The sequence below is a fragment of the Anaerococcus vaginimassiliensis genome (genome assembly GCF_900626155.1).
Taxonomy (GTDB): Bacteria; Bacillota; Clostridia; order Tissierellales; family Peptoniphilaceae; genus Anaerococcus; species Anaerococcus vaginimassiliensis.
Genome location: NZ_LR130844.1, coordinates 226,207 through 283,877 on the forward strand (window position 1 = coordinate 226,207; position 57,671 = coordinate 283,877).

General features: G+C 35.2%; 46 protein-coding genes, 15 tRNA genes and 3 rRNA genes (1 of these 64 running past the window's edge). 8 read left to right on the top strand and 56 right to left on the bottom strand.

Annotated elements, in window-relative coordinates:
- Window positions 1–37 precede the first annotated feature (37 nt).
- From E0D87_RS09070 to E0D87_RS01435, 31 genes are all read right to left on the bottom strand, one after another.
- Window positions 38–214, bottom strand: coding sequence for a hypothetical protein (locus E0D87_RS09070; RefSeq protein WP_165442718.1), 177 nt, complete (start codon window positions 212–214; stop codon window positions 38–40).
- Between the two features lie 794 nt (window positions 215–1,008).
- Window positions 1,009–1,085: transfer RNA gene (locus E0D87_RS01290), tRNA-Arg, on the bottom strand.
- Window positions 1,086–1,088: 3 nt separating this feature from the next.
- Window positions 1,089–1,162, bottom strand: a tRNA-Gly gene (locus E0D87_RS01295).
- Window positions 1,163–1,259: 97 nt separating this feature from the next.
- Window positions 1,260–1,334, bottom strand: a tRNA-Gly gene (locus E0D87_RS01300).
- Between the two features lie 14 nt (window positions 1,335–1,348).
- Window positions 1,349–1,424 (bottom strand) — tRNA-Thr (locus E0D87_RS01305).
- 25 nt (window positions 1,425–1,449) lie between these two features.
- A tRNA-Asp gene (locus tag E0D87_RS01310) sits at window positions 1,450–1,526 on the bottom strand.
- Window positions 1,527–1,627: 101 nt separating this feature from the next.
- Window positions 1,628–1,703: transfer RNA gene (locus E0D87_RS01315), tRNA-Val, on the bottom strand.
- Window positions 1,704–1,738: 35 nt separating this feature from the next.
- Window positions 1,739–1,813 (bottom strand) — tRNA-Glu (locus E0D87_RS01320).
- Window positions 1,814–1,890: 77 nt separating this feature from the next.
- A tRNA-Glu gene (locus E0D87_RS01325) sits at window positions 1,891–1,965 on the bottom strand.
- A gap of 55 nt (window positions 1,966–2,020) precedes the next feature.
- Window positions 2,021–2,097: transfer RNA gene (locus E0D87_RS01330), tRNA-Met, on the bottom strand.
- Window positions 2,098–2,100: 3 nt separating this feature from the next.
- Window positions 2,101–2,177: transfer RNA gene (locus E0D87_RS01335), tRNA-Met, on the bottom strand.
- 19 nt (window positions 2,178–2,196) lie between these two features.
- A tRNA-Asn gene (locus E0D87_RS01340) sits at window positions 2,197–2,271 on the bottom strand.
- Between the two features lie 20 nt (window positions 2,272–2,291).
- Window positions 2,292–2,408, bottom strand: a 5S ribosomal RNA gene (gene rrf / locus E0D87_RS01345).
- Window positions 2,409–2,441: 33 nt separating this feature from the next.
- Window positions 2,442–5,508 (bottom strand): 23S ribosomal RNA (locus tag E0D87_RS01350).
- Between the two features lie 55 nt (window positions 5,509–5,563).
- Window positions 5,564–5,640, bottom strand: a tRNA-Ile gene (locus tag E0D87_RS01355).
- Between the two features lie 212 nt (window positions 5,641–5,852).
- Window positions 5,853–7,380, bottom strand: a 16S ribosomal RNA gene (locus tag E0D87_RS01360).
- Together the 16S, 23S and 5S rRNA genes with 12 tRNA genes alongside form the textbook arrangement of a ribosomal RNA operon.
- Before the next feature lie 461 nt (window positions 7,381–7,841).
- Window positions 7,842–8,945, bottom strand: coding sequence for a tetratricopeptide repeat protein (locus E0D87_RS01365; RefSeq protein WP_130819056.1), 1,104 nt, complete (start codon window positions 8,943–8,945; stop codon window positions 7,842–7,844).
- Window positions 8,946–8,949: 4 nt separating this feature from the next.
- Entirely contained in the window at window positions 8,950–9,642 is a 693-nt protein-coding gene (locus tag E0D87_RS01370) for a hypothetical protein (RefSeq protein WP_130819057.1), read from the bottom strand.
- Window positions 9,642–11,339: an arginine--tRNA ligase gene (argS, locus tag E0D87_RS01375; RefSeq protein ID WP_130819058.1), complete on the bottom strand. Its 1,698-nt coding sequence runs from the start codon at window positions 11,337–11,339 to the stop codon at window positions 9,642–9,644. Before argS ends, E0D87_RS01370 begins: the two co-directional genes overlap by 1 nt.
- Window positions 11,340–11,349: 10 nt before the next feature.
- Window positions 11,350–13,695 carry an endonuclease MutS2 gene (locus E0D87_RS01380; RefSeq protein ID WP_130819059.1) on the bottom strand — a complete coding sequence of 782 codons (2,346 nt, stop codon included), beginning with the start codon at window positions 13,693–13,695 and terminating at the stop codon, window positions 11,350–11,352.
- A complete protein-coding gene (locus E0D87_RS01385) occupies window positions 13,695–15,905 on the bottom strand; it encodes a peptidase U32 family protein (RefSeq protein ID WP_130819060.1) in 2,211 nt (736 codons plus the stop codon). Before E0D87_RS01385 ends, E0D87_RS01380 begins: the two co-directional genes overlap by 1 nt.
- Window positions 15,905–16,396, bottom strand: coding sequence for a cell division protein ZapA (locus E0D87_RS01390; protein ID WP_130819061.1), 492 nt, complete (start codon window positions 16,394–16,396; stop codon window positions 15,905–15,907). Before E0D87_RS01390 ends, E0D87_RS01385 begins: the two co-directional genes overlap by 1 nt.
- A 9-nt stretch (window positions 16,397–16,405) precedes the next feature.
- A complete protein-coding gene (pheT, locus tag E0D87_RS01395; protein WP_130819062.1) occupies window positions 16,406–18,793 on the bottom strand; it encodes a phenylalanine--tRNA ligase subunit beta in 2,388 nt (795 codons plus the stop codon).
- Window positions 18,794–18,801: 8 nt separating this feature from the next.
- Entirely contained in the window at window positions 18,802–19,824 is a 1,023-nt protein-coding gene (gene pheS / locus E0D87_RS01400) for a phenylalanine--tRNA ligase subunit alpha (RefSeq protein WP_004834034.1), read from the bottom strand.
- 221 nt (window positions 19,825–20,045) lie between these two features.
- Window positions 20,046–20,771, bottom strand: coding sequence for a TrmH family RNA methyltransferase (locus E0D87_RS01405; RefSeq protein WP_130819063.1), 726 nt, complete (start codon window positions 20,769–20,771; stop codon window positions 20,046–20,048).
- A gap of 6 nt (window positions 20,772–20,777) precedes the next feature.
- Window positions 20,778–21,122: a 50S ribosomal protein L20 gene (gene rplT / locus E0D87_RS01410; RefSeq protein ID WP_004834042.1), complete on the bottom strand. Its 345-nt coding sequence runs from the start codon at window positions 21,120–21,122 to the stop codon at window positions 20,778–20,780.
- Window positions 21,123–21,132: 10 nt separating this feature from the next.
- Window positions 21,133–21,330: a 50S ribosomal protein L35 gene (rpmI, locus tag E0D87_RS01415; RefSeq protein ID WP_004834018.1), complete on the bottom strand. Its 198-nt coding sequence runs from the start codon at window positions 21,328–21,330 to the stop codon at window positions 21,133–21,135.
- Between the two features lies 1 nt (window position 21,331).
- Window positions 21,332–21,868, bottom strand: a complete 537-nt coding sequence (infC, locus tag E0D87_RS01420; protein ID WP_037371379.1) for a translation initiation factor IF-3 — start codon at window positions 21,866–21,868, stop codon at window positions 21,332–21,334.
- Window positions 21,869–22,026: 158 nt separating this feature from the next.
- Entirely contained in the window at window positions 22,027–22,488 is a 462-nt protein-coding gene (locus E0D87_RS01425) for a MarR family winged helix-turn-helix transcriptional regulator (protein ID WP_130819064.1), read from the bottom strand.
- A gap of 43 nt (window positions 22,489–22,531) precedes the next feature.
- Complete coding sequence (locus E0D87_RS01430; RefSeq protein ID WP_130819065.1) at window positions 22,532–23,386, bottom strand: DegV family protein; 855 nt, start codon at window positions 23,384–23,386, stop codon at window positions 22,532–22,534.
- A 100-nt stretch (window positions 23,387–23,486) separates the two neighbouring features.
- Window positions 23,487–24,230 carry an MBL fold metallo-hydrolase gene (locus E0D87_RS01435; protein WP_130819066.1) on the bottom strand — a complete coding sequence of 248 codons (744 nt, stop codon included), beginning with the start codon at window positions 24,228–24,230 and terminating at the stop codon, window positions 23,487–23,489.
- Between the two features lie 80 nt (window positions 24,231–24,310).
- Here E0D87_RS01435 and E0D87_RS01440 point away from each other — a divergent pair, with 80 nt between their 5' ends.
- Window positions 24,311–24,796, top strand: a complete 486-nt coding sequence (locus E0D87_RS01440) for an aminoacyl-tRNA deacylase (RefSeq protein WP_130819067.1) — start codon at window positions 24,311–24,313, stop codon at window positions 24,794–24,796.
- Window positions 24,781–25,461, top strand: coding sequence for a hypothetical protein (locus E0D87_RS01445; protein ID WP_130819068.1), 681 nt, complete (start codon window positions 24,781–24,783; stop codon window positions 25,459–25,461). Before E0D87_RS01440 ends, E0D87_RS01445 begins: the two co-directional genes overlap by 16 nt.
- Window positions 25,462–25,524: 63 nt before the next feature.
- On the opposite strand, the gene E0D87_RS01450 is transcribed toward E0D87_RS01445, so the two are convergent.
- From E0D87_RS01450 to E0D87_RS01480, 7 genes are all read right to left on the bottom strand, one after another.
- The gene (locus E0D87_RS01450) at window positions 25,525–26,868 is read right to left on the bottom strand and encodes an acetyl-CoA hydrolase/transferase C-terminal domain-containing protein (protein WP_130819069.1); all 1,344 of its coding nucleotides are present in this window, start codon (window positions 26,866–26,868) and stop codon (window positions 25,525–25,527) included.
- A 158-nt stretch (window positions 26,869–27,026) separates the two neighbouring features.
- Complete coding sequence (locus E0D87_RS01455; protein ID WP_130819070.1) at window positions 27,027–28,208, bottom strand: acetyl-CoA C-acetyltransferase; 1,182 nt, start codon at window positions 28,206–28,208, stop codon at window positions 27,027–27,029.
- 40 nt (window positions 28,209–28,248) lie between these two features.
- Complete coding sequence (locus tag E0D87_RS01460; protein ID WP_130819071.1) at window positions 28,249–29,091, bottom strand: 3-hydroxybutyryl-CoA dehydrogenase; 843 nt, start codon at window positions 29,089–29,091, stop codon at window positions 28,249–28,251.
- A gap of 52 nt (window positions 29,092–29,143) precedes the next feature.
- Window positions 29,144–29,923, bottom strand: a complete 780-nt coding sequence (locus E0D87_RS01465) for an enoyl-CoA hydratase-related protein (protein ID WP_130819072.1) — start codon at window positions 29,921–29,923, stop codon at window positions 29,144–29,146.
- A 157-nt stretch (window positions 29,924–30,080) separates the two neighbouring features.
- Window positions 30,081–31,085, bottom strand: coding sequence for an electron transfer flavoprotein subunit alpha/FixB family protein (locus E0D87_RS01470; protein ID WP_130819073.1), 1,005 nt, complete (start codon window positions 31,083–31,085; stop codon window positions 30,081–30,083).
- A 9-nt stretch (window positions 31,086–31,094) separates the two neighbouring features.
- Entirely contained in the window at window positions 31,095–31,904 is an 810-nt protein-coding gene (locus tag E0D87_RS01475) for an electron transfer flavoprotein subunit beta/FixA family protein (RefSeq protein ID WP_130819074.1), read from the bottom strand.
- Window positions 31,905–31,937: 33 nt separating this feature from the next.
- On the bottom strand, window positions 31,938–33,074 hold the full coding sequence (locus tag E0D87_RS01480) for an acyl-CoA dehydrogenase (protein ID WP_130819075.1): 1,137 nt from the start codon (window positions 33,072–33,074) through the stop codon (window positions 31,938–31,940).
- A gap of 519 nt (window positions 33,075–33,593) precedes the next feature.
- Between E0D87_RS01480 and E0D87_RS01485 the strand changes: the two genes are divergently transcribed.
- From E0D87_RS01485 to E0D87_RS01500, 4 genes are all read left to right on the top strand, one after another.
- Window positions 33,594–35,018 carry an FAD-binding oxidoreductase gene (locus E0D87_RS01485; protein WP_130819076.1) on the top strand — a complete coding sequence of 475 codons (1,425 nt, stop codon included), beginning with the start codon at window positions 33,594–33,596 and terminating at the stop codon, window positions 35,016–35,018.
- 28 nt (window positions 35,019–35,046) lie between these two features.
- Window positions 35,047–35,394, top strand: a complete 348-nt coding sequence (locus E0D87_RS01490) for a CidA/LrgA family protein (RefSeq protein ID WP_130819077.1) — start codon at window positions 35,047–35,049, stop codon at window positions 35,392–35,394.
- Window positions 35,394–36,086 (top strand): LrgB family protein, encoded by a 693-nt coding sequence (locus E0D87_RS01495; protein ID WP_130819078.1) that lies wholly within the window; start codon window positions 35,394–35,396, stop codon window positions 36,084–36,086. The genes E0D87_RS01490 and E0D87_RS01495 overlap by 1 nt, the downstream gene beginning before the upstream one ends.
- A gap of 106 nt (window positions 36,087–36,192) precedes the next feature.
- The gene (locus E0D87_RS01500; RefSeq protein ID WP_130819079.1) at window positions 36,193–37,071 is read left to right on the top strand and encodes a MerR family transcriptional regulator; all 879 of its coding nucleotides are present in this window, start codon (window positions 36,193–36,195) and stop codon (window positions 37,069–37,071) included.
- A gap of 64 nt (window positions 37,072–37,135) precedes the next feature.
- Here the strand turns inward: E0D87_RS01500 and E0D87_RS01505 are convergent, their stop codons facing one another.
- The 11 genes from E0D87_RS01505 to E0D87_RS01555 all read right to left on the bottom strand — a co-directional run bounded on the left by E0D87_RS01505 (window position 37,136) and on the right by E0D87_RS01555 (window position 47,687).
- The gene (locus E0D87_RS01505; protein ID WP_130819080.1) at window positions 37,136–37,498 is read right to left on the bottom strand and encodes a desulfoferrodoxin family protein; all 363 of its coding nucleotides are present in this window, start codon (window positions 37,496–37,498) and stop codon (window positions 37,136–37,138) included.
- Window positions 37,499–37,574: 76 nt separating this feature from the next.
- A complete protein-coding gene (gene hisS / locus E0D87_RS01510) occupies window positions 37,575–38,861 on the bottom strand; it encodes a histidine--tRNA ligase (protein WP_130819081.1) in 1,287 nt (428 codons plus the stop codon).
- An 80-nt stretch (window positions 38,862–38,941) separates the two neighbouring features.
- Window positions 38,942–39,619, bottom strand: a complete 678-nt coding sequence (locus tag E0D87_RS01515) for a DUF6873 family GME fold protein (RefSeq protein WP_130819082.1) — start codon at window positions 39,617–39,619, stop codon at window positions 38,942–38,944.
- Between the two features lie 50 nt (window positions 39,620–39,669).
- A tRNA-Cys gene (locus E0D87_RS01520) sits at window positions 39,670–39,743 on the bottom strand.
- A gap of 9 nt (window positions 39,744–39,752) precedes the next feature.
- Window positions 39,753–39,827, bottom strand: a tRNA-Gly gene (locus tag E0D87_RS01525).
- A 103-nt stretch (window positions 39,828–39,930) separates the two neighbouring features.
- Window positions 39,931–40,006: transfer RNA gene (locus E0D87_RS01530), tRNA-Phe, on the bottom strand.
- A 319-nt stretch (window positions 40,007–40,325) separates the two neighbouring features.
- Window positions 40,326–42,020, bottom strand: coding sequence for a zinc ribbon domain-containing protein (locus E0D87_RS01535; RefSeq protein WP_130819083.1), 1,695 nt, complete (start codon window positions 42,018–42,020; stop codon window positions 40,326–40,328).
- An 8-nt stretch (window positions 42,021–42,028) separates the two neighbouring features.
- On the bottom strand, window positions 42,029–43,060 hold the full coding sequence (locus E0D87_RS01540) for an MFS transporter (protein WP_130819084.1): 1,032 nt from the start codon (window positions 43,058–43,060) through the stop codon (window positions 42,029–42,031).
- A gap of 568 nt (window positions 43,061–43,628) precedes the next feature.
- Window positions 43,629–45,491, bottom strand: a complete 1,863-nt coding sequence (locus E0D87_RS01545) for an ABC transporter ATP-binding protein (RefSeq protein ID WP_130819085.1) — start codon at window positions 45,489–45,491, stop codon at window positions 43,629–43,631.
- Window positions 45,484–47,247, bottom strand: coding sequence for an ABC transporter ATP-binding protein (locus tag E0D87_RS01550; RefSeq protein WP_130819086.1), 1,764 nt, complete (start codon window positions 47,245–47,247; stop codon window positions 45,484–45,486). Before E0D87_RS01550 ends, E0D87_RS01545 begins: the two co-directional genes overlap by 8 nt.
- Window positions 47,244–47,687 carry a MarR family winged helix-turn-helix transcriptional regulator gene (locus E0D87_RS01555; protein WP_130819087.1) on the bottom strand — a complete coding sequence of 148 codons (444 nt, stop codon included), beginning with the start codon at window positions 47,685–47,687 and terminating at the stop codon, window positions 47,244–47,246. Before E0D87_RS01555 ends, E0D87_RS01550 begins: the two co-directional genes overlap by 4 nt.
- A gap of 104 nt (window positions 47,688–47,791) precedes the next feature.
- On the opposite strand from E0D87_RS01555, the gene E0D87_RS01560 reads away from it, so the two are divergent.
- Both E0D87_RS01560 and E0D87_RS01565 read left to right on the top strand, forming a co-directional pair.
- Window positions 47,792–48,697 carry an AAA family ATPase gene (locus E0D87_RS01560; RefSeq protein ID WP_130819088.1) on the top strand — a complete coding sequence of 302 codons (906 nt, stop codon included), beginning with the start codon at window positions 47,792–47,794 and terminating at the stop codon, window positions 48,695–48,697.
- Entirely contained in the window at window positions 48,690–50,420 is a 1,731-nt protein-coding gene (locus E0D87_RS01565) for a cobaltochelatase CobT-related protein (protein WP_130819089.1), read from the top strand. The genes E0D87_RS01560 and E0D87_RS01565 overlap by 8 nt, the downstream gene beginning before the upstream one ends.
- A gap of 270 nt (window positions 50,421–50,690) precedes the next feature.
- Here E0D87_RS01565 and murJ read toward each other — a convergent pair whose 3' ends face one another.
- The 7 genes from murJ to pstB form a co-directional block, all read right to left on the bottom strand.
- Window positions 50,691–52,226: a murein biosynthesis integral membrane protein MurJ gene (murJ, locus tag E0D87_RS01570; protein WP_130819090.1), complete on the bottom strand. Its 1,536-nt coding sequence runs from the start codon at window positions 52,224–52,226 to the stop codon at window positions 50,691–50,693.
- Between the two features lie 148 nt (window positions 52,227–52,374).
- Window positions 52,375–53,904 carry a 4Fe-4S dicluster domain-containing protein gene (locus E0D87_RS01575; protein ID WP_130819091.1) on the bottom strand — a complete coding sequence of 510 codons (1,530 nt, stop codon included), beginning with the start codon at window positions 53,902–53,904 and terminating at the stop codon, window positions 52,375–52,377.
- Window positions 53,905–53,933: 29 nt separating this feature from the next.
- Window positions 53,934–54,215 carry a hypothetical protein gene (locus E0D87_RS01580; RefSeq protein ID WP_130819092.1) on the bottom strand — a complete coding sequence of 94 codons (282 nt, stop codon included), beginning with the start codon at window positions 54,213–54,215 and terminating at the stop codon, window positions 53,934–53,936.
- Window positions 54,216–54,287: 72 nt separating this feature from the next.
- Entirely contained in the window at window positions 54,288–55,916 is a 1,629-nt protein-coding gene (locus E0D87_RS01585; RefSeq protein WP_130819093.1) for a sensor histidine kinase, read from the bottom strand.
- Complete coding sequence (locus tag E0D87_RS01590) at window positions 55,913–56,572, bottom strand: response regulator transcription factor (RefSeq protein ID WP_130819094.1); 660 nt, start codon at window positions 56,570–56,572, stop codon at window positions 55,913–55,915. Before E0D87_RS01590 ends, E0D87_RS01585 begins: the two co-directional genes overlap by 4 nt.
- The gene (locus E0D87_RS01595; protein ID WP_130819095.1) at window positions 56,573–57,190 is read right to left on the bottom strand and encodes a PhoU domain-containing protein; all 618 of its coding nucleotides are present in this window, start codon (window positions 57,188–57,190) and stop codon (window positions 56,573–56,575) included. It abuts the gene before it with no gap.
- A gap of 1 nt (window position 57,191) precedes the next feature.
- Window positions 57,192–57,671, bottom strand: partial view of a phosphate ABC transporter ATP-binding protein PstB gene (gene pstB, locus E0D87_RS01600; protein ID WP_130819096.1) — the 3' portion only. 297 nt of this gene lie beyond the right edge of the window; the window shows 480 of its 777 coding nt (coding positions 298–777); the start codon falls outside the window, past its right edge; its stop codon occupies window positions 57,192–57,194.

The window sequence follows — 57,671 nt, forward strand, 5'->3', positions numbered from 1 at the left end:
GGCTTGAAAATGCTCCGCTTGCTACCTTAAAGGTTGCTTAGTTTAGGGTCGTTTTATAGAAATCATTAAGAAGGATATTCTCCCCATTGTAGACAACTCCTAAAGACTTTGTAATATTAGCATTTCCTAAAATTAAACGCTCCATAGCATTATCTACTATGTTCTCAGCCTGCTTATTCTTGCTTATATCGACCAATCTTTTATAATAGACCATATAGCTATCGCCTCGTCTTCATAATGCTTAAGGCTTGAATTGTTGATTATATCAGTTATTTCTTCAACTATATATTTTAGATGAGGTATTAAAAAGCTTTAATATCAAGGATATAAAACATTTGGAATTATATAATGATTAAATAAAATTAGAGTTAAATATTAATAATTCAACAAACAATTCTAGAAGAAAATGCAGGCTATAGAATTTTACACTGATAAATACAAATTTATAAAACAAGAAAAATAAGCATTTAAAATATTGATATTATTATCCTTACCGTAAATGAAAGTAAGAAATATAACTTAAATATCTATTATAAACTTCATTAGATTAAACTTCTTTTATAAAAAATAATTAATGATATACATAGATGACAAATGTATATATTAAGAAAAGAATTAAGTTATCTAGTATTTTGTAGCATAGAAATAATGAAATTTACTTCAAATAAAAATAGATGATACACATATATAAATCAAAACTAAAAAAGGAAATATTAAAAAATATAAAATTCTTCAAGAGACTTATAATTAGTCTATAGATATATTAATTAATTAAAAAGTTATCTATTAGCCATCATATATTAAAAGTATAGCTACTGAAACACGATAAATCTGAGTCATATAATTATAAAACTAATGGAAGACTCTAACTTTAATATAAATATCAATTAACACATCAAAAAACTGTATTAGTAAATTTTAAATAAATTTTCAAATACAAAATTATAAAACCCACATTATGTACATACAAAAAAGAAGTGCTGAATATCAACACTTCTAATAAATAATTGGCGCGTCATTGAGGATTCGAACCCCAGGCCTTCTGGTCCGTAGCCAGACGCTCTATCCAGCTGAGCTAATAACGCATATGGAGCGGGTGAAGGGAATCGAACCCTCGCAACCAGCTTGGAAGGCTGGGGCTCTACCACTGAGCTACACCCGCAAATGTTTACTTTTATATTATATATCTTTAAGGAAGATTTTTCAACTTTTATATAACTCTCAAAATAAAAAAACTTACGAAAGACGTAAGTAGAATTTGGAGCGGATGACGAGATTCGAACTCGCGACCCTCGCCTTGGCAAGGCGATGCTCTACCACTGAGCCACATCCGCACATAAAATTATATTGGAGCTGATGATAGGACTTGAACCTACAACCTATTGATTACAAATCAATTGCTCTACCAATTGAGCTACATCAGCACATTGGATCACTAAAGAATCCAAATGGCGACTCGGATGGGATTCGAACCCACGACCTCCGCCGTGACAGGGCGGCATTCTAACCAGCTGAACTACCGAGCCATAAACACGCCTCTCCGGCGCTGAGAAGAGTCTTAACGAAGTGGCGTCAAATTGTACGAAGATCTTCTCTAAAATGATGATTTACATAGTAAATCAAACTTTGGTGGAAGTAACAGGGCTCGAACCTGTGACCCCCTGCTTGTAAGGCAGATGCTCTCCCAACTGAGCTATACTTCCATAAGAAATATCTAAAATGATAAATCTAAAAATAATGGTGACCCTACCGGGATTCGAACCCGGGATACCACCGTGAAAGGGTGGTGTCTTAACCGCTTGACCATAGGGCCATGTTAACTTTACAAATTACTTCGACCATAGGGCCTTATAAGTAAAATCTAATAAAGTCTTATGGTCTCATATGTAGTGGTGACTCCAATGGGATTTGAACCCATGATACAGCCTTGAGAGGGCTGTGTCTTAACCACTTGACCATGGAGCCATAATTAATTAAAATTATTAGCTAGGACCAAGCTTATGCTTGATCCTAAAATGTTTGGTAGCGAAGAAGAGACTTGAACTCTTGACACTCCGGGTATGAACCGAATGCTCTAGCCAACTGAGCTACTTCGCCACATGGTTGCGGGAGAAGGATTTGAACCTCCGACCTTCGGGTTATGAGCCCGACGAGCTACCAGACTGCTCCATCCCGCGATATATTTAATTAAATAAATGGCGCTCAGGGTGGGACTCGAACCCACAACCTACCGGTTAACAGCCGGGTGCTCCACCATTGAGCTACCTAAGCGCAAAACAGATGACTGTTTTGTTTGGCGACTACCTAGTCTCCCGGGAGGTTGCCCTCCGAGTACCATCGGCGTTATAAGGCTTAACTTCTGTGTTCGGTATGGGAACAGGTGTATCCCTTATGCCATCATCACCATATTTATGAACCTTCTAAATCAGCAAAAAATATTTCCAGTCAAGATTTAAAGTTTAGTATCCATTAGCTTAATACATTACTGCACTTACACCTTGGACCTATCAAAGGTATTTTCTTTACCTACTCTTAGAAATCTTATCTTGAGGCCTGCTTCGTACTTAGATGCTTTCAGTACTTATCAATTCCATACGTAGCTACCCAGCTATGCTCCTGGCGGAACAACTGGTACACCAGCGGTATGTCCATCCCGGTCCTCTCGTACTAAGGACAGATCCTCTCAAATTTCTTACGCCCACGCTGGATAGGGACCGAACTGTCTCACGACGTTCTGAACCCAGCTCGCGTGCCTCTTTAATGGGCGAACAGCCCAACCCTTGGGACCTACTTCAGCCCCAGGATGAGACGAGCCGACATCGAGGTGCCAAACCTCCCCGTCGATGTGGACTCTTGGGGGAGATAAGCCTGTTATCCCCGGGGTAGCTTTTATCCGTTGAGCGATGGCCCTTCCATGCGGTGCCACCGGATCACTAAGTCCGTATTTCTACTCTGCGCAACTTGTAGGTTTTGCAGTTAAGCTCGCTTCTGCCTTTGTACTCTGCGAATGGTTTCCGTCCATTCTGAGCGAACCTTTGAACGCCTCCGTTACTTTTTGGGAGGCGACCGCCCCAGTCAAACTGCCCAACTGACAATGTCCTTTGCCCTGATTCAAGGGTCAAAGTTAGAACTTTAATATTAGAGGGTTGGTATCCCAAGGATGACTCCACCTACACTGGCGTGCAAGTTTCTTAGTCTCCCAACTATCCTGTACGTCTAATCTCAAAGTCCAATATCAGCCTACAGTAAAGCTCCACGGGGTCTTTCCGTCCTAGCGTGGGTAAGTCGCATCTTCACGACTACTACAATTTCACCGGATCCTTTGTTGAGACAGTGCCCAAATCGTTACACCTTTCGTGCGGGTCGGAACTTACCCGACAAGGAATTTCGCTACCTTAGGACCGTTATAGTTACGGCCGCCGTTTACTGGGGCTTAAGTTCTAGCCTTCGCATTCGCTAAGCCTTCCCCTTAACCTTCCAGCACCGGGCAGGTGTCAGCTCCTATACTTCATCTTTCGATTTTGCAGAAACTTGTGTTTTTGGTAAACAGTCGCTTGGGCCTGGTTTCTGTGGCCAGATCGCTCTGGCTCCCCTTCTCCCGAAGTTACGGGGACATTTTGCCGAGTTCCTTAACAAAGGTTCTTCCGCGCGTCTTGGTATTCTCTACCTCCCTACCTGTGTCGGTTTTGGTACGGGCGCTTTGGTCTTGATAGTGACTTTTCTTGGCAATATGGAGTCAGCTACTTCTCTACTCATGTTTTCGATACCTATCAGATTTTAGCCTTAAAGTGTGCGGATTTGCCTACACACAAGCCTTTATCTTTAGACTAGCTATTCCATCAGCTAGCTTAGCTTATCCTTTTGCGTCATCACTTCTCTATAGCGACTTTAAGCGGTACAGGAATCTAAACCTGTTATCCATCGCCTACGCCTTTCGGCCTCGGCTTAGGTCCCGACTTACCCTGAGGGGACGAGCCTTGCTCAGGAATCCTTAGGGTTTCGACGGGGATGATTCTCACATCCCTTCTCGCTACTCATGCCAGCATTCTCTCTTGTATTCGCTCCACTGTTGCTTTCGCTTTGGCTTCTTCGCTTATACAATGCTCCTCTACCACTGATAGAGGTATTAAATCTAGACATAAAGTTTGGAATACTTGTTTGACGTTTTTTTACCAGGTTATATTTTTTAATCTTATATAACTGTTCGGTGATAATTGAGTATTTTTTTATTTACAACTTACCTTTTGGTTTACGTAATTTGATGTTTTTTACTCGTTTATCTTGATTGTTTTAATATTTCCTAGTTCAAGTATTTCTTTCTTTATTTCGTAGATTTAATTCCTCTATCAATCCGAAGCTTCGGTACTGGATTTTAGCCCCGTTCATTTTCGGCGCAAACCCACTTGACCAGTGAGCTATTACGCATTCTTTAAATGCATGGCTGCTTCTAAGCCAACGTCCTGGTTGTCTTAGTAGATTCACATCCTTTTCCACTTAATCCAGATTTGGGGACCTTAGCTGTCGGTCTGGGCTGTTTCCCTTTCGACTTAGAAGCTTATCCCTCTAAGTCTGACTCCTTGACTTGATTTTTTGGCATTCGGAGTTTGATAGGTTTCGGTACGGTAAGCCGCCCTAGACCATTCAGTGCTCTACCTCCTAAAATCTTTCGTCAAAGGCTAGCCCTAAAGCTATTTCGAGGAGAACCAGCTATATCCGAGTTCGTTTGGCTTTTCACCCCTAACCACAACTCATCCGATACGTTTTAAACCGTACCCGGTTCGAGCCTCCAGTGAATTTTACTTCACCTTCACTCTGGTCATGGATAGATCACCCGGTTTCGGGTCTATTGCATTAAACTTATTTGCCCTATTAAGACTCGCTTTCGCTATGGCTTCATCTCTTAAAGATTTAACCTTGCTTAATACAATAACTCGCTGGCCCATTCTACAAAAGGTACGACATCACACTTTAGTGCTCTGTCTGCTTGTAGGCGCTAGGTTTCAGGTTCTATTTCACTCCCCTTTCGGGGTTCTTTTCACCTTTCCCTCACGGTACTTGTTCGCTATCGGTCACATGTTAGTATTTAGCCTTAGGGGATGGTCCCCCTATCTTCACAACGGATTCCTCGTGTCCGGTGCTACTTTCCTCCTAGGTTTATTTAAGATTCGTTTACAAGACTGTCACTTTCTTTGGTTCATCTTCCCAGATGATTCAACTTCTTAAATATTCCACTAATGGATTAGGCTCTTTTCTGTTCGCTCGCCGCTACTTGGAAAATCGAGTTTTCTTTCTTTTCCTCCTGTTACTTAGATGTTTCAGTTCACAGGCTCTTGCTTCACAAGACTATGTATTCATCTTGTGATGACTGTGTCTTCCACAGCCGGGTTTCCCCATTCGGAGACCTAGGGGTTAGTGCTTTTTGTGAGCTTTCCCTAGTTTTCGTTCACTTACGTCCTTCTTCGCCTTCATGTGCCAAGGCATCCACCTTGCGCCCTTTCTTTCTTGACTGGAAATATTTTTTGCTATTTAGTTTTATTGGTTCAATTTAAATTAGTTAATTAAATGGTGGACCTGAGTAGACTCGAACTACCGACCTCACGCTTATCAGGCGTGCGCTCTAACCACCTGAGCTACAGGTCCAAGCAATAACTACCTTTTTGTTTCTAATGAGAAAAATCTCACGTGAGAAGCTAGCGTACCAGCTTCTTCACTGCCAACAGATTGGTGAAAAATAATCTTATATAAGTTTATCACTTAGTTAATAGCGTTATTTTCCTAACCACTTCGTGATTTTGGAAAATAATGAAAAATCGCTTCGCTAATTTTTCACCCACCGTGTCGTGCTTCCTTAGAAAGGAGGTGATCCAGCCGCACCTTCCGATACGGCTACCTTGTTACGACTTCACCCCAGTTACTGACCCTACCTTCGACTGCTGCTTCCTAAAAGGTTAGCTCACAGGCTTCGGGTATTGCCAACTTCCATGGTGTGACGGGCGGTGTGTACAAGACCCGGGAACGCATTCACCGCGGCATTCTGATCCACGATTACTAGCAACTCCAACTTCATGCACTCGAGTTGCAGAGTGCAATCCGAACTGGGACAGGCTTTTTGAGTTTCGCTTGACTTCACAGTTTCGCAACCCTCTGTACCTGCCATTGTAGCACGTGTGTAGCCCAAGTCATAAAGGGCATGATGATTTGACGTCATCCCCACCTTCCTCCGGTTTATCACCGGCAGTATTGCTAGAGTCCCCAACTTAATGATGGTAACTAACAATAGGGGTTGCGCTCGTTATGGGACTTAACCCAACATCTCACGACACGAGCTGACGACAACCATGCACCACCTGTAATACAGTCATCCGAAGATGTAGGCTCTTATCTCTAAAAGCTTCCGTATTATGTCAAGACTTGGTAAGGTTCTTCGCGTTGCGTCGAATTAAACCACATGCTCCGCTGCTTGTGCGGGTCCCCGTCAATTCCTTTGAGTTTCACACTTGCGTGCGTACTCCCCAGGCGGAGTGTTTAATGCGTTAGCTGCGGCACCCAGATTATTCCAGACACCTAACACTCATCGTTTACGGCGTGGACTACCAGGGTATCTAATCCTGTTTGCTACCCACGCTTTCGTACCTCAGCGTCAGTTTATGGCCAGAAAGTCGCCTTCGCCACCGGTATTCCTCCTAATATCTGCGCATTTCACCGCTACACTAGGAATTCCACTTTCCCTTCCATACCTCAAGATGAGCAGTTTTAAAAGCTTGCTATAGTTGAGCTATAGGATTTAACTTCTAACTTGCTTATCCGCCTACGTACCCTTTACGCCCAATGATTCCGGACAACGCTCGGACCTTACGTATTACCGCGGCTGCTGGCACGTAATTAGCCGGTCCTTATTCGTATGGTACTGTCATTTTCTTCCCATACAAAAGATTTTTACAACCCGAAGGCCTTCTAAATCACGCGGCGTCGCTGCATCAGGGTTTCCCCCATTGTGCAAAATTCCCCACTGCTGCCTCCCGTAGGAGTCTGGGCCGTGTCTCAGTCCCAATGTGGCCGTACACTCTCTCAAGCCGGCTACTGATCGTCGCCTTGGTAGGCTTTTACCCTACCAACTAGCTAATCAGACGCGAGTCCATCTTATACCGATAAATCTTTGATCAAATTATCATGCGATTATTTGATGTCATAGGGTATTATTCGTCGTTTCCAACGGCTATCCCCTTGTACAAGGCAGGTTACTCACGCGTTACTCACCCGTCCGCCACTAATCCATTTTTAATCATTCCGAAGAATTCATAAAAAATTTCATCGTTCGACTTGCATGTGTTATGCACGCCGCCAGCGTTTATCCTGAGCCAGGATCAAACTCTCATATATAGTTTGTTATGAGAATCTTTCCTCGTCCTTCGTCCTCGACCACTCCGTGGAGGGTCCTCTAGGAGCCGGACAGGCTAATTCTGACTCTTTCATTTACATCTGACTTTTGTCTGATGCGTGATTTAAATTTTGTCCTTATTTTCTAAATAAGAATCATTGTTATATAAAGAAATTAACTAAAGGTTATTAGTTGTTTTCGTTTATATCTTATATAACTTAAAAGTTATATAGATCGTTGATATTAATTTGTTAAGGTTCATGTCATTCGCTTACCGCGTTGACTATTACATAGTACCACAGTATTTTTTGTTTGTCAAGCTTTTTTTGAATTTTTTTATTAATTCTTTACTTTTTGCTCGACTGCTCTTGCAATGACAATTTATATATTACACCCTTACTTTTCTTTTGTCAAATTTTTTTATAGAAAAAAGACCGCCTTTACTTTGGCGGGTCTTTCTAGCTTATATATTAAATTGATTCTTCAAGATATTTAGATTAGTTATGATTTCTTCTGTTAAGTCATCATAAGTTAGAAGGTTATCTATATCATCTTTGGCTTGTTTTATATTTCCAAGGCTAAGGTTTATTTGTATTTTATTATATGTTAGTCTTGGATCTTCTGGATATTTCTTTAGACCTTCTTGGATTACTGTTAGAGCTTTTTCTACTTCTTTGTTCATATATAGGCTTATCGCATAATCGTTATAAGCTTCTCTAAAGTCTGCTCCTTCATTTATTCCATTTTGAAAAGCCATGATTGAGTTTTCATATTGAGCTAAATTTTGGTAGGCAACCCCCAAATAATAGTAGGCATCTGCTCTTTTTCTTTGTGATAGAATCCCTGTTAGTTTCATCACAGCTTCGTTATAATTGCTCTTTCCAATATAGTATAAGGCTTCTTCTATCTCGGCATTATCGTTTATTTCAGCTAGTTTTTCTCTAACTTCTTCTTTGGCAGTCTCAGAGTCTGTTCTTCTAAGTGCATTGTTATAATAGTTTCTAGCTTTAAGATATTCTCCTATATTAGAGTAAATATTACCAAGTTCGTAGTAGGCAATGGCAAATTCATCGTTTGCTGTAATTATTTCTTGTAATATCCTTAGGGCTTCCCTAACGAAATCGTCTTTTTCTTTTTCTTTAATCTCTTCCTTGTATGCCATCGGCCAGAGTAGTCTTGCATAATTGTAGGAATTATATCTATCCATTGGATTTAGGATATAACCACCTCTTAGTAAGAGAAGTGCCTTGTCATAATCATAATCCATGGCTTCAATTGCATTGGATGATGAAAAGTGAGTTATATCTTTTATATAATGATTTAGTACATTGATATACTCGTAATTGTGGAGAAAGTCTTGGTCTGCCCCAATATTAATTAGCATACCTTGAAGGATTAGGTCGAGGTTGATCTTGTTTTCCATATCTCCACTTACTAGTCCTTTTTTCATATCATCGAGATAGATTGGTAGAGGCAAATCACCTAACAAGTCGTATGATGCATCTTCTTTTAGGTCTATATATCCTAGTTTTTCTACAAATTGTCTAAAATAATTGTCTAGTTTCACTAATTTATCCTCTCATAAATTTTCTTTGTCTGTAAGGGTGCTCATCCGTATATTTGAACAAATGTCCCCTAAAGATACAGAAGAATGTATGAATTAGAGCTACAAGTAGGGTTAAAATAAGGGCATTGTTTCCTAAGCTTGTTTGAAGTTTGATTGATACAACACTTTCTATAGCCAAAAATATACATGCACATAAACCATAGGTTAGTAGGTTGTCTATTACAAATTTAACTGATGAAGTAAGTGCATTTAGACCATGTCTATTTCCAATATAGACTTCTTCTAGCAAGGCTGAAGTTAAAAGTCTTACAATAAATTTAACTATAAATTGTCCCTTGGAGTCTGCCCCCATCACCAAGATATCTACAAATAAGTTTACAATATATAGGTAAAACATTGTAGATAATAAGGGTTGGAAGAACATATTTATGGAACTTGCTATGGAGTTTTTGCCTGAATTACCATACAAAACTACAGATTTTAAAGCTTGAACTACAAAGCATAAGACTAAAACATCTAATAAGTAGCTTATTAGTCCGCTTAGGTTTCCAACAATCCCTATATTTAATACATTATTATTTTCTAAGAGTAGACTTAGAAAAATAAAGGCTAAAGCCAAGTATGATTTGCTCGTCTTTTCTATAGTCTTCTTAAAAGAGTGGGAGCATACTTGGTGAAAATCCTTTAATCTATCCATTACATTTGCTCCACAGTTTTTATACCCAAGAGTCCTAGGGCTGTCTTTATAACTATTGATGTAGCATATGTTAAGGCTAGTCTTTCTTCTTTTAGTTTGTCATCGTCTACGTTGATTTGGAAAGCATTGTAGAATTTGTTGAAATTTTTAGCTATTTCTGTTGTGTGTCTTGTTATAAGTGATGGCTCGTATTTTTCGCAAGCTTTTATAACAACATCCTTGAAGTTAGCTAAGGATTTAACTAGAGCAAATTCTTCATCGCTTGAAATTTTGGTGAAATCTTTTGTTTTAACCTCAGAAAAATCAGCTTTTCTTAGAACTGATTTAGCTCTGGCGTAGGTATATTGAACATATGGACCAGTTTCTCCGTCGAAGTTTAATACCTCGTCCCAGTCGAAAACATAGTCTTTTATTCTGTTGTTGTATAATTCTTGGAATTTGACAGCGCCGATACCAACTATCTTAGAAGTTTCTTCTACATCTTCTATTTGGCTGTCTCTTGTTTCCATGATTTCTTTTGTCTTGTCAATCGCTTTGTTTAATACATCTTCTAAGAATACAACCTGACCCTTTCTTGTAGATAGGGTTTGATCTTTTAGGCTTACCATTCCAAAAGGAACATGGATACATTCCTTATAAAAATCATAGCCCATTTTTTCTAGGATTGCCTTAAGTTGTTGGAAATGAAGATTTTGTTGAGTAGCTACTACATATAGGTTCTCATCAAAATCGTACACTTTTTTTCTGTTAATAGCTGTCGCTATATCTCTTGTGATGTAGGCTGATGATCCGTTTGACTTGATAATAATTGAAGGTGGAAGATCATTATCGCTTAAGTCTATGATATAAGCTCCCTCTGATTCTAATAGTAGATTTTTTTTCTTTAACTCTTCTATTACAGCTGGGATAAACTCTGAGTGATAAGCTTCTCCGTTGTAGTTGTCAAAGTCAATATCTAATAGTTTGTAAACTCTATCAAATTCGTTGAATGATATTTCCTTAAACCATGACCAAAGTCTTACAGCTTCCTTCTCACCATTTTCGAGATTTCTAAATTCTTCTCTGGCATCTTCCATCATCTTCTCATCTTTGCTTGCCTCATCGTTATATCTAACATAGAGGTTTAGGAGTTCTTTGATTGGATTTTCTCTGAGCTTATCATCATCGCCCCATAGCTTGTAGGCTGCAATCATTGTTCCAAACTGAGTTCCATAATCTCCTATATAGTTACTAGCAACAGTTTCATAACCTAAAAACTCATGGATATTTCTAAGGGCATCTCCTATTACAGTTGAACGAATGTGGCCAATGTGAAAGGGTTTGGCAATATTTACAGATGAAAATTCAACTATCCTAGTCTTTCCTTCTCCGATATTGCTTTTTCCATAATCTTCTTTTTTCTCTAGTATTTCATTTAAGACACCTGTCTCAAACTTATCCCTATCAAGGAAAAAGTTAAGATAGGCATTGAGGTTTTCTACCTTGGAAATTCCTTCAATCTCTAAGGTTTCTGCCAAATCTTTGGCAATTATGGCAGGATTTTTCCTCATGGTCTTTGCTAATGTAAAGCAAGGAAAAGAGAAATCACCCATATTATCTTGTGGTGGTATTTCTATTAGTTTATAGATTTCCTCAAAACTTAAGCCTATATCTTTATTTTCAATTTCTTTTGCTATTATTTCTTTAAAGTCTGTCATTTTACCTCTCTTATCCAAATGTTACGATAGTTACTCCATATCCGCCTTCTTTATCATCGCCGAATCTGAAATCACTAATTCTTCTATCACCTTCAAGTATTTCGCCAACGCCCTTTATCAAAGCTCCTGTTCCCTTTCCGTGAATGATTTTCGCCTTGGAAAGACCAGCAAGCATGGCATCGTCCAAATACTTATCTAGGTTTCTCATAGCCTCATCATATCTTTGTCCCCTAAGATCAAGAGTTGGAGATATGTGCATGGCTTTTTTAGTATTATACACCTTGGTGATGTTTTTTTCTGTTTGATTGTCAGCTTTAATTTTTGTAACATTTTTTATATTTGAATCCATCTTTAGGATTCCCATCTGAACTTTGATATTACCCTTGTGGTCTGGAGCCTCTATTACTTCTGCTTCTTCGTTAAGACCCGCTATAAGAACCATATCTCCTACTTTTAGAGTCTTAGGTGCATTTTTAGACTGTTTTAGACTCAGATTTTCACCTTGTCTTTCAAATCTAGCTTCCTTGTAATTGGTACGGATTTTATTTAAGGACCTATCTATGTCAGAAGTATTGGCATTTCTTGATTTTTTGGCTTCTTTTAGCATGTCTTGGCTTCTCTTGTTGGCCTTATCAAGAATTTTATTTGCCTTATCCTCAGCCTCTCTAATAATATCTTCTTCTTTTCGTGAAAGACTTTTTGACTTTTCTTTAAGTTCGTTTCTTATTCTTGCGATTTCTTTCTTGTAATCGTCAATTTCCTTGTTTTTACTCTCAATCTCTTTCTTATCTTCTTCGATTTCTTCTAAAATTTTGTTGATATTTCTATTATCTTCACCAATTAAATCCTTAGCATTTTTTAAAATCTCTATAGGTAGACCCAGTCTTTTTGATATTTCAAAGGCGTTAGACTTACCTGGTGTCCCTATTTCGAGCTTATAAGTTGGAGAAAGAGTATCGACATCAAACTCTACTGATGCATTCATGACCCCTGATGTTTCTACAGCGTAATATTTCAGTTCACTGTAGTGAGTTGTGGTAAAGGTCATAACTTCTTTTTTTGTTAGTGAATTTAAAATAGATATAGCAAGAGCAGCTCCTTCGACAGGATCTGTTCCCGAACCAATTTCATCTAACAAAACCAAGGACTTAGCTGTAGCCTTTTTCAAGATTTCTACAATATTTGTAAGGGATGCAGAAAATGTAGAAAGACTCATCTCTATTGATTGAGTATCTCCTATATCTACAAATATATCGTCAAAGACTGAAACCCTGCTACCTTCGTCAGCCGGAATAAATAAGCCAGTTTGAGCCATGGCAGATATAAGTCCCACTGTCTTTAGACTAACAGTTTTACCACCTGTATTTGGACCTGTAATTATAAGAGTTGTATAGCTTCCGCCAATTTTAACATCTATAGGCACAACCTTTCCAGATAGGAGAGGATGTCTAGCCTCCTTTATATCGAGGATTTTCTCATCACTTACAATTGGTAGGCTCATCTCATTTTCAAGGGCAAATTTTGCCTTGGCCTGAAGAAAGTCAACCCTTGCTATAAGTTTTTGGTTTTCCAAAAGTTCTACATCAAAAGCTTGAGCAAGTCTTGAAAGTCTATCAAGAATTTTTCTAATCTCTTCTTCTTCCTTTATTTCAAGATCTCTTAGTTGGTTGTTAAGCTCAACTATTGCGGCAGGCTCTATAAATAAGGTGTTGCCTGATGATGATTTGTCGTGGACAATACCTCCTATTACTGATCTCTTGTTAGTTTTAACTGGAACTACAAATCTTCCGTCTCTAACAGATACAACCTTATCTTGGAGGGCGTCCTCGTATTTGGACGAAGAAATATAAGAGTTTAGTTTAATCCTAATATCATTTTCTTTCCTTTGCTTCTGCCTTCTAATATTTCTAAGAGTTTGAGAGGCATTGTCTGCAATTTCTTCTTCATTTATAATTGATCTATCTATTTCATTTTTAAGAAAATCATTTGTAGAAATCCTAGCAAAAATATCTTTTATAAGAGGATCTTCGATATTTTCTCCATAGTCTGTTAGGTAACTTGACACTCTAAGCAGATCCAAAACTTTTATTAAGTCAGCTGGATCTAGGATTCCATTTTTTCTAATATAATTTACAATCTCACTTAAATCATACAGACCAAATAGATCTATATTTCCATTTTTCCTAATGACCTTTTCCATGCTAGCCGCATATTCCAGCTCTCTTTTGATATAATAAGTATCTGTGGACGGTCTTAGGTCGTGGATTTGTTCTTTGATCAAGCTTGACCTAGCGTATCCTGCTAGTTTATCTAAAATTTTTCCATATTCTAAAACTTCTAAAGTTTTTTCTTGCATCAAATAACACCTCTATCATAATTCAGATTGTCTATTTCTTTACTCTTGTAAAACTCGTCAATATCCTTATCATCAAAGGCAGAAACTAGGAGGGAAACTTTTTGAGATAATTTTTCCTTATCTACCTTGCTTGCCTTATTAGGATATATAACAGATAATCCTTCGTTTCTTATAATCTTAAGTCTGTTTTCGCTCTCATTTATCATTTCGGCAGAGTTAAATCTACAAGTTTCACATCCTACTAGTCCACATTTTTTAATCACTGAAAACGGACAATGCCTCATATTCATAAGCTCAATCCTACCATAAGCTAAAATCTCAATTGGGAAATTTTCAGAGTTTTCGTTAATAGATGCGAAAGTTTCTTCAACAGATGATGATATCATTTCAGCAAAATCTTGGTAGAACTTGTAGGTAAATCTATTAAATACATTTAAGTACCTTCCTATCCTAATCTTGATGTTATTTTCCCTAAAATCACTTACAAAGTTTAGATCTCTATAGTTGTTGAAAACAACACCCTTTATTCCCTTATCCTTGATAAATTTAATTAGCTCATCTATCTTGTAATCCATATGGGAAGGAAGGTTTAGGTATAGGGAAAGTCCCTTATACTTGTCATCGTATTGATTTATATATACATTGTCAAAATCCTTAAGCTTTTCTGGGCTTACATATGTCGTTTTTAGTTCAATATTAACTTCTCTATCATGACCTTTGTCTAGGTTTATTGTCTCTATTGGAATATCTACAGGATCTCTGTGGTAAGTTTTTAAGATTTCTTCTTTTAGTTTCTCTACTCCAGATCTTCTTAGTTTGTTAATATCCTTTTTTTTAATAAATATATTGCTATCCATATCTATTTCGATATGATTTGGAGAAAATATTTCATCTCCAAATTTAGACAAGTTTGCCCTAATGTCTTCTTCCGTGATTGATATATTTTTAGCTTCTTCTAGGGGATTTTCTAGTTGGTAAACTGCTTTATTGTCTCCATAGCTTAAGTAAAGTTTTGGATAATCACTCATGTGACCTACAAATTTGATATCTATAGGAAGATTCTTGTAATCACTTAGGCCCTTGTCCAAATCAGATGTAATCCTAGGTGAATTTAGCATAAGAACATCTGAACCTAGCTTTGCGTCCTTATAATTGTCTAAGTAAATCTTAGTATTTTTCTTATATGACTTAGTCGTAGTGAAAGGCAATTTCTTATTTTTATCAGTTGTAACCTCGAGATTATCTCCTAGGACTAAGTCTGAATCGCTTATAAAGAATTTCCCCTTCTTATCTTTATCCACTTTGCCCAAAGATCTATGTTTGTTATCTTTTTCTAAACTGATGTAGTCTTTATTTTGTCCAAATATAAAACCTTTGGTATAACCTCTGTTTGAAATATCTCTTAGGTTTTCTTTATCATATGTTAAATTATCAATTTTTTGCCTATAGTTTTTTACAGAAGTAAAGACATACTCAGGTGTTTTCATCCTACCTTCTATCTTTAGGCAATCTATTCCAATATCTAAAAGATCATCAAGCTCATCAATTACGTTTAGATCTTTCATGTTTAGAAAATAATCTTTACCAAGGCTTTTCCCGTCAGAAATAAGTTCGTACTTTTGTCTACAGATTCCTGCACATCTACCCCTGTTGGCAGAACGAGCTCCAAAATAAGAGCTCATCAAACATTCTCCCGAATAGGACACACACAAGGACCCATGCATAAAGACTTCCTTTTCTACAGGTAGACTTGCAATTTTTCTAAGCTCTTCGATTGGAGTTTCACGAGCTATAACGACCCTATCAAAACCGAGTTCCATCATAGCCTTTGCTCCATAATAATCTCTAACAGCCATCTGAGTTGATGCATGAAGGTCAAGTCCAGGTACTTTTTTCTTTAATAAGGTGAAAAATCCAAGGTCTTGGATGATTAGAGCATCTACTCCATATTCGTAAAGTTTTTTTGCATAGGATACGGCCTTTTCAATTTCATTATCCTTAATTAGGATATTCATAGTAACGAATACTTTCTTGCCAAATAGATGAATCAAGTCTATATATTGGCAAACATTATCTATATCGAAATTCTTGGCGTAGGCTCTTGCTCCAAAATCATCCACAGCCATGTAAAAAGAGTCCGCTCCAGCAGCAAGACCTGCCTCAAGCATTTTCTCATTTCCAACTGGAGCTAGAATTTCTGCCTTACCCATCAAAGATTTCCTTTCAATGTATCATTTTCCTTGGTTAGATCCATAACATGAACTTGGAGTCTTTTAACTTCGTTTTTGAGTTTTTCTATAGTATCCTCTGAGTTTTTGTGCTTGTCTAATCTCTTCTTTAGGTCGTCTTTCTCTTCTTCAAGACTTGCGATTTTTTCTTTATTAGAAGCATTTTCTATAAGCAAATCTTCATTTTCCAATCTTAGATTTGAGACTTCTTCTTTCACTATAGGATATTTGTCTAAAGGCTCCTTGGTCTCTTCTTTGAGCTTGTTATAGTCCTTAGCTAATTTAAACAAATCGTCTGTTATGTTTACTCCAGCAAGTATTAGCTGTCTATCGAAAGTGAGCCTGTCAGATTTTACTTCTTGAATTTTTCTATCAAATATTTCTACTATATCTTTTATATTTTCTTTAGCTTCCTTAGTAACAAGGGTGTAATTTTTGCCGTCAATTACGACGTCAACTTTATATTCGCTCAATAATTACTCCTAACTACGTAAAACTATGTCTTTTTTCTCTAATTCTTCTAGAATCTTCTTTTCGATTCCAGAAACATCCTTATCTTTCAAGGTTCTATCGTTTGACCTGTATAAAACTTTATAAGAAACAGATTTCTTGTCATCTTCTATATGCTCACCTGTATAGATATCAAATAGCTTGATATCATCTACAAGGCCTGACCCATTTTCATTTATGATTGCCTCAATGATGCTAGATTCTAGATTTCTATCTGTTACAAAAGAATAGTCTCTTTCTATGGCCGGATATTTTCCTATAGATTTATATTTCCTATCTATTACTCTCTCATCTTCAATCTTCGCTAAGTTTATTTCAAGGATCAAACAGCCTTTTTCTATTTCATATTCATCCCTAATTTCATAGGAGATTTCTCCCATGATACCAATTTTCTCATCATTTAAATAAATATCTGCACATCTTCCAGCGTGAAAGGCATATACATCTTCATTAGCCTTAAAGCTAAATCCTGTAAAACCTACTCCTCTCATGGCTTCTGTGAAGAAATCTTTTAGATCGTAGAAAGTATAATCTCCGAAAAGTCCCATGGTTAGGGTCATATTTTCTCTTGGTAGTTTACCATCAGTTTTCTCAAAAGTCCTATCTAATTCAAAAAATCTCATGTCCTTTTGACCGTACTTGATATTTTTTCCAATCACATCAAGCATGGATGGGATTTGAGTAGTTCTCATTACAGAGTAGTCTTCACCTAGTGGATTTATAAGTTTTATATAATCTCTAAGTTTAGAATCTTCTTCTACCTTTAATCTATCATATTCTCTTGGAGAAATAAATGAATAAGTTGCAAGTTCTGAGAACTTTTGACCTACAAGCTTATGTTTTAGATCATCTCTTAAAAGTCTTTTCTTAGATCTTTCTCCTCTCTTTAGGCTTGATACTAGTGGTTTATTTTCGATGTTTCCCATACCGAAAAGTCTAACAACTTCTTCAATTAGGTCTGCTTCCATTTCGATATCGCTTCTAAAAAAAGGAACCTTTGCTCTAAGAGTTTCATCGTCTAATTTTTCTACTTCAAACTCTAAAAGCTCTAAGTTTTCTATGGCTTGATCTAGAGTAAAGTCTACTCCTGTAAGCATATTTAATCTTTTAAGTCTTAGGTCAACAGTTTTTTCTTCTCTTAAGCTTTCGCCCTCATCGAAAAGACCTCCCACTACTTCTCCTATGCCCAAATCAGCTATCAGTTTCATAGCTCTTTTTGAGGCAAAATCTGCCATTTCTATAGGTAGACCCTTTTCAAAACGGCTACTTGCTTCGCTTCTAAGACCCAAGGTCTTGGAAGATTTTCTAATGTTTGATGCATCAAAGTTTGCAGCTTCTAGGAGGATATTTGTAGTTTCATGTGTTACTTCGCTATCTTCTCCACCCATGATTCCAGCAAGTCCAATTGCCTCTTTGCCATCAGCTATAACTAGCATAGAAGGATCAAGCTTTCTATCTACTCCATCTAGAGTTTTAAGTACTTCGCCCTCTTTTGCATCTCTTACGATTATTTTCTTATCACAAAGCTTATCCAAATCATAAGCGTGAAGGGGTTGACCTGTTTCTAGCATTACAAAGTTTGTAATATCTACTATGTTATTAATTGGTCTCATGCCAGCAAGCATTAGATAATTTTGGAGCCATTGAGGAGATTTGCCAATTTTTACATCCTTTGCAACTCTTGCTACAAAGTGATTGCAATTCTCACTTTCTATAGTAACTCCCTTAAAGTAATCTTTGATATCCTCGCTATTTGTATCAAATTCTAGGTTAGGATAAGTTATCTTATCATTAAAACTTGCCGCACTTTCCCTTGCCATACCGATTATTGAAAGGCAGTCTGGCCTGTTTGGAGTTATCTCATATTCTATAACTGGAGTGTTTGAGTACAAAACTTCGCTCGCATTTGTTCCTGGCTTATATTCTCCTTCTAGAACTATTACCCCATCTCTAAATTCTTTTGGAATAACTGAATCATCATAACCAAGCTCACTATAAGAAGTAAGCATACCTTGAGATACTATGCCAAAGAAATCATGGTCTTCTATAACTGTTCCATCATCAAGCTTTGTACCTGATGTAATAACTAAAAGATCATCTCCAGCCTTGGTATTTTTGGCGTTGGTTATGATTGTAATTGGCTCATTTTCTCCTACATCTATCTTTAAAACCTGAAGCCTATCTGCATCTGGATGTTTTTCTTGGCTTAGAACATGGCCAACTACAACTCCGTCAAGCTTACTTGTATGAATTGTTACTTCTTCAACGTGAGATCCTGTCTCAGAAAGTCTATCTGTAATATTCTTTAGGTCTTTATCTAATTTTAAATAATCTTCTTGCCAAATTAAAGGTACTAACATATTTCCTCCTAGAATTGTTCCATAAATCTCTTGTCATTGTCATAGAGAAGTCTAATATCGTCGAGGCCATATTTTACCATGGCAATTCTATCTACTCCAAGACCAAAGGCAAAACCTGTGTATTTTTCGCTATCTATTCCACAAGCCTCAAGAACTTTTGGATGAACCATGCCTCCACCTAAAAGCTCCATTGACCAGCCAGTATTTCCACAAGATGGGCAGCCTTCTCCCTTACATCTAGGACAAGTTACGTCTACCTCAAGAGATGGTTCTGTAAATGGGAAGTGGTGAGGACGATATCTTAGATTCATTTCATCACCGAACATTTCTTTGATAAAGGTTTCTAGGGTTGATTTAAGGTTTGCCATAGATACATTTTCATCTACTACTAAGCATTCCAATTGGTGGAACATTGGTGAGTGAGTCGCATCTACCTCATCATTTCTAAATACTCTTCCGGCTGATACCATCTTTATTGGAAGTTTTCCTTCATTCATTACCCTGATTTGCATGCTTGAAGTATGAGGACGAAGGAGAACATCTTCGTCTATATAGAAAGTATCAGATGTAGACCTTGCTGGGTGGTCTTCTGGTGAGTTTAGATCATCAAATACAAACTTCACTGTATCAACTTCTGGGCCTTCTACTACATCAAATCCCATGTTTTGAAAAATTGATTCTAGCTCTTCCATAGTTTGATTTATAACTGCCAAGTGTCCTGACTCGTACTTATCAAAGTGAGCTGTTACGTCTATTTTTTCTGCCTTAACTTTTTCTTCTAATAATTTTTTTTGAATTTCTTCTCTTTTTTGACCTAAAGCTTTTTCAATCTCACCACTAGTTTGGTTGATCAATTTGCCTGCCATAGGTTTTTCCTCATTAGGAAGTTTAGCTATAGATTTTTTAAGGCTTGTAATCTCACCTTTTTTCCCTAAATATTTTATTCTCAACTTCTCAAGATCTTCTAGAGACCCACTTGCCTTTACTTCATTTTTAAAAGTTTCTAAAACTTTTTTTAAATTCTCTTCCATTTTTCCTCCAAATAAAAAAATCCGCCCTCTAAAGGACAGATATATCTGCGGTACCACCTTAATTGGTTTACAAGTAAACCCACTCATTGCTTTAACGTAAGCTTAAACGTATCGATTACTAATTTCATCTCAAACTTCATCGGTGAATATCTCTAATCGTAACTTAAAAGGCTCTCAACATCCCTAATTTGCTGTATAAGAATAACTAAAGTCTTTCCGAATCATAAGTGTAGTGTATTCATCATAATGCTTGCTGCAATGGCAGCATTTAAAGATTCTATTTCACCTTGCATGGAAATTTTAACAAAATCATCGCTAAGCTTTCTAATGTCATCGCTTAGACCGTTGGCTTCATTTCCAATAGCAAGAATCAAACTATCATTTGACCTATCATAGCTTCTTATATCTATACCGTGCATATCGCTTGCTATTAACTTATAAGTTTTTTTCAACTCTCTTATTTCATCATAACTATATTCTAGAATATTTAGTCTGAATACTGATCCCATGGACGCCCTGAGGCTTTTTTCGTTGTAGATATCTACACATCCCTTAGTTAGTATTATATCAGAAAATCCAAAGGCTTCAGCTGACCTAATCATAGTTCCCATATTTCCAGGATCGTTAATGTGATCTAAAAGAAGTATATTTTTAGAACTTATATTTTTAGCTTTTTTCTTTTTGACAACTGCTCCTATTCCATCAGGAGATTTTAGCTCAGTTATCTTTCTATATAGACTCTTATCAAAAACTACAACTGGTAAATCAGTTTCAAAGTCTACTCCATCTTCTAGGAAAATAAAATCTATATCGATAGATGAGCTAATAGCCTCACCTACCAATTTTCTAGATTCTATTACAAATGAGTTTTCCTTATCTCGATATTTCTTTTGTCTAAGTTTGTTTATTAACTTAAATTTCTGGTTGGATACCGAATTAATTACCATTATTTATTATTTTGCAAGTTCTACTAATTTAGCAAATTCTTCTGGGTTGTTTACTGCAAGTTCAGCAAGCATCTTTCTGTTGATGTCGATGTTAGCTTTCTTTAGGCCGCCCATAAGTTTAGAATATGTTGTTCCGTTAAGTCTTGCAGCTGCGTTGATTCTTGCAATCCAAAGTTTTCTGAAATCTCTTTTTCTGTGTTTTCTTCCGATATAAGCATAGTTAAGTGATTTCATTACTGCTTGGTTTGCAGTTCTGAATAGAAGGCTCTTTGAACCGTAGTATCCTTTAGCTTGTTTTAATACTTTTTTGTGTCTTTTTTTTGCGTTTACTGCTCTTTTTACTCTTGCCATCTATATCCTCCTATGCGCCTATCATGTTTTTAACGTTCTTTAATTCAGTTGAAGAAACGACTGTTGCTTTTCTTAGTCTTCTTTTTCTGTTTGGTGATTTTTTAGCTGTTAAGTGGCCTTTGTAAGCTTTTCTTCTCATTACTTTTCCGCTGCCTGTAACTTTGAATCTCTTAACTGCAGCTCTTCTTGTTTTATTTTTCTTTGCCATATTACTCTCCTTTTTCATCATTTGGTTCTAAGAACATTACTAGAGATCTACCTTCCATCTTTGGTTTTTTAGTTACCTTGTAGCTATCTCCTAGCATTGTCTTAAACTTATCCATTAACTCATAACCTGGTTCTTTTCTACCAAGCTCTCTACCACGAAATCTTATAGAAACTTTTACTTTATCCCCGTTATTTAAGAATTTTTTGCTTTGATTTGCCTTTGTTTGCAAGTCATTGTCTTCTATATTAAGAGAAAATCTTGTTTCTTTTAGTTGAGCATTTTTTTGTTTTTTTCTATTTTCTTTTTCTTTTTTCTCTTGATCGTATTTGAACTTACCGTAATCCATGATTCTAGTAACAGGTGGTTTTGCCTTAGGACTCATCAAAACTAAGTCTAGTTTTCTATCATAAGCCATATCCAAAGCTTCGTTGTAGTCAACTATTCCTACTTGGTTACCATTTTCATCAATCAGTCTTACTTGTTTCGCTCTAATTTCTTCGTTGATTCTTAAATCTTTTATAAGTATACCTCCATGTATTCACATAAAAAAAGCGGGCACAAAGTACCCGTTTCGAATTTATAATTAAATCTTAATTAAAAATTATTAACCTACAAACTCTAGTCGGCAGGTGAGTTGGGTACTTCTTTGTTGTCTATGTCATCTATATTACTATCTAAACTTTAATTTGTCAAGTGTTATTTGCCCTTATAATCTTTTAGATATTCTTCTAGCTTTTCACCCAAAACCCCATCAACTAAGTAGAGGCTGTGATAAAGATTTTCTATTTCTTCTTGATTAAGTTTTTCTTCTGCCCTAGTCATGGCATCTTTTGTAAATTCGTTTTTCTTTTGTTTGTAACTAAGATATTTTTCAGTTAAAACAATATGGAGAAATCTCATGTCTATATCACTCTTTACTTTTTTTACATAGCCTTTTTTCTCTAAAACATTTACCTTGTAGGACATATTAGGTTGAGATATGTGAAGGAAGTTTACAAGATCATTTATGCTAGGCTTATCCAAATAATCAATAACTTCCAAAAGCATACTATCCTCTATACTTAAAGGCCTATCGCTATCTTCAAATTCTCTAAACACAGACCTATAAAAGTGTAGTTTCGTTTTTCTTACTATCTCTTCTAATATATTATCATTCAAAACTATCTCCTAAAATATTTAGCTTAAAGGAGTATTTATTGATTTAATCCATCCTAAAGAAAGCAAAACCATATAGACCTGGACCAGTATTTGCACCTAGAGTTGGTGATATTTGATCTTTTATAAAAAGTTTTGCTCCACTTATAAATTCCTTTAAGTTCTCCTCAAGTTTATCAGCAAGCTCCAGACCATCTCCTTTTGATATAAACATATAATAGTCTTTGGCTCCCTCGAGATTTTCTACTGCTGTTTTATAAAATTGTTTCAATATTTTCTTCTCACCACGAACCAATTTCTTAAGATGAAACTTCCCATCTTCTGGATTGACAGTAACTAGTGGTTTAACAGACAAGGCATCTGACAATTTACCAAAAGTTTTTGGAACTCTACCACCTTCTATTATATATTTGAAGGATTCTAATGTGAAAAATACTCTTGAACTTGTGCGAGATTTTTCTAACAAGTCTTTTATTTCCTCAAAACTCTTTCCTTCATCGACCAATTTTTTAGCATATATAGCAAGAAATCCTTCTGCCATAGTTAGGTTTTTACTATCTAAGGCGAAAGTTTCAATGCCTGTTACTTCGGTATTCTTACATAAGTTATATGTTCCTGAGAAATTGCTTCCTATACAGATTATAATCGCCTTGTTGTATCCATCATCTCTTACCTTTTCTAGTAAATTTATCACGTCATAAGGTGCTGGAAGACTAGTCTTTGGTAGGTAATTTTTCTTTTTAATATAATCGTAGAATTCTTCAGGACTTATATCTATCCTATCTCTTAGGAATTCTCCCTCGACATTTACATACAAAGGAAGGTAATATATTCCCTTTTCTTCTGCTAATTTGGGAGATATATCTGCTCCCGAATCAACTATTATAGCTATTTTTTCCATCTATTCTCCTTAAATTTATTTTAATCTATGGTTAAATTTATATACTGCTTTGATATTATAATATAGTAATTATACCTTTATATTATTTCTGTGCCTAGATTTATTCCAAGTCTATGATAAATTCTGTGTTCTTTTCACCCACTGGTCTAATGTCTGTTTCATCGAATTTTTGAAAATTTAGGAAAGCTTCACTAATCTTTTTATCCTCATTAAAGTTTGTTGGAAAGAATATTTGCGGATTTAAAATCTCTATAAAATCTTTCGCTCTCTTAAAATTCTTCTCTCTATTTTCCTTAAGTATCGGGAAAAACGCCAAGTCTATCTCATCATAAGTCTCATATATCTCATACAAATAGGAAATTAAATTATCTCTATCCAAAACTATATCAGTTAAAAATAAATCTCCCCCATAAAATATAGTAAAATCATAAGTCTTTACTACAAAGGCCATGCCCTTATTTTCATAGCTTATTGTGTCTATTTCTATATCTTTGTTTATTTTTGAAGTCGAATCTTTTTCAAGAAAAATTACATTTTTTGCCTTGTATAGATTTTTAAGATTTTCAATAGAAAGCTTATTGTCTTTTAAGTAAATAATGTTATCATCACCCTTAGTATAGGCGATATCTGAGCTTAATACATAGCTGAAATTCTCCATTCCTGAAACTTTTAAAATCTCCTCGCTATAGTGACCTTCATTTTTACTTGATGCCAGGAAAACTGTCTTCTTATCATCAGGAACATTTAATATTCCATTATAATAATCGAAAACCAAAAAATAGTCTCCGATCTCTATATTATAGCAACTTCCTGCCACATAATTTACTATTATCTCATCATTCATACAAACTACCTCGCTTTAGATTTTATACCCAATCTTTACAATTTGTAATTTATCGTATAATAATTTTGAAAGAAGGTAATATGAAAAAAGAAATTAAAACTAACGCAATGAGAATACTAGACAATTTAGATATATCTTATGAACATGTTGATTATGACCTAGATGGTGAGTTTACATCTGCTGTCGATATTGCAAAAAAGACAAATGAAGATGTAAACATAGTCTATAAAACCCTTGCAACTGTAAGTAAAGATAAGGAAGTTTTCGTTTTTGTAATACCTGCCGCAGATTCCATAGATTTTAAAAAAGCGAGCAAAGTCTGTGGAGTAAAGAGCCTATCTATGCTTCACCTAAAAGATCTAAAGAAAACTGTAGGATATGAAAGAGGAGCAACTACCGCTCTTGCTATGAAAAAAGATTATCCTGTAGTTGTCGATATCAAGGCAAAAGATTTCGATATAATCAAGGTTTCCGCAGGCAAAATCGGACACGGTCTAAAGCTTAATCCAGATGATTTCATCAAAGCTACCAAGGGAAAATACGCGGATATATGTCAGAAAAATTAGTTAAAATTTATGAGAATTATTCCCTAGAGATTTCTTACAAAGATCCTAAAAATCTAAGGAAATCTCTAGAAGAAAAACCTTGTGATAAAGATACTTTAAAAGAGATAAAGTTTATAATCTCTTGTGGTGATGATATTTCGATATTGAAGCTTCTTGTAACCTTATCTCCAATATTTATAGCTTGCTTTGACTCATCTGAGTCTGAGCTTGGGTATTTTAGAGAAAAAATTGATAAATCAAACTTTTCTTATGGTTTGTACCCAAACTTTTTTTCTTTTAATGAGAATACTTACAGAAAATTTTACTCAGGAAATGAAATAAAAGAAGATATCTACCTCACAGAAGATAGAGATATTATTTTTTCCCTGAATCCTCTAGATGATAAGTATATCTTAGCTCTATCTTATTTGTTAAATAAACTAATCATAGATAATTATAATAGAGAAAAACTTACTGATTATTTTGCCAAAATCAGAGATGATATAGTAATAAATGGCAGAAGGTCAATCCTTGCTAACGGAATCCAAGCCTTTTATTTATCCAAATATGTGGTAGTTTGGATGTTGATATTTTGTGAAAGTTTGATGGAAACATATGAAGATGCAAGATTTTTCTTAGATCCTATTTATGGGAAAATAAATAAGCTTAAGAGGGCATGTGATTAATTAGAGTACTGTATAAATAAAAAATAACCCCTGCCATGTGGTAGGGGTTATTTTTTATTAAATTTATTTGTTAGATTTTCTCCAGATACCAAGTTTTTCTGCTTCTTTAATTAACTCGTCTCTGTTTTCTTGGTGAGCTAGACTAACAAGAGCTTCTGCTGCTTGCCATGTTGATAGACCTTTGAAGTTTACTATACCTTGCTCTGTTGCAATGTAGTGAGTGTTACTTCTTACAGCTGTTGCTTGAGTTCCTGGTTTGAAAGTTGGAACTATATTTGAAATTCTCTTTCCTTCTTTGTTTACTCTAGAAGATTTGAGGGCGATAAATGATCTACCACCTTTAGATCTATATGCTCCAAGTACAAAGTCAAGTGCTCCACCCGCTCCTGAAATGTGTCTTGTTCCTGCAGACTCAGCTGATATTTGTCCCCAAAGGTCTACTTCAAGAACTGTATTTATTGATACATAGTTATCGTGAGCTGCTATAACATCAACATCGTTTACATAAGAAACTGGAGCTGCCATTAGCTCTTCATTTCCGTCGATATAATCATACATTTCTTGGCTTCCTGCTGCAAAGGCATAGACTTGTCTACCTGGGTTGATATTTTTCTTCTTGCCTGTAATTCTTCCAGCTTGAGCCATTTCCATGAAGCTATCTACATACATTTCTGAGTGAACACCTAAATCTTTTAGGTCAGATTTAGCAATTTGGCTACCTATAGCATTAGGCAAACCACCGATACCTAATTGGAGAGTATCGCCGTCTCTTAGATTATCTACAACGTATTTAGCAACTTGGACTTCTTCTTCACCAAATTTTGCACTTGGTAGGGTTATCATGTCATAATTACTTGATTCATAGACATAGTCAACATCTTTGATGTTGATGTAGTTTCTAAAGCCACCTAGGGCAACTGGAACATTTTTGTTAACTTCTAGGACAACTTTATCTGAATTTTCAAAAGAAGTCATAGCATGTGATGCTGATAGACCGAAGTTGAAGTTACCATGGTTATCCATTGGAGATACTTGGATAACTGATACTGCTGCTTTGTCTGCATTTTCTGCTATATATCTTTCTATTTCTGAGTATTTGATAGGAATAAAGAAAGCACCGTATTGGTTGTTGTTGATTAAGTTTCTTTCTGGACCTGTTGAATGCCATGAATGATAGATAAAATGTTCACCCGTGCTGTCTGCTTGGCCGATGTGAAGATTATAAGGAACAACTCCTGATCTTATTTTTACGTCTTTTAATTCATCTACTCTTGCTGCTAGAGCCTTGTCAAAGTCAACTGGTACTAAGGCTCCCCAGCCCATTTCAACCCAATCGCCGTCTTTTACTAGTCCTGCAGCTTCTTTTACAGTTATTAGTTTATCTTGATACAATTTTTCAAAATCCATTTTAAACCCCTTTTAATATTAAAATCGTTTTCAATCTATATTATACCCATATTTTATTATATTATTCTTTAATTGATAATTTTTATCAGTTTAATTAGATATAATTTTATATAAATTTAAAAGGGTGTAAGAATACACCCTTTTATGATAAACGATAATTATCTTTCAACTACTACAGCAGTACCCATACCACCACCTATACATAGGGTAGCGATACCTTTTTTAGAGTCTCTCTTTTGCATTTCATATAGAAGTGTTGTAAGGATTCTTGCTCCACTAGCTCCAACTGGGTGACCAATTGCGATTGCTCCACCGTTTACGTTTACTATATCAGTATTTAGTCCAAGTTCTTTGATTACTGATAGTGCTTGAGCTGCGAATGCTTCGTTAGCTTCTATTAAGTCGATATCTTCTAATGTTAGGTTAGCTTTTTCTAGTGCTTTTCTAACTGTTGGGATCGGGCCTGTACCCATGATTTTTGGATCAACACCTTCTGTAGCGTAGCTTACGATTGTAGCAAGCGGTTTAACGCCTAACTCTTTTGCTTTTTCTTCACTCATTACTACAAGACATGCTGCACCATCATTAATTCCTGATGCGTTAGCTGCTGTAACTGTACCATCTTTGATAAATGCTGGTCTTAGTTTAGAAATACTTTCTGTTGTAACGCCTTCTTTGATGTATTCGTCTTCTTCAACTACAGTTACTTTGCCTTTTCTACCTTTAACTTCTACTGGAACGATTTCATCTTTAAATCTACCTTCAGCTCTAGCTTTAGCAGCTTTTTGTTGGCTTCCTGCAGCAAGTTCGTCTTGTTCTTCTCTTGTTAATCCGAATTTTTCAGCTATATTTTCTGCAGTAACACCCATGTGGTAGTCATTGAATGCATCCCAAAGTCCGTCTTTGATCATTTCATCGACAACTTTCTTATCTCCCATTCTTGCTCCCCATCTTTCGTCTGGAAGTAGGTATGGAGCTTGAGACATTGATTCTGTACCACCTGCAAGAACAATATCGTCATCTCCTGCCATAATCATTTGTGCTGCAAGAGATACACTTCTAAGTCCTGATCCACAAACTATGTTTAATGTCATAGCTGGTTTTTCTTTAGGAATTCCTGCATCTAGTGCGATTTGACGAGCGATGTTTTGACCGTTACCTGCTTGAAGTACACAACCTAAGATAGATTCGTCGATATCTTCTGGTTTGATTCCTGCTCTTTTGATTGCTTCTTTAGCTGCTACTGCACCTAATTCTCTAGCTGAAACTGTTTTGAAAGCTCCACCGTAAGCACCAACTGGTGTTCTTGCTGCACTTGCTATTACTACTTTTCTTGTCATATTATCTCCTTATATTTTAAATTCGTTTGCTATTTATCTCTTATTTGCTGTAGTCGTAGAAACCTTTACCAGTTTTTCTACCAAGGTCTCCAGCTCTTACCATTTGTCTTAGAAGTGGATTTGGTCTATATTTGCTATCGCCAAATTCGTTATATAGAACTTCCATAATAGCTAGACATGTATCAAGTCCGATTAAATCTCCTAGAGCAAGAGGTCCCATTGGGTGGTTTGCACCAAGTTGCATTCCCTTGTCGATATCTTCAACGCTTGCAAGTCCATCAGCAAGAACTCCGATACCTTCGTTGATCATTGGGATAAGAAGTCTGTTTACTACGAATCCTGGTCCTTCTTTAACTTCGATAGGTTGTTTTCCTAAATCTTCTGCAAGTTTGAAGATTGTTGTGTTTGTTTCATCAGATGTGTGTAATCCTCTGATAACTTCAACTAGTTTCATTACTGGAACTGGATTAAAGAAGTGCATTCCAATTACATTTTCAGGTCTGTTTGTAGATGCAGCGATATCTGTAATTGATAGTGAAGATGTGTTAGATGCAAGGATTGCTCCTTCTTTTACAACTTCGTCAAGTTCTTTGAAGATTTCTTTTTTTAGTTTTGGATTTTCTGTAGCAGCTTCTATAACTACGTCACAGTCAGCCAAATCTTTTACCTCTGTTGTGTAAGAAATGTTTTTAAGAGCAGCTTCTTTTTCTTCTTCTGTCATTCTTTCTTTAGAAACTTGTTTAGCGTAAGATTTTTCAATTCTTGCTTTAGCTTTTTCTAAGAATTCATCTTTGATATCCCTAACTACAACTTCGTATTTTCTAGCAGCAGTTTCAACGATACCGCCACCCATAATTCCTGAACCGATTACTCCAATTTTCATAATATCTCCTTTATTTTTTATGATTACCTTTGCCTATTTAATTAGTACCCAATTATTTATTTTTAAACTCAGCTTTTTCTTTGCTTAAGAAAGCGTTCATTCCGTCTTTTTGATCTTCTGTTGCAAAAGATAGACCGAATAGGTTTTCTTCAATTTTGATAGCTGAATCTATATCAACTTGTCCACCAACATTTATAGCCTCTTTGGCAAGTCTTACTGCCACTGGTGCATTTGCTGCAACCTTACCAGCAAGTTTTGTAACTCTTTCTTCTAGTTCTTCTGCAGGTACAACTTCTTGTACTAATCCAATTTCTAAAGCCTTGTCAGCTTTGATATTTTGGCTAGTATAGATTAAGTATTTAGCGTAACCTTGACCAACTAATCTTTGTAGTCTTTGAGTTCCACCAAATCCTGGAAGGATTCCTAGTCCTGTTTCTGGTTGACCGAAAAGTGCCTTATCACTTGCGATTCTAAAGTCACAGCTCATAGCAAGTTCGCATCCGCCACCTAGTGCAAAGCCGTTAACAGCAGCTATTGTTGGAATTTCTAAGCTTTCAAGTTTTCTAAATACTTGAAGTCCCTTCTTACCAAAAGCTTTTCCTTCTAGTGGAGAAAGTGTTGACATTTCTTTGATATCAGCACCTGCAACAAAGCTTCTACCTTCGCCTGTTACTATCAAAACTCTAAGATCTTTGTTTTCTTTGATCTCACATAAAACTCTGTTTAGCTCGCTAAGAACTTCTGAGTTTAGTGCATTTAGTGCTTCTGGTCTGTTGATAGTTAATCTTCCTATATAACCATCTACTGTATACTTGATTGTTTTGTAATCCATAATGCCTCCTAAATTTGCAAAATGCGTGTTTACAATGTTGTTTATTGATATTTTTTTGTCAATAAAGTTTAGAATTTAGCTGCTTATCGTATGATGTTTGTATTTATATTTAAAACTATCATCTTCTAAGCAGCCTCATTTTCAAAAGTAAGCTTAATTAGTTAGCTTTTCTTTCTTTGATTAATTCAGTTAATTTTGGAACAACTTCGAATAAGTCTCCAACAATACCATAGTCAGCAATATCAAATATTGGTGCGTCTGGATCTTTGTTTATAGCAATTATAGTATCACTTGCTCCGATACCAGCCAAGTGTTGGATAGCTCCAGATATACCGATTGCTACATATACTTTTGGTCCAACTGTCTTACCAGATTGTCCTACTTGGTGAGAGTGAGAAATCCAACCTGCATCTACTGCAGCACGTGATGAACCTACTGTACCGTCTAGTGCTTCAGCTAAATCTTCAATTAGTTTAAAGTTAGCAGCATCTCCAAGTCCACGTCCACCTGAAACTATATATTCAGCTCCAGCTAAATCTACATCTTCTCCTTCATCTCTTGGTATAAAGTCAAGGATTTTTGTTCTAACTTCACCATCATATTTAATATCTTCAGATATTTCTTCTATTTCATCTTTTGCACCGATTTCTTCTTTAGAGAACACTCCTGGACGAACTGTACCCATTTGTGGTCTAGAATCTGGACATAAGATTTGTGCCATTAGGTTTCCACCAAATGCTGGTCTTGTCCATTTAACATCGCCTGTTTCAAAGTCGACATCTAGTTCTGTACAGTCAGCTGTAAGTCCTGTTTCAAGTCTTGAAGAAACTCTTGGTCCAAGGTCTCTACCGTTATTTGTAGCTCCGATAAGGATTACATTTGGATTGTGTTTTTCAACTAATTTACAGATTGCATTTGTATAAATATCTGTGTTGTATTGTTTATATTCTTCGCCTTCAACAGTGATTATTCCATCAACGCCGTATCTTTTAACTTCTTCTTTAGCAGCGCTAACATTTTCACCTATTATTAAAGCATATAGTTTTTGTTGAAGTACATCAGCCATTTTTCTGCCTGGGTTAAGCAATTCTAAACCAACGTTTAAGGCACTTCCATCTTCTTTTGTTTCTACATATACCCAAAGATTTTTATTTTCAGTCATATTTCCCCCTTAAATAAGCTTTTGATCTATTAGTGCTTCCATTAATTTAGTAGCAGCTTCTTCAGCTTCCATATCTTCAAAAGTAACACCAACTTTTGTTATATCAGGAGCGTATGATTTTTTAACCCTAGTTGGAGATCCTTTTAGACCAATCTTTGTCTTATCTATAACATCTTCTAAATCATCAAATGTGATTTGTCCGATTTCAGCTTTTTTAGCTTTAAGTTTGTTTTTAATTTTTGGATATCTTAGTTCTTCGTCACCGTATTTAGTAAATGTTACAAGAGCAGGAACAATTGATTGAACGTTTTGTGCTCCGCCTTCAACTTCTTGTAAAACTTTGATTCCTTCATCGTTTAATTCAACTGTATAAGCACGTGTTACTTGAGGAAGTCCAAGATGTTCAGCGATTTCTGGTCCAACTTGTGCTGTATCTCCATCAATAGCTTGTAGACCACAGAATACTAAGTCTGGTTCTCCTTCTTCTTTAGCCACTGCTTTTATAGCATTTGCTAAGATATAAGATGTTGCAAGTGTATCTGATCCACCGAATTTTCTATCTGTAACTAGATATGCTTTGTCAGCACCTACGGCTAGACAATCTCTTAGCATTGTTTCTGCTTGAGGTGGTCCCATTGATATAACAACAACGTTAACTTCAGGATCTTTATCTTTTAGTCTTAGTGCTTGTTCTAGGGCGAAAGCATCGTAAGTATTTAGGATGCTTGGAACTCCCTTTCTTACAAGAGTATTTGTAACTGGATCTATTTTGATCTCATTAGTGTCTGGAACTTGCTTCGCACATACGAAAATATTCATATATCCCCCTTTATATTTTCAGTTAATAATCTATTATTTTAATAATGCACCAGATACAACCATTAACATAACTTCTGAAGTGCCTTCATAAATTTCTGTTATTTTTGCATCTCTCATCATTCTTTCAACTTCGTATTCTTTGATATATCCGTAACCACCGAATAATTGAACTGCTTTAGTTGTAACATCCATAGCAACTCTAGCTGCTTTTAGTTTAGCTTCAGCTGCTGCTACTGTGTAGCTTTCACCAGCATCTTTTAGGCAAGCTGCTTTATAAACTAAGTGACGAGCAGATTCTATATCAATTGCCATTTCAGCTAATTTAAATTGTGAGTTTTGGAATTTAGCAATAGGTCTTCCAAATTGGTTTCTTTCTTTAACGTATTTGATTGCTTTATCAAGAGCACCTTCAGCTATACCTAAAGCTTGAGCAGCGATACCAATTCTACCACCGTCAAGAGTTTGCATAGCGTATTTGAAGCCTTTGCCTTCTTCACCAAGTAAGTTTTCTTTTGGAACTTTACAATCTCTAAAGATTAATTCCATTGTTGAAGAACCTTTGATACCCATTTTATCTTCTGTAGTACCAAAATCGAATCCTTCCATTCCTTTTTCAACTATAAATGCTGAGATTCCTCTTGTTCCTTGTTCTTTATCTGTCATAGCAAATACAACGTATGTATCAGCATATCCAGCATTTGTTATAAAGATTTTTGAACCGTTAAGTATATAATTGTCACCATCAAGTTTTGCAACAGTTTTTTGTCCTGAAGCATCTGTACCAGCATCTGGTTCTGTAAGAGCGAATGCTCCAAGTTTTTCACCTGATGCAAGTGGTGTTAAATATTTTTCTTTTTGTTCATCTGTACCAAATTTGTTAATACAATCAGCGCATAGTGATGTGTGAGCTGAAACGATAACACCTGTAGTAGCACAAACTTTAGAAAGTTCTTCTACAGCAAGAACATATGTAAGTGTATCTAGTCCAATTCCGCCGTATTCTTCATCAAAAGGAATACCAAAGAATCCTAACTCTTGCATTTTTGCAACGTTTTCTTCTGGGAACATGTGTTTTTCATCAACTTCTATAGCCATTGGAGCTACTTCTTTTTGAGCGAAGTCTCTAAACATGTCTCTCATTTCTAATTGTTCTTCTGTTAACTTATACATAATTTTCTCCTTATAAAACTTTTTAGAATAATCTTATTTGATATATTCTTAACTAACTCTTATGTTATTATATTAACAATCATTTGGACAATTGTCAAGTCTTATTTTGATATTTTTTGAAAATTACCTTAATTTTAAGCTTATTCATAAAATTGTTGTGCTTTCTTTCACTATATATATAATATAAAACTATATATTATTTAATATATAGTCTATTTATTGACAATTTATGAATATTTATTAGATATTTACGTATATTTTCAAAAATACATCGCTTCACTTGACCTTCAGTATAAATCATATCACAAAAAATATGAATGTCAAACGTTTCCTAGTGGAATAGATAACATTTCACATAAAAAAACCTTATACCGCTACAATGTTACAATTGCAATACTTTGATAATTTTTAGTTATCAAAAATATTTTTGAAAACATTTTTACAAACTTAAAAACTTATGATATAATCTAGGTATAAATATTAAACGATATTTAATACATAATTTTTCAGGAGGTTTAAATGAATAATTATAACGCAATATCAGAAGATGTTATCCAACAAATTAAAGATGCCGTTTCTGGCAAAGTATATGTTGGAGATGAAGTTAACGAAGACTTTTTCCATGATGAGATGCCAATTTATGGAGAAGGCTATCCAGACTGTTTAGTTGATGCTCAATCTGCAGAAGATGTAGCAGCTATTATGAAAATCTGTAACGAAAACAAAGTTCCAGTTATAGCAAGAGGAGCTGGTACTGGTCTTACAGGTGCAGGTGTTGCTATCAAAAAGGGCGTTATGATCAACATGCAAACAATGAACAAAATTCTAGATTATGATGTTGATAATATGGTTGTTAGAGTACAACCTGGTGTTTTATTAAACGATTTAGCTGAAGATTGCTTATCTAAAGGTTACCTATACCCACCTGACCCAGGTGAAAAATTTGCAACTCTTGGTGGTAACGTAGCAACTAACGCTGGTGGTATGCGTGCTGTTAAATATGGTACAACTAGAGATTATGTTAGAGCTATGCAAGTTGTCCTACCAAATGGTGAAATCACAAACTTTGGTGCTGTTATTTCTAAATCTTCTACAGGTTATTCACTAAAAGACCTTATGATTGGTTCTGAAGGTACACTTGGAATAATCACAGAATTAACCCTAAAAATAGTTCCAGCTCCAAAGACAACAATTTCTCTAATAGTTCCATTTGAAGACTTAAACAGCTGTATAGGAACAGTTCCAAAACTATTCCAAGCTAATTTAAACCCACAAGCTATAGAATTTATGGAAAGAAAGATCGTTCTTGCTTCTGAAAAATACATCGGCAAAGAAACTTTCCCTAAAAACATAGATGGTACAGATGTAAATGCCTACCTACTTATCACATTTGATGGTGATGATGAAGATGGTATCTACGATACAATGGAAAGAGCTGCAGAAGTTCTTACAGAAAACGGTGCAATAGACGTACTTGTTGCTGATACTCCAGCACAACTTAAAGAAGCATGGGCTGCTAGAAGTTCCTTCCTTGAAGCTATCGAATCTCAATACAAACTACTTGACGAATGTGACGTTGTAGTTCCAATCACAAAGATTGCAGAATATGTTGAGTTTGTAAATGAAACTGCAGAAGAATATATGTTTGATGTTCAAAGCTTCGGTCACGCTGGTGATGGAAACCTACACATCTACACATTATCTAACGAAGAAGAAAAATTAGACCAATTCAAAGACGAAGTTCACGAATTCATGCTAATAATCTACAAGAAAGCATACGACCTTGGTGGTAAACTATCAGGTGAACACGGTGTTGGTGCTGGTAAACTTCAATATCTAAAAGAATTTGAAGGTGGACTAAATACAGACCTAATGAGAGGAATCAAGAAAGTATTTGACCCTAACATGATTCTTAACCCAGATAAGGTTATAGGAATTAACTAATTAATTAACAAAAAATAAAGGAGTAGCAATGAATTACTTAAAAGAGTTCGTTATACTTTGCGTTTGCCTATTCCTAGGTGTTGTAACTAGACACATTATAAACTTTCCTATACCAGAAGCAGTTTATGGTATGATTTACCTTTTCATATCATTAAACTTTAAGATTTTAAAACCTGAAGATGTTAAACAAACCTCAGACGGCATATTAAAAAACCTAGCCTTCCTCTTTGTTCCAGTTGGCGTTGGAATTATGGCAAATCTCGATGTTATCGCAGGTAGAATTCCAAAATTCCTAATTCTAACAATAATTGGAACAGCCCTTACCATGGGGCTAACTGGAATTATCGTCCAAACCCTACAAAGGAGGAAGAAATAATGTTTGATAACCAATATTTTGGAATAATCTTATCCTTCGCTGCTTACGAAATAGGAAAATGGATTAATAGCAAAGTTAAAAACCCACTTGCCAACCCACTTCTAATAGCAATCCTTTTAATTATTGGATTTCTATCAGTTACAGGTATCCCTTATGAACAATATAAAAAAGGTGGGGATATAATTGCATTTTTCATTGCTCCTGCTACAGTTGCTATGATTCTAGACTTATACGCTAACCTAGATTCACTAAAGGCAAATTTAGTTCCTATCTTAGTTGGTGTTCTAATAGGTTCAATATTCTCAATGACCCTAGCACTTTTCTTATCCAAAGCCTTCGGTTTTGATAAAGAAATCATAACATCAATGGTGCCTCAATCAATAACAACAGCCATAGCTATCTCTCTAACAGAAGAATACAATGGTATTGTAGCTCTAACTGCTATGATTGTAGTATTTAGAGGAGTAATCGGTGCTTCTATGGCGCCAGCAATTATGAAAATATGTAAAATAAAAGACCCAGTTGCTCAAGGTGTGGCTATAGGAACAGCTTCCCACGCTGTTGGTACTAGCCAAGCTAGACAAATGGGTGAAATACAAGGAGCTATGTCAGGATTATCTATTGCGGTTGCAGGAATCGTTACAGTTTTCCTAATGCCACTTGCAATGGCACTTCTAAACCTAGTTGCTTAAAATAAAGTCGCCAAATATCTTGGCGGCTTTTATTATGCTAAATTATTGAAATAATTACAAGTTTGTGTATAGTTTTTTCAAGTAGGTTAAAAAGGAGGATTTTGTTTTGGAAGAATTTTATACCATAGGCAAAGTTTCCAAACTATGTAATATAGCGACCGAGACATTGAGATACTATGACAAGATAGGTTTATTTTGCCCTGATTATAGGGACAATGATACAGGATATAGGTACTACACAAAAGATAGCCTAAATACTTTATTAATCATAAGAAGGCTTAGAAACCTTGGTTTTTCTATAGAAGCACTTAAAAATACCCTAGAAACAGATTCTTTTGATAATCTAGAGATGTTAATCGAAGAAAAGTCTAAGCAATATTACGAGCAAATTCAAATTCTACAAGCTAGGAAAGTCGCTTGTGACATAGCCATCACTAGATTTGCCAGAGCAAAACGCACCAAGGATATAATCAAAGAAAACAATCTTTCAAAGATTGATTTTCCAATAGAAGTCGAATACATAGAAGAAAATCCAGTTGTTTATTCAAGAAAGATCATGAAAAAATACATCCACTCTGACATAACCCTTTCAAGGTGGATAGATATATACGAAAAATGCACAGAAAACGGACTTGAGATGATGGGTTCAATTCTTGTTATCTTTCACTCCAAACCCCTTGACCAGTTCTTAGCCAAAGACTGCGATGTGGAATTTGCCATGCAAGTAACTAGTCTTGAGGCTGGTAGGCTTGATAAAAGAGTCACTAGAACTTGGGGTGGATTCGAGGCTGCTAGTTCTTATTATGTTGGAGATTACAAGGAAATAATGAACAAACTAGTTCAAATGCTCCAATGGATCAATCAAAATGGATACAAGGTAAATGGTCCCATAGTAGAAGAGTTCTTGATATCTCCCCTAGATGTTAGAAATTCCGATGAACACGTTACAAAAATTATCATTCCTATAGAAAAAAGAAGTAAATAAACGCATATATTTTTAAATTTGCATAGAAAAAGCAGGCTAGATAATAGCCTGCTCTTTTAATATTCTAGTCTAATTCTAGTGAGTTTTCCCATAGACCGTGGATGTTGCAGTAGCTTAGTGCGTAGAAAGTACCTTTCTTTTCTGTTTTGATTACGCCTGATGCACATGGTTCAGAGAAGATATCATCTTCGCCGTGAGCAGCATATTGATATGATCCAACTTCTACTGGGAATTTGCCATCTTCAGCCTTGAAGAATACTTTAATCCAAGCGATGTGGTGTTCAAGTGTGTTAGGATGTTCAATTTCCTTACCAACTCTTGCGTTAACTCTTATTTTACCATCTTCAAGTCTTTCAACTTCTAATTCTGGTACGTGTTTTTCAGCTTTCCAATCACCTGATTGTACAGTTTCAGTTAATTTTGTCATATTTTTACCTCCATATGATCATATGTTGTCTACATTATAACTTATACCCAATATTTTAAAAATTATAGCCTATACATCAAAGTTCTTCGAATTTTTTAGATACTTGCTCTCCTGTTTCCATATCCTTTATAGAAACTTCTCTCTTGTTTAGCTCGTCTTCTCCTAAGATTATTACCTTTCTCGCTCCTAATTTGTCAGCGTAGGTCATCTTCTTCTTAAACTTGCCACTTTCTAGGTAAATATCTACGCTCTTGCCCTCATCTCTAAGTTTGTTTAAAACTTCAATTGCATATTCGTTGATAGATTCATCCATTGGAATAACTAGGATTTCTGTAAGACTTATTGCCATTTTATCTATCAAACCTAGCTCTTGAAGTTGGAAGAATAATCTTGTGATTCCAATAGACATACCTACTCCAGGAAGCTTTTGTTTGGTGAAGTTGCTCGCCAAGTTCTCATATCTTCCACCTGAGCAAACTGATCCGATTTTTTCGTAGCCATTTATAAATGTTTCATAGACTGTAGATGTGTAATAATCAAGACCCCTTGTTATAGCAAGATCAATTTTAATATTGTCATCTGGTATTCCTAGATCAACCATATACCTATAGACCTTGTTTAGCTCTTCAACTCCCTCAAGGAAAAGCTCATCATCAGAAAAATCAAAGAGTTTATATAAAAGCTCGCTATTAGAATCACTATTTTCGATAAAATCTACTATAGTTTTTGCTGTTTTCTTATCAGTAAGCTTAGTAAGCTCTTCAAAAGTATTTTCTATACCAATTTTATCTTTCTTGTCTATTGTCCTTAGTACATCTGTAGAATCTTCTATACCTAGGCTTCTAAAAAAGCCATTTAAAAGCTTTCTGTTATTTATCTTGAAAGTTATTTCTGGAAAATCTAGCTTGGTGAAGATTTCATATATAACCCTAGGCAAAAGTGCGTCATTATAAATAGAAAGACTATTGTGGCCGATGATGTCAATATCACATTGGTAGAACTCCCTGTATCTACCCTTTTGATTTCTCTCGCCCCTGTATACTTTTCCTATGTGGTAGCGTTTGAAAGGGAAGTTTAAATCTTGGAAGTGTTCAGAAACGTATCTTGCCAAAGGAACTGTTAGGTCAAATCTAAGGCTCATATCCTTTGAATCAGAGGCAATCTCATAGATCTGCTTTTCTGTTTCCCCGCCACCCTTAGCAAAAAGAATCTCGTTTTTTTCAATAACTGGCGTATCAATTGGCATAAATTGATATTTTTTGTAAGTATCTTCAATTATTTGTTTGATGTTATCAAATACTAATTGCTCTTTAGGTAAAAGCTCCATTACCCCAGCAATCGTAGATGGTTTTACAATTTTCATTTCGTCCTCTTTCTTATTTCTTTACTATAATAAATTATACGATATTTCCACCAATAAAAAAAGTCCCAAGCTTGGGACAATTAGTTAATATTGATAAGGGAACCTAAATCGACAAGTTCTGTCTCAGGGTAGATTATATCTATGTTTTCTCTCTCACACTCTTTTTTAATCAAATCATAGGACTTGTGTTTTCTAATATCTCCTGTAAAAATTAGCTCATCTCCGATGAGCCCACAAGTTCCACCTATAAAACCCTTGTCAAAGCCATCTAATTTAATAATATCCTCTGATAAAAGAATCACCCTAACCTTATCCTTCAAAGCCTTATAGATTCCATAATCTGCAGTCAAAATACTTTCTTTTAAAACAATAGTAGAGCACCTTGTATAGCCTTGCTTTACAGGAAGATGGCTGATTTTATTATCCTTAAAATATTTCTCGACAGTTTTTTCTGTATGATCGTTGTGGATATAATAATCCTTGAATTTTACTATATTATAGATAGCATCTTGGGGATATTTCCTTGAAACTTCTTCTCCCCTAATTATATTTTTATGGGATAGGTTTTCTTTATAATAATCATAAACTTCACTCGCTACTACAATATCATCTTTATCCAAAGGGAAAATTGAAAGGTCCGGATGATCGGCTATCCTAAGGTCAAGATTTGCATTTTCAGTAGTTTTTATATATGAAATATTATTTTCTTCTAGAAAATTGAAAAACGCTTCATTCGCCTTAAAACTTACAACTAGCATATATCCTCCTAAAATTTCTCACAAAAAAAGCTCTCCGTAGAGAGCGAAATTGGAGGCGCCACTCAGATTTGAACTGAGGGTAAAGGTGTTGCAGACCTCTGCCTTACCACTTGGCTATGGCGCCAAAAAATAATGGAGCGGATGACGAGATTCGAACTCGCGACCCTCGCCTTGGCAAGGCGATGCTCTACCACTGAGCCACATCCGCACATTTATTATTATATTACTTTTTTTACGATTTGCAAAGTTTTTTTAATATTTTATTTATTTATCCTATCCATTTGTAAAATATATATTAACAAAATATCTTCTGGTGCCCAGAGGCGGAATCGAACCACCGACACGGGGATTTTCAGTCCCCTGCTCTACCGACTGAGCTATCTGGGCGTGTCAGTTACCTTTATATATTATCATTATTTTAATATCTTGTCAATTAATTTATAAAAAAGAGCCTTGCTCTACTAAATCAATAGTTTTGCAAAGCTCAGGCTGTTGACAAAGTGACAAAATCCAAAAGGAAGCGTTCCATTCGGAAGAAATTTCAAGAAATTCAAATCGAAATAATACGTCCGTAAATCGCACTGTTTGAGCATTGGCGAGTTTGCGGTTTCCGGTATTATGAGATTTAGAATCTCTAAATTTCTGTAGCTTAGTAAGCGTTTTTGGATTTAGTCTACGCTCTGCGCTTTGCAAAGCTCTGTATATTTTATTTCACAAGCGTAAATACTTCGCCCTTCCATTGATTTTGATCTGGAATATTTATTGATTTGCCGACATCTACCTTTCCTTTTAGGTCCTTATTCTTGTTGAAAGCATCTAAATTAAGGTAGAAATTAACTCCATCATTTGTCCATGTCCCAGTAAAAATTTCGTTAAACTCTTGTTGGTATCTCGCACTTCCATTTTCATATAGAGTAAGGATTGAGTTTTCATTAGATAGGTACTCATTTGCAATCCCATCTGTCCTAACCCTGTAGGCTGATATATCAGGATCAAACTTTTCTGTGTAAGTTTTATCCTTACCAGTTTTGATTTCCTTTAGGATTTCATCTACACTATAGAAGGCATTGTAAGGTAAGGATTCTCTTTTAGTCGACCCTTCCTTGGTAAACTTGTGACTTACATTTTGATAGAGCATATCCATATAGGAATACAAATTATCTGAACCTATTGTCACATCAGAAAAGTCTACTGCATTGTAGAAGGTGAATTTGCCCTTGTGGCCCTCGATATCCTCTGAAACTGTTATTTCATATAAGAGATATAGTTCATTGCCCGAATTTTCCTTGTAGGATAAAAGTTCGCCAACATATTTAGCATCGCTTAGGCTAACTCCATTTGGTAGGGACATTTTCGCAATTTTCCCCTTGGCTGCATCTTTTAGGCTAGCCAAATCTTCTTCTGATAAATCGCTAACATCTGCTAAAAAGCTAGGAACATCATCTATGGTTATGTCTTTTTCTGTAGTTGAAACTTTTTTGCCATAATTTTGTGAAAGTGTGTCATTGTCTGCTTCCACTTTTAGCTTTATAGTATCTCCCTTTTGGATTTTACTCTCCTTATCATCTGATACATCTACAAAATTCATCTCTTCTGGAGCATCATCTTTGACCTTGATATTAAGGTAATTATTTGGATAAATTCCTTCTACGCTGACATCAACGTAGTCAAATGGGTCAAACTCGCCCACTTCATCTAGGCCTTCTATACTTACAGTCTCACTTTGAGGGTCAACAAATTCTATCTTGTATTTTTCCTCAACGTCTAGTTTTTGATCTTCTGGGATAGTATAAGTAACTGTTAAGTCATCTCCATTTGCTATATTTTCATACTTATCAAGCTCTGCGGGAGCCATATTTTCAATTATTTCTGCCAAATATTCGTCATAAGGTTCGTCTTTATTAGAAGTAGCTCTGCTTGCAATTTTCCCCTTATTATCAGCTAGAAACTTATCCTTATCAAAAACAAGATTTGCCGTGGCAAAACCATCTACCCCTTCTAGTTCTATATCATAATAATAGGACACATCTATCTTTTGAGGTCTGGACTTAACATATTTGTAGGAGAAAATACCTAAAAGAATGACTAAGAGGATAAGAATAATATTTCTCAATCCCCTATTTGAACCCTTAGCTTTTGTACTATCTTCTACTTCCTTATCGAAAGTTTCTTCCTCTACATAATCTACATTTTCATCATCTTCGATTATTTCCTGATCTTCGTAGGAAAAGTTATCTTCATTTTGGTTTATCTCGTCTTTATCTAATATTTCTGTATCGGATTGTTTTTCTTCTGCTAGATCTTTTTCGTAGAAATCTTTACTTCTATCTACCTTAGTTCCGCAATTGGTGCAGAATCTCGCATCATCATCCAGAGGATGACCACATTTTCTACAACGCATATCTCCTCCTAAAATCCAAACATGTTATTTTCCAAGTATTGAGAGATTTCTTCTACCATAGCTCCCAAGCCTCCTGTAAGTGGGCCTGCTGCCACACTTGCTACTATTAAAAATACAAGTGGGAATAGGATAAGCGCCAAGGTTGCAGCCTTTGGTATTCCATCTTCCCTAAATCTCCTGCTTGCAAAAAGGCTTGAAATTGTATTTGGCAAGCTCAAAAATGTAGCTAGGAAAAATATTGGAAATCCTAAAGCTGTAAACAAGGATAAAACAATGGCCAAAAGCTTGACTGGTATTGTATAAATCGCCCTAAGTGAACCAATGGCAAATGATGATTGCATTTCTTTAGTATTTGTAAATACTGCTGTTCCTATATAATAAAGAAGGGCAACTAAAACAGATAAAACTATTGAAGATATAGTTATTACGAAAAATACCTTAATTAGTGGAAATGGCTTATCTGTAAATATTCCAATACTGCCAACTGCCTTATTTGCCTTTGACGCATAAATCATTGCAAAAATAGAAGATATAATTCCATTTATCAAATATATTATAAAAGATGACTTATAATCAAGACTTGTAATGAGACTTCCACCTTCGCTATAAGGCTTGATAAAGGCATTCCAACCCTTCTTGGTGAGATTTTTAACTATATCTTTGAAATCATTCATGCTTTCCTTAGCCTTATCAGCATCGAAATTCATCTTGCTATCAAAATTAGAAGAAGGTCTCTCAGTATTTTCCCTATCGATCTTTTCCTCATTTAAAAGTTCTTCTTTAATCTCGTTATAATCAATCTTTTCAGTAGGTTTTTCTATAGACTCTTCAAAAGTTTCATCATTATAAGAAACATCCTCTACCTTGTAATCTTCACTTAATGTGCTTTTATCATAAGAAGAATCTGTACTTACATCTTTTTTGTTAGATGCAAACTGATTTTCATTTTTAGCCTTCCTCTGCCTTTCAAGTTGAGCTTCTATACAATCACAAACACTATCATCAGCCAACTCTTTGCCGCAATACTTGCAATATTTCATAATAACACCTCCCTAATAGTATCTATATATTTAATATTATATTGAAATTAAATTATTGTCAAAATTATATACAAATCTACCATAAAAAAGTATTGACATTAGAATAATTCTGCCATAATCTCGAATAAATCCATATACAACTTTGCTCAAATATTAGGTTCCTCAAGTAAGAAGTTGCTATTAACTCTAGCCATGTATTGACTCTTCTTGCTATAAATCTTCTTTCAATTTCCTCTTCCAAGCTTTTAGCCTTTAAGACTATCTTATTTTTAAAAATAGTATAAAAACACTTATGATAAAGATTCTTTACTAAAATTCATACTTTAAAAATAAATAAACTCACCACTTAAATCTTAGAATAATAGTTAATTATAAAAATCGGTCCTAGTATAACTGGACTTAACACCGAAATTTAGAATACAGTTGTAGGTTTTTTATTGAATAGTGCACAAAACTTTAAGACAAAATTAAGCGGAATGTCAACTGTTGATTACAGATTACATTCCGCTTAAAATATTATTAAGTTATTCCTGTTTACGACTTCAGGTCAGTTTTAGACTTAAATTTTTTAGTCAAGTTCTAGTTGACCTGTGTATAGTTGCCAGTAGGTTCCCTTTTCTTCCATCAATTTATCGTGGTTACCACGTTCTATTATTCTTCCGTCTTCCATTACCATGATTACGTCAGAGTTTTGGATGGTGGATAGTCTGTGAGCTATTACTATTGATGTTGAACCTGTCATTAGATTATCCATAGCTTCTGTTACTTCTAGTTCTGTAGATGTGTCTATAGAGCTTGTGGCTTCGTCTAATATTAGCATTGGTGGTTCGGCTATTGCAGCTCTTGATATTGATATAAGTTGGTTTTGACCATCTGATAGGGATGATCCATCGCCATGTATTTTAGTATCGTAGCCTTCAGGGAGTCTTTTGATGAAGGAATTTGCTCCTGATAGTCTAGCTGCTGAGGATATTTCTTCATCGCTTGCAGATAGATTTCCATATCTGATGTTTCCTTCTATAGAATCTGTAAATAGGTTTACTTCTTGTAATACCATACCAAAGGCTTTTCTTAGGGCATCTTTCTTGATGTGTTTGATATTTATTCCGTCAACTTCTATTACACCATCGTCTATCTCATAGAATCTTGTTATGACGTTTGTAATTGTGGTCTTGCCTGCACCGGTTGATCCAACGAAGGCGATTTTTTCACCTGGATCTGCGTAGAACGAAATGTCTTTTAGGATTTGGTTTTTGCCATCATAGGAGAAGTCTACATTTTTAAATTCAAGTCTACCTTCTAGTATCTTGTATTTTACTTCGCCATCTTCTTCCCATTTCCAAGCATATCTACCGCTCATTGATTCGTGTTCTACTATAGTTCCGTCTCTTTTGACAATTGCATTTACAAGGTCAATATAGCCTGTGTCGATTTCTTCTTCCATATCGATTATTTCAAATATCCTATCAGCTCCTGCTAGGGCTTGGAAGATTGCGTTTGCTTGTTGGGAAATATTTACTATTGGGTTTTGTATTTGTCTAATGTTTGATAGAAAAGCAGCTAGAACTCCTACTGTGATATTTCCTTTTATTGTTAGGTAAACTCCAAGGACAGTAATTAGAGCATATAGAATGTTTACTGAGTTTTGCAAGAAAGGCATGATTTTTCCTGCATTTATTGTAGCATCAGCGAAGGCTTCTCTTAAGTTTTGAGATTTCTTTACAAATTCATTTTCTGCATAGTCTTCTCTTGAAAATACCTTGACTACCTTTTGACCAGATAGCATTTCTTCGTTAAAACCATGTAGGTCAGCTACCTTGGCTTGGGCGCTTGCAAAGAATTTTCCAGTTCTCATTACTATCTTTGATAGGATTGGAATCATTATTGCAAGTCCTACTAGCATGGCAAGTGTTAGACTGAAGTTTAGTCTAAACATTACAACTATTGTTCCTACAAACATTAGTAAAGACCTAATTATCGTTGGAACTGTGTTTGCCAAAGCTTGGGATAATACGTCAGTATCGTTTGTGAACCTACTCATGATCTCCCCGTGTTGGTTAGTATCAAAAAAGCTAACTGGTAGGTCTTGGATTTTGGCAAAGAGCTCGTTTCTGATGTTTCTTATTGATCTTTCTCCTACTCTTACCATAAGTCTTGAGTAGATTAAAGATGTTAGGGCAGATACAAAATAGATTAGTCCCATTTTGATTACTGCATTTTTTAGGCCGCTAACGTCAGCTTTTAGGATGTAGTTATCTATAATAGGTCTTAGCATATTGACACCCCATATTTGAGTTAAGGTTGATACTATTACTCCTATTATAATTACTGCCATTTGCCATTTATAACGAAAAAGATAGCCCAATAGTCGACCTATTGATTTAAAGGACATTTTGCTTTTATCTTTTTGTGATGAAAGTTTATTAGTCATTGTCGCTACCTCCTTGTTGTTGAATATCATAAGTCATTCTGTAGTTGGCATTTCTTTGGTAAAGCTCATCGTGAGTTCCAATATCGGCAATCTTTCCCTCGTCCATGACTATGATTCTGTCTGCTTGTTTGAAGGATGAAACCCTTTGTGAGATTATAATCTTGGTTAATCCCTTTAGATTTTCGTTTATTCCCTCCATAATAGCTGTTTCTGTCTTTGTATCAACAGCTGAAGTTGAGTTGTCTAAGATTAGGATTTTTGGATTTTTAAGTAAAGATCTTGCTATGGTTAGTCTTTGCCTTTGACCACCTGATACACCACTTCCCCCTTGACCTAAGATAGATTCGTAGCTATCGTGTCTTTGCCTTACAAAATCATCTGCTTGGGCAATAGTTGCAGCAAGTTTTATTTCTTCTTCGCTGGCATCTGGATTTCCCCAACGAAGGTTGTCAGCAATAGTTCCTGAAAATAGAGTGTTTTTTTGTAGTACAATAGTTACTGCATCTCTTAGGGTTTGTAGGTCGTATTCTTTTACGTCATGGCCTCCAACTTTGAGACTTCCCTTACTTATATCATATAGCCTTGGAATAAGTTGAACTAGGGTTGACTTGGCTGAACCTGTTGGTCCAAGTATACCAATAGACTCCCCACTTTTTATGTGAAGGTTTATATCTTCTAGCTGGTAGGTGTCATATCCTTCTTCGTAAGTAAAGGATACATTGTCAAAATCAATTGATCCATCTTCTAATTCTAGTCCTTCTACCTTGTCATCATTATCCATAGAAGGCTCTCTCGAGATAACTTCTACCACACGAGTAACCCCTGGAGATGCTGACATAAACATTGTAAGAACCATGCTTAGTCCAATAAATGATCCTAAAAGCATTATGGCATACATATTAAAGGAAATTAAATCTCCTACTCCAAGTCTTCCCTCTATGATTTCTATTCCACCAAAATAGGTTAATCCTACAAATGTTCCAAATAGAATAAAGTTTGCTATCGGAAAAATATATGACATTGGACCTTGTGATCCATCAGCTAATTTAAACATCTTGTCATTTTGGATACCAAACTTATCTAGTTCATATCTTTTTCTAACGAAAGCCTTGATAACTCTCATATTGTTTAAGTTTTCTTCTATAACCAAGTTTAGATTATCGTATTGGAAACGAGCTTGTCTAAATTTTGGTATAGCATAGGTTGTTACTAACATCAAGGCTATAAATAAAATTGGTACAGCCACTAGGAATATCAAAGATAATTTTGAACTTGCTTTGAAGGCAAGCACAAATGAAACTACTGCCATCACAACAGTCTTTATGACAAATCTAGTTGAAACAAACATAGATTGAGATAGTTGTTGCATATCTGATGTTAGTCTTGTAAGTAATGATGGTACTCCAAAATATTCCAAGTCCTCAAAAGAAAATCTTTGGATATTTTTATACTGAGCCTCTCTTGCATTGGCAGCAAGCCCTGTTGATGTAAGACCTGCATGTTTTGACGCTTGAACTCCACAATACATGGTGATGATGGATAAAACCACCATGAATAGTCCATACTTCAAAGCAAGATTCAAGTCTTTTTCATAGACTGCAGTATTTAAAGTTACACCCATCATCATAGGTATCAAAAGCTCTAGGATAGTTTCAATAGCTGTAAACACTTGTGAAGTCATCCTATTTTTTTTGTATTCGCCAAGGTAGCATTTCATATATGAAAAGGCCTTGTTGAATTCTTTAATACTATTCATATATCCTCCTTTTTAAAATTTTCGCTAATAGATTCCACCAAAAGTTCCATGTCTTTGGTGATTCTTTTAACATTGTCCTCTCCCAAACTCTCATACATTCTTCTATTCGCCTCATCTAAAGGAATGAGAATTTCATCTCTTCTTTCTCTTCCCTTATCAGTCAGAAAAAGATTTTTTGCTCTCTTGTCTTTTTCATCTGTCATAAGCTTGACATAACCTTTTTCCTTGAGGTTCATAATAGCACTATTCATAGTCTGTTTGGGAACTTTGAACTTGTTACATAAATTTTTCTGTTTTACTTTTTCAGTCATTCCTACATGGATAAGAATGACACTTTCTAAATCATTTAATCCATAAAAGCTCGCTCTTTCCCTATTTAAGCCATTCGCTTTTCTTAATAGTGAAAAGATATTGAGCATGGATTTTAGTTTCTTATCCATATTTTTCTCCTTTTTTTCTGGATACTTCACATATTATAGTCCGAATTAGGACTTTGTCAAGTGAAAAATCAGACTTGTATTGTATAATATAGCCGAGGTGTAAGATGATAAAATATTTACAAGAAGAAAAAATAGACGAAAATTTAATTAAACAATTAGAAGAATATAGAAAAAATCACGGTTTAGCTAACAATGACAGGGTTATAAAACCTGAGTACAAATATTACGGTAAAGAAGTTTTGGAACAAGCTATAGCAGCTTTACTAGCAGGAAAAAACATCCTTTTAACAGGGGCGAAGGCTACAGGAAAGAACGTTCTTTCATCAAATCTTTCCTATCTTTTCCAAAGACCAACCTACAATGTATCTTTCCATGTTAATACTGACTCTGCTTCCCTAATCGGTGCAGATACTTTCAAAAATGGAGAGGTTGTTTTTAGAAAAGGACCTATAACAGAGGCTGCTGAAAATGGGGGGTTCGCAATCCTTGATGAGATAAATATGGCAAAAAACGAAGCTATTTCTGTTCTCCATGCGACTCTTGACCATAGAAGAATCATAGATTTGTCTGGTTATGACAAGATTGCTCTTGATCCAAACACAAGATTTATAGCAACTATGAACTACGGCTATGTTGGAACTCGTGAGTTAAACGAGGCTCTATCATCAAGATTTATGATTATAAATGTGCCAAATATTACTAGCGATAACCTAGATAAGCTCTTGGCTGACAACTTCCCAACTCTAAAGGAAAAATACAGAAAAGCCTTTATAGACTTATTTATTAGCCTACAGACAAAGAGCGAAAACAATGAGATTTCAACCAAATCTGTCGACCTTCGTGGATTAATCGGTGCGATTGAGACAATTAAGATTGGACTTTCTCCTTACCAAGCTCTAATGATGGGTCTTGTTAACAAATCATTTGACGAGTTCGAAAGACAAATAGTTTTAGATACTCTAAAGAGCAAGATTCCAACAGATATAACTGAGAGTGTATTTGATGAATGATCAATTAGAAAAAATTAGACAATACAACATAATCTGGGATTTTGCCAAGAATTATAAGTTTTTACCTAAGAAATCTTATCCTATGGATAATATCTACCTAAACATGATAACAGGCTATAAGATAAAGGCTTTTGATTTCAAAATCCTGGATTCCTTTTTTTCCTATATAAAAAAGGACAATATGTTTTATGATGATTTTAAGTTTATGGCAGAAATCCTCATGGAAGATATTTCCTATAAGGAAATCTCCAAGGATAATTTGGTAATAGAAGAACTTAGGAAAAAACACGCCAGAGATATAATGGCAAAATATCAAGTTCACGAACCAAACAACCTAACAGAACAAATAGAAAAAGCCTATTACGGCAAAATCTTAGGTCGTCCTATCACTGAAGGGAAACTTTTTAGAGATATATATAAGGCTTTATTTAGTATAAATACTACAGAAACTACAGAGCTTATAGATAAACTAAATGAGTTTTTTGAAAATTATTTTCGTTTTGATAGGTCAGCTAAGGACCGTGATACCTTCAAGGAAATGGTTAAGGAAAATAAACCCAAAGAATTTGATAAGGATAATGAAGCGGATGATAAAAACGCTGAGTATACTGATGAATACATCAACGATCAGTTTGGTATAGGATCGGCTGAGTTTACTGGAAATATCTATCTTGCTGAGAAAAAAGAAGACAACAACAAAAACTTGATGTTTTTAAATAAGGGTGAGGATACCTACCACTCTTCTTCTGAGTTCATCGAAGATTTCTATGGCCTGTCAATCCTTCCAGAAGAAAAAGTAAATGCCCTTGAACATAAATTAGCAAAAGGAATCCACTCCGGCAAGAGATTATATTTTACTAGAGGAGAATATTCTACCAAAGCAAATGCTAGGTTTTATAAAAAAGGAAGAAAGGAACAAGCTGAAAAAAACGAAGCCTATATCAAGGAAAATATGGCTATCAACAACAGGTCCATAAACGAGCTTACCTTATCAATTAAAAACTCCATAGCAAATTTCCTATACTATAATGAAGTATACAAAAACTATGGAGCCATTGATTCGACTAAGGCATGGAGAGCCGGCGTCCTTCACGATTATGATGTTTTTATAAATGAAGAAAGTGAAGATATAACAAAGTTTAAGGTTGATCTAATCCTCGATGGATCTGCTAGTCAAATCGGCCGCCAAGCCATGGTTGCGAACGAAGCCTACATCATAGCAAAGGCTATGGATGCTCTTAATATTCCAATAAGGATAATGAGCTTTTCAACCCTAAGAGACTTTACAGTATTTAATCTTTATAGGGACTATGACGAGAAAAATAATAACGATGAAATATTTAACTTCTTCGCATCTGGTTCTAATAGAGACGGCCTTGCCTTTAAAACTATCCACGAACTAATAGAAAAAGATGATGAAAGTACAAAAAATATTGTCATCGTCCTATCTGACGGCAAACCTCACGATGAGAGAAGTAATATCAATACCATAAAGCTTTTAGATAAGGACCAATATGTAGACGATAATGCTGTAAAAGATACCGCCAAAGAAGTTAGAAAAATAAAGGAAGATAACATTTCAATCTTAGGCGTCTTTACTGGAGAAGAAGAAGATGTGGAAAATGCCAAGCTAATCTATAACACTGACTTCTGTAGGATAACCAACCTAGAAAACTTCTCCAAAATCGTATCAATCTTTATGAAAAATCAAATACTCCAATAAGCAGGAATTATCTTGCTTAGAGTGTAGACAAAATCCAAAAACGCTTACCCAACTACAGAAATTTAGAAATTCTAAATCTCATAATACTGTAAATCGCAAACTCGCTAATGCTCAAACAGTGCGATTTACGGACGCATTATTTCGATTCGAATTTCTTAAAATTTCTTCCGAATGGAACGCTTCCTTTTTGGATTTTGTCACTTTGTAAACAGTCTGAGCAGGAATTATCCTGCTTTTTTATAAAAAAACCAGTCACATGGACTGGTGTTTCTATTTATTTAACTTTCTTCTCTTATATTTATGGTAGAGTCTGTTTACCATATCCATTACCTCTGGGATTCTTGCTAAAAGGATTAAGAATCCATAAACAAGCATAGCAAGGAATATCGCTACAAATAAAGCGACTACCCTTGGAGCAACTCCTGCCAAGGCCTTGTTAGTAAAGTAAGCAACAAGAGCCATCACAACTGTAGCTAAGGAAATTTTCACCAAGGAAATGAGGGATGATTTGAAATTAAAGCTTCCAAATTTCTTCCTAAATTGGAAAAGCATTAGAACTGTACCAACGGCAGTAGATAACACTGTCGCATAAGCAAGTCCCTCTATTCCGAAAAACTTAATCATAATCAAGTTAAATATCACATTTAAAAATTGTTGGATAAGAACAACTATAACTGGTGTCTTTGAATCTCCAACAGCATAAAATCCTCTATCAACAACATCTACTATTGATTGGAAGATGTTATTTGGAGCGTAAGCTGTAAGTAAAGCTGCAACTATTATCGTATCATTTCTTGTAAAGGCATTTCTCTCAAAAACAACTCCTATGATAGGTTCTGATAAAACTGCCATTCCGATACTTGCAGGGATTATCAAAAGCATAGTTGATACGACAGATGAGCTAATTCTTTCTTTCATCTGTTCGATTTTTCCTAGTTGGCCAAGCTCGGCAATCTTAGGAAAAAGTGCTGTAGTTACTGAAATAGTAATTACACCTGTGATCATAGTTAGCATCGTCTTTGAATAAAATAGCTTGCTTATGGCTGCCTTTCCGAAAAATGCTGATGCCATGGAATTGTCAACGATAATTGAAATCTCGCCTGCTGCTGATGAAATAATAATTGGTATTGATATTAAAATAAGATTTCTAACATACTTATTTTTAAAATCTAGTACTCTCCTATGCCTATATCCAAGCTTTCTAGTAGCCCTAGGAAACAAAATATATTGGAGAGTATTTCCAAGTAGTGCTCCTATTATTAGGTAGTAAGGATTGTCTGTAATTCCTGTTAGGATTGTAAAGGCAATTATTACAACATTCATGATGATACCTGTTATGGCAGGATCAAAGAAATTGCCCTTTAGGTTTAAATATCCTCTAAATACAGCAGAATATAGATAAGCAAAAACTGCAAACATCATTATTCTAGTATAATTTGTCGCAAGATCTAAGTAGTCTCCATCAAGGTCTGGTGATAGGAGTTTGGAAAAAGGTCTTGCAAAAATCATTCCAATGACAACTGCCACAAGGGCAAATACCATCAATATATTAAATACATTTGAAGTAAATTCTTCTGCTGCCTCTTCTCCCTCTTCGTTTTTGGCCTTGTTATAAATAGGGATAAATCCTGAGATAATACCTACCGCAACAAAGTTTGCAATTACAACTGGAAGAGTGTTGGCAGTCGTATAGATACTTTTTAAATCACTTGCTCCTATGTAGGAGGCCATTACAGCTTCCCTCAAAAAACCAAATATTTTCGATATTATGGTTATAAACATGAGCATTAACGTAGTTTGACCCATATAAACCTCTCTTTATTTCTTATCTTCTTATTATATCATTAAGACTTATAAAGACAAATATCTATTTTTATTTTAATTTTATCTAAAAAATAGGATAGCTCTTTTTAAGTTGAACCTAAGAAGAGTTATCCTATAATTATTTTACTTATTAATTGTTTTTGAGTTTGCTATCATCTGGTCTATCTTCTTCTGGAATATGCTCATTGTCAGCTGGTGATTTGTAGATTGATTCAGCTGCAAATTTTTTGACTGCTTTGCCTGTTTTAGTTTCAGCAACTATTGTTCCAGGGCCACCTACACAGCCTCCCATACAAGCCATTCCTTCTATTAATTTGCCATCCATTCTGCCAAGTTTTGCCATTCTAGCTAGTTTGACACAATTGTCTAGTCCTTCTGCGTTTTCAACATTTACTTTGACATCAGGGTCGATTTCACCTATTCTTCTTTTAACAGCTTCTGCAACTCCACCGCTAACTGCGTAGAATCTTCCTGTTTCAGAAGCATCCATCATTTCCTCATCAACTTCGATTTCTGATGGTTCGATTCCCTTAGCAAGGAACATTCCTAGAAGTTCTTCGTAAGTTATAACAAAGTCTATAACTTCTGCTACTTCTTCTTCTAAAGCCTCTAGCTTTTTAGAAATACATGGTCCGATAAATACAACTTCGCAATTTGGATCACGCTTTTTCATTTGTTTTCCTGAATAAATCATAGGTGTAGAAGATTCAGAAATCTTGTCGTTTATATCTGGGAATTGCTTTCTAACCATTAATTTCCATGAGAAACAACAGCTTGTTCCCATAAATGGAATCTCGCCTGTTGGCACTTGTTCTAAGAACTCGTGTGCTTCATTCATTGTTGTAAGGTCAGCACCAAGTCCTACCTCTATAACATCCTCAAATCCGAGTTGTTTGATAGCTTCTCTTATTTGTTCTGGACTTACATTTACACCAAATTGTCCTACAAATGAAGGCGCAATTATGGCATATACTTTTCTGTCAGATTGTAGAGATTTAATAAGTTGATAGATTTCGCTCTTATCAGAAATAGCTCCAAATGGGCATGTAATAATACATCTACCACAAGCTACACACTTATCTTCATTGATATCTGCTCTACCTAATTCATCAGAAGTAATTGCCTTAACCCCACAAGACTCAGCACATGGTCTTTTTTGATGGTTTATAGCATTATATGGACAAGCTGAAACGCACTTACCACATTTTATACACTTATCTTGATCAATGATTGCACCTTTTGCTGTATATGTAACGGCATTTTTAGGACAAACATTCACACAAGGATGTCCAATACATGCGTGGCATTGGTCTGTCACAGTTACCTTATTTTCTGGACAAGCTTCACAAGCAACCTTTATTACAGAAACTAAAGGTGGATTATAGATTCTTCTATCATAATCCATCGCATCGAGACCTTCTGTTATAGCCTCAGTATTAGCAGCAGTTCTTGCATCAAGACCAATACACATTCTTAGTCTCTCACCCATTACTGCTCTTTCTCTAAAGATATTTTCTCTATATTTCGCTTCTTCGCCTGGAAGAATATTGTATACTTCAAGAGCAATATCGCTAATTGGCCTATTTTCGTAAGCAATCTTGGCAACCGCTTCGAAGGCCATCCTTCTAATATTTAATATGTCTATGTATGATTCTTTCATTATTGTTCCTCTTTTATGTCAATCTCAACTTATTTTTTTGGTACAAACTTATCAAACATCATCTCCATTAGCACTTCAGGTTTTGCCTTTTTTATGTATGTATCGTCAACTTTTGCTAGTGGAGCGTTTTTTTCAGGATTTTCTATATCATTCATTATATTTTCATAAACAACTTCTATCTCAGGAGCCTCGCCCAAGCCCTCAACTTCATAAGCATATTCTATATCTTTCTTTACTATGTTAGCTGAATCGTATAAGAATTCGTTTCCGTGGGCTGTGCATCTAGCACAAGAACAAATAGTTACTTTCATAATTTCCTCCAAATATAGTCTTAATTAGATTGTATCAAATTTAACAGGATATAGCAATTATTAATATTAGGCTTAAATATCTATCACAATTTTAAAAGTAGAACCCTTTCCCAATTCTGATGATACCAAAAGATTTAGACCTAAGTAATCTGCTATATGTTTGGCTATGGATAGGCCAAGACCTGTCGATTTTTCTTCTCTTCTTCTTGCCTTATCAGCTATGAAAAATCTCTCGAAAATTCTAGCCTGATCTTTCTGACTAATGCCTATTCCGTTATCTTTTATCAAAATATATAATTTCTTGTCCATGATTAGAGAAGATAGTTCAATTTTTCCATTAGGATTTGTATATTTTATCGCATTTTCATAAATATTTGTAAATAAATCATAAAAGAGACTTGGTGCTGTTTTAATATTATAGGATGCAATATTATTTACTGTAGTAATATTTTTATCAGTAGTTTTATTTTTAAACTTTAAAATTGCATTATTTGCTACATCTTTTATGTCAATTTCTTCCTTTTTTATTTCTTTATTTGCCTCATCTAAGCTAGAGAGTTTTATAATATCGTCGATTATTTCTAGAAGTCTATTGCCCTCCTTATATATAATTTGAGCAAAATCTTTGATATCCTCATCTTTTGCCATGCCAGTTGCTATTAGCTCTGCGTATCCATTTATGCTTGTTAGAGGGCTTTTTAGTTCGTGACTTACATTAGAGGAAAATTCTCTTCTAAGAATCTCTGCTCTTTTATTTTCTGAATTATCTATTATGATAACAACATATCCCTTGGAGTGCTCGTTTTTAATCGGATCGATTATAATTTTTAGGTAAGACTCACCTAGCCTATGTTCCAAGGTTTTTGGTCTTTGATTTATCTTTATCTCTCTTATACTTAATCTGTAGTTTTCATCATCTATAAGATTGTCAAGGTTTGACTTTTCGTCTTTTCCTAATAAATCTTTAGATGATTTGTTCATTATCTCGATGTTTCCATCTGCCCCGCAAATTATTAGACCTTCTTCCATATTTTCTGTTATAGTCATTAGATCTTGCCATCTTTCTTTGTTCTTTTCTACATCCTTTCTTAAATTTTTATTTTTATAAGCCAAGTCCTTAAAGTAGGGTTTCACTTCTTCATATTCTGGGTCTATGATTCTGTAGTTGTAGGATTCGTTGAAGCGTGCAAGCCCCTTTACGAATTGATCTATAAAGTTATTTATCATAAATTTTCCAATACCTATAAAAAGAAGATAACATAAAAGGTAGATTGAAATAAGTTTTATGGATAAGAAATCAGATATTGTGTTTTTAGATTTTATAAGTAGAGTAAATTCTCCTCCCATATAAAATCCAGTGTTTAGCGAATCTTTTATGTAATAGTCAATTTTTCTTATCTTTTCTTCATTTGATTTGTTTATATCAAAAGGATTTAGGGACTCATTTGACCTAAATAATATTTTCTTATCCTTATCATACAGGAGAATATCATAAGTTGGGTTTTTCTCTATGAAATCATCCAACAAATCTATCCTATCTTTATCTTTTATTTCACAGAAAAGAAAGCTCAAAGAATTTTCCATAAATTCATTTTGAGCTTGGCTTTTTTGTTTAAATAAAAAGATTGTATTGATTGTAAATGTTAATATCGTTACTAGGCTTAATAATCTAATAAAATATTTCTCAAGTAATTCCTTCATATCTCACCTAACTTGTATCCTAAATTTCTAACTGTATGAATGTATTTTCCAGTTTCCTTTAGCTTTGACCTAAGGCTTGCTATATGAACATCTACAGTTCTAGTTTCTCCCTCATAGTCATAACCCCAAATCTTTAGCAAAAAGTCTTCCCTACTTATGACATTACCTACGTTTGACATCAAGAGGAGAAGCATTTCAAATTCTTTGTATGTTAAGTCTATTTTTTCATCTAAAACTTTTACCCTTCTTTTAGATGTGTTCAGGGATATTTCCTTGTAGGTTAAATCGTCCTTATCTTTTTTCTTGCTTCTTCTAAGAACAGCCTTGACCCTACTTATTAGCTCAAGGATGGAAAATGGTTTTGTTATATAATCATCCGCCCCAAGGTCAAGTCCTGTAACCTTGTCGAACTCATCAGTCCTTGCTGTTAGCATTATGATTGGTAGGTTAGAAAACTCCCTTATTTCTTTTAAGATACTAAGACCGTCTTTTTCTGGTAGCATGATATCAAGAATCAATAAATCTATATTTTTATTTCTAACTTCATCTACTATATTAGATCCATCAGAAAAGCCACACACCTCGTAGCCTTTTTCTCTTAATGCATATTCTACTAAATTTCTTATTGACTTATCGTCCTCTACCAGATATATCATCTATAACCTCGCTGCAAGATCTGCTACTCTAGCAATCCTATCTCCCAATCTTTCAAAATATTTATACAATAAAACTTTCTCAGACAACTCCATAGCACCGATTTTGCTTTCCTTGTTTTCTCTTGCAATATACTCGATAGATTCTGCAAACAAGTCATTGTTTACTTGGTCATTTTCTATAGTAATTTGGGCAAGTTCAAGGTCATTTTCAAGAAACGCTCTAATAGATGCTGCTGCCATCTTCTTTTCACTTTGGATAAATCTTTTTAGAAGATCTTTTTCAAAATCGTTTAACCCATAGTCTATCAAGATAAGAGATGCTTGTTCAAAGTGGCTTGCTATTCTCTTGTAGGTTGAAGCAAGTTTTATAGCCATTTGTAGTAGCCTTAAATCTTTTGCTATTGGCTGTTGGAGTGCCATTAGCTCAAAGCTAAGTCTTTCCATATCGCTTGCTTTTCTTCTAATATCCTCGTGGATTTCTATTATATCTCTTAGGTTATCCTTGTTATTATCTGTCAAAAACAAGTCATACCTATCGTAAGATAAGATTACTAAATCCATGATGCTTTTTGCCATGTTTTTTACATTGGATAAATCTTCATTGTACCTTACTCTCATATCAGCCAAACCTTCCTGTAATATAATCTTCTGTTCTCTTATCTTTTGGATTTTCAAATATGTTTAGGGTATCGTCCATTTCTACCACTTCTCCTGTTAGGAAGAAAGCTGTTTGATCAGAAATTCTCGCTGCCTGTTGCATATTATGAGTTACAATAACTATTGTGTACTTATCTTTTAGGCTATCCAGCAAATCTTCTATAGCGGAAGTTGATATAGGATCTAGCGCACTAGTTGGCTCATCCATTAAAATTATGTCAGGATTTACAGAAAGACTCCTAGCTATACATATCCTCTGTTGTTGACCACCAGAAAAGGAAAGGGCATTTTGATCTAGTTTATCCTTTACCTCATCCCAAATAGCGGCTGACTTTAAAGATTTCTCAACTATTTCATCTAGCTTTTCCTTATCCTTGATTCCAGAAATCTTCGGACCATAGGTTATGTTATCGTAAATTGATTTTGAAAATGGGTTAGGCGA

Bases quoted from the DNA above. Each gene is read 5' to 3' on its own strand.
- E0D87_RS09070 (WP_165442718.1), bottom strand. From the start codon at position 214: ATGGTCTATTATAAAAGATTGGTCGATATAAGCAAGAATAAGCAGGCT.
- E0D87_RS01370 (WP_130819057.1), bottom strand. From the start codon at position 9,642: ATGGATAGATTAAAGGATTTTCACCAAGTATGCTCCCACTCTTTTAAG.
- argS (WP_130819058.1), bottom strand. From the start codon at position 11,339: ATGACAGACTTTAAAGAAATAATAGCAAAAGAAATTGAAAATAAAGAT.
- E0D87_RS01380 (WP_130819059.1), bottom strand. From the start codon at position 13,695: ATGCAAGAAAAAACTTTAGAAGTTTTAGAATATGGAAAAATTTTAGAT.
- E0D87_RS01385 (WP_130819060.1), bottom strand. From the start codon at position 15,905: ATGGGTAAGGCAGAAATTCTAGCTCCAGTTGGAAATGAGAAAATGCTT.
- pheT (WP_130819062.1), bottom strand. From the start codon at position 18,793: ATGTTAGTACCTTTAATTTGGCAAGAAGATTATTTAAAATTAGATAAA.
- pheS (WP_004834034.1), bottom strand. From the start codon at position 19,824: ATGGAAGAGAATTTAAAAAAAGTTTTAGAAACTTTTAAAAATGAAGTA.
- E0D87_RS01405 (WP_130819063.1), bottom strand. From the start codon at position 20,771: ATGGTAATTAATTCGGTATCCAACCAGAAATTTAAGTTAATAAACAAA.
- rplT (WP_004834042.1), bottom strand. From the start codon at position 21,122: ATGGCAAGAGTAAAAAGAGCAGTAAACGCAAAAAAAAGACACAAAAAA.
- rpmI (WP_004834018.1), bottom strand. From the start codon at position 21,330: ATGGCAAAGAAAAATAAAACAAGAAGAGCTGCAGTTAAGAGATTCAAA.
- E0D87_RS01430 (WP_130819065.1), bottom strand. From the start codon at position 23,386: ATGGAAAAAATAGCTATAATAGTTGATTCGGGAGCAGATATATCTCCC.
- E0D87_RS01435 (WP_130819066.1), bottom strand. From the start codon at position 24,230: ATGAATGATGAGATAATAGTAAATTATGTGGCAGGAAGTTGCTATAAT.
- E0D87_RS01440 (WP_130819067.1), top strand. From the start codon at position 24,311: ATGAAAAAAGAAATTAAAACTAACGCAATGAGAATACTAGACAATTTA.
- E0D87_RS01445 (WP_130819068.1), top strand. From the start codon at position 24,781: ATGTCAGAAAAATTAGTTAAAATTTATGAGAATTATTCCCTAGAGATT.
- E0D87_RS01450 (WP_130819069.1), bottom strand. From the start codon at position 26,868: ATGGATTTTGAAAAATTGTATCAAGATAAACTAATAACTGTAAAAGAA.
- E0D87_RS01455 (WP_130819070.1), bottom strand. From the start codon at position 28,208: ATGACAAGAAAAGTAGTAATAGCAAGTGCAGCAAGAACACCAGTTGGT.
- E0D87_RS01460 (WP_130819071.1), bottom strand. From the start codon at position 29,091: ATGAAAATTGGAGTAATCGGTTCAGGAATTATGGGTGGCGGTATCGTT.
- E0D87_RS01465 (WP_130819072.1), bottom strand. From the start codon at position 29,923: ATGGATTACAAAACAATCAAGTATACAGTAGATGGTTATATAGGAAGA.
- E0D87_RS01470 (WP_130819073.1), bottom strand. From the start codon at position 31,085: ATGACTGAAAATAAAAATCTTTGGGTATATGTAGAAACAAAAGAAGAT.
- E0D87_RS01475 (WP_130819074.1), bottom strand. From the start codon at position 31,904: ATGAATATTTTCGTATGTGCGAAGCAAGTTCCAGACACTAATGAGATC.
- E0D87_RS01480 (WP_130819075.1), bottom strand. From the start codon at position 33,074: ATGTATAAGTTAACAGAAGAACAATTAGAAATGAGAGACATGTTTAGA.
- E0D87_RS01485 (WP_130819076.1), top strand. From the start codon at position 33,594: ATGAATAATTATAACGCAATATCAGAAGATGTTATCCAACAAATTAAA.
- E0D87_RS01490 (WP_130819077.1), top strand. From the start codon at position 35,047: ATGAATTACTTAAAAGAGTTCGTTATACTTTGCGTTTGCCTATTCCTA.
- E0D87_RS01495 (WP_130819078.1), top strand. From the start codon at position 35,394: ATGTTTGATAACCAATATTTTGGAATAATCTTATCCTTCGCTGCTTAC.
- E0D87_RS01505 (WP_130819080.1), bottom strand. From the start codon at position 37,498: ATGACAAAATTAACTGAAACTGTACAATCAGGTGATTGGAAAGCTGAA.
- hisS (WP_130819081.1), bottom strand. From the start codon at position 38,861: ATGAAAATTGTAAAACCATCTACGATTGCTGGGGTAATGGAGCTTTTA.
- E0D87_RS01515 (WP_130819082.1), bottom strand. From the start codon at position 39,619: ATGCTAGTTGTAAGTTTTAAGGCGAATGAAGCGTTTTTCAATTTTCTA.
- E0D87_RS01535 (WP_130819083.1), bottom strand. From the start codon at position 42,020: ATGCGTTGTAGAAAATGTGGTCATCCTCTGGATGATGATGCGAGATTC.
- E0D87_RS01540 (WP_130819084.1), bottom strand. From the start codon at position 43,060: ATGAAATATTGCAAGTATTGCGGCAAAGAGTTGGCTGATGATAGTGTT.
- E0D87_RS01545 (WP_130819085.1), bottom strand. From the start codon at position 45,491: ATGACTAATAAACTTTCATCACAAAAAGATAAAAGCAAAATGTCCTTT.
- E0D87_RS01550 (WP_130819086.1), bottom strand. From the start codon at position 47,247: ATGAATAGTATTAAAGAATTCAACAAGGCCTTTTCATATATGAAATGC.
- E0D87_RS01555 (WP_130819087.1), bottom strand. From the start codon at position 47,687: ATGGATAAGAAACTAAAATCCATGCTCAATATCTTTTCACTATTAAGA.
- E0D87_RS01560 (WP_130819088.1), top strand. From the start codon at position 47,792: ATGATAAAATATTTACAAGAAGAAAAAATAGACGAAAATTTAATTAAA.
- E0D87_RS01565 (WP_130819089.1), top strand. From the start codon at position 48,690: ATGAATGATCAATTAGAAAAAATTAGACAATACAACATAATCTGGGAT.
- murJ (WP_130819090.1), bottom strand. From the start codon at position 52,226: ATGGGTCAAACTACGTTAATGCTCATGTTTATAACCATAATATCGAAA.
- E0D87_RS01575 (WP_130819091.1), bottom strand. From the start codon at position 53,904: ATGAAAGAATCATACATAGACATATTAAATATTAGAAGGATGGCCTTC.
- E0D87_RS01580 (WP_130819092.1), bottom strand. From the start codon at position 54,215: ATGAAAGTAACTATTTGTTCTTGTGCTAGATGCACAGCCCACGGAAAC.
- E0D87_RS01585 (WP_130819093.1), bottom strand. From the start codon at position 55,916: ATGAAGGAATTACTTGAGAAATATTTTATTAGATTATTAAGCCTAGTA.
- E0D87_RS01590 (WP_130819094.1), bottom strand. From the start codon at position 56,572: ATGATATATCTGGTAGAGGACGATAAGTCAATAAGAAATTTAGTAGAA.
- E0D87_RS01595 (WP_130819095.1), bottom strand. From the start codon at position 57,190: ATGAGAGTAAGGTACAATGAAGATTTATCCAATGTAAAAAACATGGCA.